At 42.5% G+C, this 57,671-nt stretch carries 52 protein-coding genes, 1 tRNA gene and 4 pseudogenes (1 of these 57 running past the window's edge); 22 read left to right on the forward strand and 35 right to left on the reverse strand.

Features of this window, described 5'->3' with window-relative positions; genetic code table 11:
- Nucleotides 1–121: 121 nt before the first annotated feature.
- The 11 genes and pseudogenes from HGG78_RS03075 to folB form a co-directional block, all read right to left on the reverse strand.
- Nucleotides 122–820: pseudogene (locus tag HGG78_RS03075) on the reverse strand (sigma-70 family RNA polymerase sigma factor); the annotation flags it as partial.
- A gap of 71 nt (nt 821–891) precedes the next feature.
- Nucleotides 892–1,827, reverse strand: a complete 936-nt coding sequence (nlpD, locus tag HGG78_RS03080; protein ID WP_171981401.1) for a murein hydrolase activator NlpD — start codon at nt 1,825–1,827, stop codon at nt 892–894.
- Between the two features lie 2 nt (nt 1,828–1,829).
- The gene (locus tag HGG78_RS03085; RefSeq protein ID WP_053311366.1) at nt 1,830–2,456 is read right to left on the reverse strand and encodes a protein-L-isoaspartate(D-aspartate) O-methyltransferase; all 627 of its coding nucleotides are present in this window, start codon (nt 2,454–2,456) and stop codon (nt 1,830–1,832) included.
- A complete protein-coding gene (surE, locus tag HGG78_RS03090; RefSeq protein WP_172532050.1) occupies nt 2,456–3,202 on the reverse strand; it encodes a 5'/3'-nucleotidase SurE in 747 nt (248 codons plus the stop codon). Before surE ends, HGG78_RS03085 begins: the two co-directional genes overlap by 1 nt.
- Before the next feature lie 12 nt (nt 3,203–3,214).
- A complete protein-coding gene (gene truD / locus HGG78_RS03095; RefSeq protein WP_168523352.1) occupies nt 3,215–4,258 on the reverse strand; it encodes a tRNA pseudouridine(13) synthase TruD in 1,044 nt (347 codons plus the stop codon).
- 63 nt (nt 4,259–4,321) lie between these two features.
- Nucleotides 4,322–4,798: a 2-C-methyl-D-erythritol 2,4-cyclodiphosphate synthase gene (gene ispF / locus HGG78_RS03100; RefSeq protein WP_053311368.1), complete on the reverse strand. Its 477-nt coding sequence runs from the start codon at nt 4,796–4,798 to the stop codon at nt 4,322–4,324.
- 27 nt (nt 4,799–4,825) lie between these two features.
- Entirely contained in the window at nt 4,826–5,524 is a 699-nt protein-coding gene (gene ispD, locus HGG78_RS03105) for a 2-C-methyl-D-erythritol 4-phosphate cytidylyltransferase (protein ID WP_172532051.1), read from the reverse strand.
- A complete protein-coding gene (gene ftsB, locus HGG78_RS03110) occupies nt 5,525–5,806 on the reverse strand; it encodes a cell division protein FtsB (protein ID WP_172532052.1) in 282 nt (93 codons plus the stop codon).
- A 96-nt stretch (nt 5,807–5,902) separates the two neighbouring features.
- Complete coding sequence (locus HGG78_RS03115; RefSeq protein ID WP_172532053.1) at nt 5,903–6,706, reverse strand: undecaprenyl-diphosphate phosphatase; 804 nt, start codon at nt 6,704–6,706, stop codon at nt 5,903–5,905.
- A gap of 17 nt (nt 6,707–6,723) precedes the next feature.
- The gene (gene folK / locus HGG78_RS03120) at nt 6,724–7,212 is read right to left on the reverse strand and encodes a 2-amino-4-hydroxy-6-hydroxymethyldihydropteridine diphosphokinase (RefSeq protein ID WP_172532054.1); all 489 of its coding nucleotides are present in this window, start codon (nt 7,210–7,212) and stop codon (nt 6,724–6,726) included.
- Nucleotides 7,209–7,562, reverse strand: coding sequence for a bifunctional dihydroneopterin aldolase/7,8-dihydroneopterin epimerase (gene folB / locus HGG78_RS03125; protein ID WP_172532055.1), 354 nt, complete (start codon nt 7,560–7,562; stop codon nt 7,209–7,211). The genes folK and folB overlap by 4 nt, the downstream gene beginning before the upstream one ends.
- A 187-nt stretch (nt 7,563–7,749) precedes the next feature.
- Between folB and plsY the strand changes: the two genes are divergently transcribed.
- Complete coding sequence (plsY, locus tag HGG78_RS03130; RefSeq protein ID WP_172532056.1) at nt 7,750–8,352, forward strand: glycerol-3-phosphate 1-O-acyltransferase PlsY; 603 nt, start codon at nt 7,750–7,752, stop codon at nt 8,350–8,352.
- A 63-nt stretch (nt 8,353–8,415) separates the two neighbouring features.
- Here plsY and HGG78_RS03135 read toward each other — a convergent pair whose 3' ends face one another.
- The gene (locus tag HGG78_RS03135) at nt 8,416–9,231 is read right to left on the reverse strand and encodes an alpha/beta fold hydrolase (RefSeq protein WP_172532057.1); all 816 of its coding nucleotides are present in this window, start codon (nt 9,229–9,231) and stop codon (nt 8,416–8,418) included.
- A gap of 160 nt (nt 9,232–9,391) precedes the next feature.
- Nucleotides 9,392–10,408 (reverse strand): tRNA (adenosine(37)-N6)-threonylcarbamoyltransferase complex transferase subunit TsaD, encoded by a 1,017-nt coding sequence (gene tsaD, locus HGG78_RS03140; protein ID WP_172532058.1) that lies wholly within the window; start codon nt 10,406–10,408, stop codon nt 9,392–9,394.
- 240 nt (nt 10,409–10,648) lie between these two features.
- On the opposite strand from tsaD, the gene rpsU reads away from it, so the two are divergent.
- The 6 genes from rpsU to HGG78_RS03170 all read left to right on the forward strand — a co-directional run bounded on the left by rpsU (nt 10,649) and on the right by HGG78_RS03170 (nt 16,771).
- Nucleotides 10,649–10,864 (forward strand): 30S ribosomal protein S21, encoded by a 216-nt coding sequence (gene rpsU, locus HGG78_RS03145; protein WP_004396009.1) that lies wholly within the window; start codon nt 10,649–10,651, stop codon nt 10,862–10,864.
- Between the two features lie 29 nt (nt 10,865–10,893).
- Nucleotides 10,894–11,337, forward strand: a complete 444-nt coding sequence (locus HGG78_RS03150) for a GatB/YqeY domain-containing protein (protein WP_172532059.1) — start codon at nt 10,894–10,896, stop codon at nt 11,335–11,337.
- Between the two features lie 95 nt (nt 11,338–11,432).
- Nucleotides 11,433–13,187, forward strand: a complete 1,755-nt coding sequence (gene dnaG, locus HGG78_RS03155; RefSeq protein WP_168523363.1) for a DNA primase — start codon at nt 11,433–11,435, stop codon at nt 13,185–13,187.
- A gap of 98 nt (nt 13,188–13,285) precedes the next feature.
- Nucleotides 13,286–15,145 (forward strand): RNA polymerase sigma factor RpoD, encoded by a 1,860-nt coding sequence (gene rpoD, locus HGG78_RS03160; protein WP_172532060.1) that lies wholly within the window; start codon nt 13,286–13,288, stop codon nt 15,143–15,145.
- 143 nt (nt 15,146–15,288) lie between these two features.
- Nucleotides 15,289–15,364, forward strand: a tRNA-Ile gene (locus HGG78_RS03165).
- Nucleotides 15,365–15,529: 165 nt separating this feature from the next.
- On the forward strand, nt 15,530–16,771 hold the full coding sequence (locus tag HGG78_RS03170) for an integrase domain-containing protein (RefSeq protein WP_172532061.1): 1,242 nt from the start codon (nt 15,530–15,532) through the stop codon (nt 16,769–16,771).
- A gap of 208 nt (nt 16,772–16,979) precedes the next feature.
- Here the strand turns inward: HGG78_RS03170 and HGG78_RS03175 are convergent, their stop codons facing one another.
- Genes HGG78_RS03175 through HGG78_RS03185 form a run of 3 tightly spaced genes read right to left on the reverse strand, consistent with a single transcriptional unit; the run spans nt 16,980 to nt 22,636 of the window.
- Entirely contained in the window at nt 16,980–18,851 is a 1,872-nt protein-coding gene (locus HGG78_RS03175) for a hypothetical protein (protein WP_130359469.1), read from the reverse strand.
- Nucleotides 18,852–18,907: 56 nt separating this feature from the next.
- Nucleotides 18,908–21,451: a S8 family peptidase gene (locus HGG78_RS03180; protein ID WP_172532062.1), complete on the reverse strand. Its 2,544-nt coding sequence runs from the start codon at nt 21,449–21,451 to the stop codon at nt 18,908–18,910.
- 12 nt (nt 21,452–21,463) lie between these two features.
- The gene (locus HGG78_RS03185; RefSeq protein ID WP_254068101.1) at nt 21,464–22,636 is read right to left on the reverse strand and encodes an AAA family ATPase; all 1,173 of its coding nucleotides are present in this window, start codon (nt 22,634–22,636) and stop codon (nt 21,464–21,466) included.
- A gap of 47 nt (nt 22,637–22,683) precedes the next feature.
- Here HGG78_RS03185 and radC point away from each other — a divergent pair, with 47 nt between their 5' ends.
- The 8 genes from radC (at nt 22,684) to HGG78_RS03225 (ending at nt 27,646) form a co-directional block, all read left to right on the forward strand.
- Nucleotides 22,684–23,157, forward strand: a complete 474-nt coding sequence (gene radC, locus HGG78_RS03190) for a RadC family protein (protein WP_172532063.1) — start codon at nt 22,684–22,686, stop codon at nt 23,155–23,157.
- The gene (locus HGG78_RS03195; RefSeq protein WP_172532064.1) at nt 23,154–23,591 is read left to right on the forward strand and encodes a DUF2787 domain-containing protein; all 438 of its coding nucleotides are present in this window, start codon (nt 23,154–23,156) and stop codon (nt 23,589–23,591) included. The genes radC and HGG78_RS03195 overlap by 4 nt, the downstream gene beginning before the upstream one ends.
- A gap of 50 nt (nt 23,592–23,641) precedes the next feature.
- Nucleotides 23,642–24,085 (forward strand): DUF2787 domain-containing protein, encoded by a 444-nt coding sequence (locus tag HGG78_RS03200; protein ID WP_172532065.1) that lies wholly within the window; start codon nt 23,642–23,644, stop codon nt 24,083–24,085.
- Nucleotides 24,086–24,088: 3 nt separating this feature from the next.
- Nucleotides 24,089–24,265, forward strand: coding sequence for a hypothetical protein (locus HGG78_RS03205; protein WP_172532066.1), 177 nt, complete (start codon nt 24,089–24,091; stop codon nt 24,263–24,265).
- Between the two features lie 138 nt (nt 24,266–24,403).
- Nucleotides 24,404–25,171, forward strand: a complete 768-nt coding sequence (locus HGG78_RS03210; RefSeq protein WP_172532067.1) for a WYL domain-containing protein — start codon at nt 24,404–24,406, stop codon at nt 25,169–25,171.
- Entirely contained in the window at nt 25,168–25,536 is a 369-nt protein-coding gene (locus HGG78_RS03215; RefSeq protein WP_172532068.1) for a hypothetical protein, read from the forward strand. Before HGG78_RS03210 ends, HGG78_RS03215 begins: the two co-directional genes overlap by 4 nt.
- A 47-nt stretch (nt 25,537–25,583) precedes the next feature.
- Nucleotides 25,584–25,811, forward strand: coding sequence for a hypothetical protein (locus HGG78_RS03220; protein ID WP_172532069.1), 228 nt, complete (start codon nt 25,584–25,586; stop codon nt 25,809–25,811).
- A 383-nt stretch (nt 25,812–26,194) separates the two neighbouring features.
- Nucleotides 26,195–27,646, forward strand: a complete 1,452-nt coding sequence (locus tag HGG78_RS03225) for a hypothetical protein (RefSeq protein WP_172532070.1) — start codon at nt 26,195–26,197, stop codon at nt 27,644–27,646.
- A gap of 248 nt (nt 27,647–27,894) precedes the next feature.
- Here HGG78_RS03225 and HGG78_RS03230 read toward each other — a convergent pair whose 3' ends face one another.
- The 9 genes and pseudogenes from HGG78_RS03230 to HGG78_RS03270 all read right to left on the reverse strand — a co-directional run bounded on the left by HGG78_RS03230 (nt 27,895) and on the right by HGG78_RS03270 (nt 37,889).
- On the reverse strand, nt 27,895–29,598 hold the full coding sequence (locus HGG78_RS03230; RefSeq protein WP_172532071.1) for a hypothetical protein: 1,704 nt from the start codon (nt 29,596–29,598) through the stop codon (nt 27,895–27,897).
- Nucleotides 29,582–31,318, reverse strand: a complete 1,737-nt coding sequence (locus HGG78_RS03235) for a hypothetical protein (protein WP_172532072.1) — start codon at nt 31,316–31,318, stop codon at nt 29,582–29,584. The genes HGG78_RS03230 and HGG78_RS03235 overlap by 17 nt, the downstream gene beginning before the upstream one ends.
- A 254-nt stretch (nt 31,319–31,572) precedes the next feature.
- Nucleotides 31,573–31,767, reverse strand: a pseudogene (locus HGG78_RS03240) (RNase H family protein); the annotation flags it as partial.
- Nucleotides 31,768–32,304: 537 nt separating this feature from the next.
- Nucleotides 32,305–34,857, reverse strand: a complete 2,553-nt coding sequence (locus tag HGG78_RS03245; RefSeq protein ID WP_172532073.1) for a LysM peptidoglycan-binding domain-containing protein — start codon at nt 34,855–34,857, stop codon at nt 32,305–32,307.
- Nucleotides 34,858–35,066: 209 nt separating this feature from the next.
- Complete coding sequence (locus HGG78_RS03250) at nt 35,067–35,507, reverse strand: ribonuclease HI (protein ID WP_005496785.1); 441 nt, start codon at nt 35,505–35,507, stop codon at nt 35,067–35,069.
- 83 nt (nt 35,508–35,590) lie between these two features.
- Nucleotides 35,591–35,791, reverse strand: a complete 201-nt coding sequence (locus tag HGG78_RS03255; protein ID WP_001211741.1) for an AlpA family transcriptional regulator — start codon at nt 35,789–35,791, stop codon at nt 35,591–35,593.
- A 73-nt stretch (nt 35,792–35,864) separates the two neighbouring features.
- Nucleotides 35,865–36,461, reverse strand: a complete 597-nt coding sequence (locus tag HGG78_RS03260; RefSeq protein ID WP_172532074.1) for a YagK/YfjJ domain-containing protein — start codon at nt 36,459–36,461, stop codon at nt 35,865–35,867.
- Between the two features lie 53 nt (nt 36,462–36,514).
- Nucleotides 36,515–37,189: pseudogene (locus HGG78_RS03265) on the reverse strand (inovirus Gp2 family protein).
- A 64-nt stretch (nt 37,190–37,253) separates the two neighbouring features.
- Nucleotides 37,254–37,889, reverse strand: coding sequence for an inovirus Gp2 family protein (locus tag HGG78_RS03270; RefSeq protein WP_172532075.1), 636 nt, complete (start codon nt 37,887–37,889; stop codon nt 37,254–37,256).
- Between the two features lie 586 nt (nt 37,890–38,475).
- On the opposite strand from HGG78_RS03270, the gene HGG78_RS03275 reads away from it, so the two are divergent.
- The 3 genes and pseudogenes from HGG78_RS03275 to HGG78_RS03285 form a co-directional block, all read left to right on the forward strand.
- Nucleotides 38,476–39,735: a hypothetical protein gene (locus tag HGG78_RS03275; protein ID WP_172532076.1), complete on the forward strand. Its 1,260-nt coding sequence runs from the start codon at nt 38,476–38,478 to the stop codon at nt 39,733–39,735.
- A gap of 563 nt (nt 39,736–40,298) precedes the next feature.
- Nucleotides 40,299–40,634 (forward strand): helix-turn-helix domain-containing protein, encoded by a 336-nt coding sequence (locus HGG78_RS03280; RefSeq protein ID WP_172532077.1) that lies wholly within the window; start codon nt 40,299–40,301, stop codon nt 40,632–40,634.
- Nucleotides 40,627–41,040: pseudogene (locus HGG78_RS03285) on the forward strand (HipA N-terminal domain-containing protein); the annotation flags it as partial. The gene HGG78_RS03280 and the pseudogene HGG78_RS03285, both read left to right, overlap by 8 nt.
- A 230-nt stretch (nt 41,041–41,270) precedes the next feature.
- On the opposite strand, the gene HGG78_RS03290 reads toward HGG78_RS03285, so the two are convergent.
- From HGG78_RS03290 to HGG78_RS03300, 3 genes are all read right to left on the reverse strand, one after another.
- Entirely contained in the window at nt 41,271–41,507 is a 237-nt protein-coding gene (locus tag HGG78_RS03290; RefSeq protein ID WP_172532078.1) for a hypothetical protein, read from the reverse strand.
- Nucleotides 41,508–41,948: 441 nt separating this feature from the next.
- A complete protein-coding gene (glmS, locus tag HGG78_RS03295) occupies nt 41,949–43,781 on the reverse strand; it encodes a glutamine--fructose-6-phosphate transaminase (isomerizing) (RefSeq protein WP_053311383.1) in 1,833 nt (610 codons plus the stop codon).
- 82 nt (nt 43,782–43,863) lie between these two features.
- A complete protein-coding gene (locus HGG78_RS03300; protein ID WP_053311384.1) occupies nt 43,864–44,625 on the reverse strand; it encodes a DeoR/GlpR family DNA-binding transcription regulator in 762 nt (253 codons plus the stop codon).
- A gap of 427 nt (nt 44,626–45,052) precedes the next feature.
- Here HGG78_RS03300 and pykF point away from each other — a divergent pair, with 427 nt between their 5' ends.
- Nucleotides 45,053–46,465, forward strand: a complete 1,413-nt coding sequence (pykF, locus tag HGG78_RS03305; protein ID WP_172532079.1) for a pyruvate kinase PykF — start codon at nt 45,053–45,055, stop codon at nt 46,463–46,465.
- Nucleotides 46,466–47,117: 652 nt separating this feature from the next.
- Here the strand turns inward: pykF and HGG78_RS03310 are convergent.
- Nucleotides 47,118–47,810: an oxidative stress defense protein gene (locus tag HGG78_RS03310; protein ID WP_172532080.1), complete on the reverse strand. Its 693-nt coding sequence runs from the start codon at nt 47,808–47,810 to the stop codon at nt 47,118–47,120.
- Between the two features lie 94 nt (nt 47,811–47,904).
- On the reverse strand, nt 47,905–48,801 hold the full coding sequence (locus HGG78_RS03315; protein ID WP_172532081.1) for a LysR family transcriptional regulator ArgP: 897 nt from the start codon (nt 48,799–48,801) through the stop codon (nt 47,905–47,907).
- A 126-nt stretch (nt 48,802–48,927) separates the two neighbouring features.
- On the opposite strand from HGG78_RS03315, the gene HGG78_RS03320 reads away from it, so the two are divergent.
- Complete coding sequence (locus HGG78_RS03320; protein WP_172532082.1) at nt 48,928–49,560, forward strand: LysE family transporter; 633 nt, start codon at nt 48,928–48,930, stop codon at nt 49,558–49,560.
- Between the two features lie 9 nt (nt 49,561–49,569).
- A complete protein-coding gene (locus HGG78_RS03325; RefSeq protein ID WP_172532083.1) occupies nt 49,570–50,052 on the forward strand; it encodes a YbaK/EbsC family protein in 483 nt (160 codons plus the stop codon).
- 87 nt (nt 50,053–50,139) lie between these two features.
- Here the strand turns inward: HGG78_RS03325 and mscS are convergent, their stop codons facing one another.
- The 5 genes from mscS to HGG78_RS03350 form a co-directional block, all read right to left on the reverse strand.
- Entirely contained in the window at nt 50,140–51,003 is an 864-nt protein-coding gene (gene mscS, locus HGG78_RS03330) for a small-conductance mechanosensitive channel MscS (RefSeq protein ID WP_168523440.1), read from the reverse strand.
- A gap of 293 nt (nt 51,004–51,296) precedes the next feature.
- Nucleotides 51,297–52,373, reverse strand: a complete 1,077-nt coding sequence (fbaA, locus tag HGG78_RS03335) for a class II fructose-bisphosphate aldolase (RefSeq protein WP_053311391.1) — start codon at nt 52,371–52,373, stop codon at nt 51,297–51,299.
- Between the two features lie 154 nt (nt 52,374–52,527).
- Nucleotides 52,528–53,691: a phosphoglycerate kinase gene (locus HGG78_RS03340; protein ID WP_172532084.1), complete on the reverse strand. Its 1,164-nt coding sequence runs from the start codon at nt 53,689–53,691 to the stop codon at nt 52,528–52,530.
- 148 nt (nt 53,692–53,839) lie between these two features.
- Nucleotides 53,840–54,880 (reverse strand): erythrose-4-phosphate dehydrogenase, encoded by a 1,041-nt coding sequence (epd, locus tag HGG78_RS03345; protein ID WP_053311393.1) that lies wholly within the window; start codon nt 54,878–54,880, stop codon nt 53,840–53,842.
- A 177-nt stretch (nt 54,881–55,057) separates the two neighbouring features.
- Nucleotides 55,058–57,013: a ligand-gated channel protein gene (locus HGG78_RS03350; RefSeq protein WP_172532085.1), complete on the reverse strand. Its 1,956-nt coding sequence runs from the start codon at nt 57,011–57,013 to the stop codon at nt 55,058–55,060.
- A gap of 158 nt (nt 57,014–57,171) precedes the next feature.
- Between HGG78_RS03350 and HGG78_RS03355 the strand changes: the two genes are divergently transcribed.
- Nucleotides 57,172–57,671, forward strand: the 5' portion of a protein-coding gene (locus tag HGG78_RS03355) for a LysR family transcriptional regulator (protein ID WP_172532130.1). The gene runs 397 nt beyond the window's last position; 500 of the gene's 897 nt are visible here — the first part of the coding sequence; it begins with the start codon at nt 57,172–57,174; its stop codon lies beyond the right edge, outside the window.

Below are 57,671 nucleotides of genomic sequence, written 5' to 3' on the forward strand. Positions count from 1 at the left end.
TTGAGAGGAGAACTACGACCACTTACTGATGTTTCTGAAAGCAACGATGAAGATGATATTTAATCAAGCAAAAACAGACAGTTAACCCCCTTAGCGTTGTTTTCTGTACCGTTGGACTTCAAACCCCCTTATCGCCATCACCACCAATCGGTGTATCTACTGAGCTAATACGCTCATTGAGGCGAAGCATTTTACTGACATCATCGACCGGCTTATCCAACTGAAAAGCGATCTCTTCCGCTGTCGGTTCGTGGTCAAGTTTCTGTGACAATTCACGTGCGGTACGGAGATAAATATTAAGCTCTTTCACCACGTGAATAGGAAGACGTATAGTACGAGTTTGGTTCATCAACGCACGCTCAATGGTTTGGCGGATCCACCACGTAGCATAAGTTGAGAATCTAAAACCGCGTTCTGGGTCAAATTTTTCCACCGCACGGATCAAACCTAAATTCCCTTCTTCAATAAGATCGAGTAGGGCTAGGCCGCGATTACTATAACGGCGTGAAATTTTCACCACTAAGCGCAAGTTGCTTTCTATCATACGCTTACGAGCGGCTTCATCACCCCTCAATGCGCGACGAGCATAAAGCACTTCTTCTTCGGCGGTTAACAAAGGAGAAAAACCAATTTCGCCTAGATACATTTGTGTCGCATCTAAGGTTTTCGTTGAAGCATCAAACTCCTCTTTTACATCTTCAGTTTGAGCACGACTGGCTTTCTTGTTGGTGGTAGTGAGCTCTTCTGTAACCTCGACTGTATCCATTACATCTTGGTCTTCAAACTCTTCGACTTTCGTTACTGCATTGCTGATACTCATAGCGCCTCCCCCTGGCGAGCTAGCAAGACATTACTACTTTCTAATGTCGCTACATGACTCTTTCAAGTATGTTATGGCAAGTAGCGCTTTGGATTCACTGACTTACCTTGATATCGAATTTCAAAGTGCAAACGAACACTGCTCGTTCCAGAGCTGCCCATGGTTGCTATCTTTTGGCCAGCTTTGACACTTTGTCCTTCTTGTACCAGTAACCGATCGTTATGAGCATAAGCACTGAGGTAATTATCATTGTGTTTCACAATCACGAGATTGCCGTAACCTCTTAATGCATTTCCTGAATAGACAACGGTTCCTGCTGCAGTTGATACTATGGGCTGACCACGCTGTCCTGCGATGTCGATACCCTTATTTCCTTGATCGCCTGCTGAAAAGTTCTTAATTACTCTCCCTTTTGTTGGCCATAGCCATTTTGCAACCTTCTCATCCTTTGGTTTAGCAGATGTTACATTAGCATTAACATTCTGCTTACCTTTTGAATCAACATACTCCTTTGATTTCGATTGATCAACTACCTTTGGCGGATCTTTTTTTGCCACTTTAGTCGACTGACTTGTGGCATTATAGGTCTTGTTATCATTAGAGTTTTTACTCGAATTGACAGTCGAAATAGGTGCTGATGAAACACTGGAAGCCGCACCAGTTGTGGCTGCAACCGCAACTGTTTCGCTTACACCATTCCCTCCATAAGCGGGTGGTGTGTAGTTAGGAATCCATAATTTTAATTTTTGCCCAGGGCGAATAGTGTAAGGCTTGCTAAGATTATTGAAACGGATCAGGTCATTTACATCTTTATCTGTGACATAAGATATAAAATACAGCGTATCGCCTTTTTGCACTTCATAGTAACTACCTCTATAGCTACCACGAGGAATGGAATTGTAGTCTTTGTTGAGTCCAGAAACTGGCGCAGGAAAATTTGCCGCACAGCCTATAAGCAGTTGGCTAATGAATACCATAACGAGAAGCTTTCGCAGACTACACACCATCACTACGCTAAATCACCAGCAATTAAAGGGACGAAACGGACAGTCTCAATAGTAGTGGAGACAAATGCGTCACCTTGACGCACAATCTTCAATAAATATTGCTCATTGTCGCCTACGGGAATGACTAAGCGTCCACCTTCAGCTAATTGTTCAAGTAATGCTTGAGGAACAGACTCTGCCGCAGCAGTGACGATGATGGCATCAAAAGGCGCTTTTGCTTCCCAACCGAGCCAACCATCACCATGTTTAGTCGAAATATTATAAATATCGAGTTGTTTCAATCGGCGCTTGGCATCCCACTGCAATGATTTGATTCGTTCGATGGAATAAACGTGATCAACCAATTGAGCCAAAACTGCTGTTTGGTAGCCAGAACCAGTGCCAACTTCCAGAACTTTACTACTTCGTTCAAGTTCTAAAAGTTCAGTCATTTTAGCGACAATGTAGGGCTGTGAGATTGTCTGCCCTTGCCCTATTGGTAACGCATTATTGTCATAGGCTTGATGCATCATTGCTTGAGAAACGAAGCTTTCTCTCGGCAAATAATGAATGGCACTCAAAACGTCGTTGTCTTGAATACCATTCGCGACCAGAAATTCAATTAATCTGTCGGCATGTGGGTTAGCCATTACGCTTTTTCCTTTAACCAATTGTCCATACTACCAAGTGACTCATGGGCAGTGAGATCAACCTGCAACGGTGTCAACGAAACAAAACCATGCTCAATGGCATAAAAATCGGTTCCTTGACCGGCGTCTTGCTCTTTTCCTGGCGGCCCTAACCAATAAATATCATGTCCACGCGGATCTTTCTGCTTAATCATACTTTCTGCGTGATGACGAGCACCTAAACGTGTTACCTGAATACCCGCTAAACGCTCAAAGGGAACATCAGGGACGTTAACATTAAGTAAGCGATTAGTTGGAATAGGCGCACTACAATGCTGCTCAACTAATTGACGAGCGATCTGTGCTGCAGTGTTAAAATGTGCTTTCCCCACCAAAGAGAATGCGATGGATTGCACGCCTAAGAAATGCCCTTCCATCGCAGCTGCAACGGTGCCTGAATACAAAACGTCATCACCAAGATTGGCCCCATGATTAATGCCCGTTAAAACCAAGTCAGGCATGTCATCTTTCAATAACTCATTGAGAGCAAAGTGCACACAATCTGTTGGGGTGCCCTGTACTGAATAAGTATTTGGAGCAATGCAATTAACACGTAATGGCTGTTCTAACGTTAAAGAATTAGAGGCTCCAGAACGATTACGATCAGGAGCGACTATTACTATTTCGGCTAAATCGGCCAACATTTTCGCTAATGCGTGTATGCCTTCTGCATGCACACCATCATCATTGCTCAATAAAATCTTCATCGAGCTCTCTCCTTAGAACTCACGCTCAACGGGGATCTCTTCCACCAGTTCGCGGACAATTGAAGTGGCAAAGCTGCCTGCATCAAGATCAAAACATAGTGTTACTGTTTCTTGCTCGGCTTGCCAAGTCAGATTTTGTGGTTTCAACATGACCGCACGGCGCTCATGACGCATACGGTTACTACGAATTAAAGCCATTAGATCAGGCTCAGCATCAACATAACGCTGTTCAAGCTCTAGTGCTGCATTTTGCGTTGGTAGAGCATTATCCCCCGCTAATGCGGCGCTGATCTGAACTTTGCCAGCTGCGAGAAGTTGGTTGAATTCATCAACTGTGCTTGCCGTAACAACGGTCTGCTGTTCATCTGTGAATGCAATATCACCGTCAATCAATTGATTAAAAATATTATGTTCAAGACGTGCTGAAACGATCTGGTTGAAGATCCAAGAGCGCGCGGCAGAGAGATATAAACTGCGTTGATTTTGGTTACGCGAGCGGACATTTTCCTTGCCCCAGCGACGAGCCTCACTCAAGTTATTACCATGATTACCAAAACGCTGACTACCAAAATAGTTTGGCACACCTAACTTAGCAACATGTTCTAACCGCTTTAACACTTCTTCAGTGTCCGTCACTTCAGAAAGTGTGATTTCAAAATGGTTGCCCACCAAGTCACCAGGTCGTAACTTTTTGTTATGACGTGTCGTTTCAAGAATTTCAATGCTTGGATATTGTGCAAGAAAAGCCGTGAAATCTGGCGTTTCGCCTTTGGGTAAATGCACACTCAGCCATTGCTGCGTTACAGCATGGCGATCTTTTAGGCCAGCCCAACTCACATCTTTTGACTTTACGCCGCAGACTTTCGCCAATTCATTCGCTACAAAACTGGTATTTTCTCCTGTCTTGCGAATATGCACCATTAAGTGCTCACCACTTCCAGTAAATTCAAACCCCAAGTCTTCGATTACCTTGAAGTGTTCTGGTTTGGCTTTTAACTTAGCTTTTGCGGCTGGTTTACCACATAGGTAAGCCAATGAAGATAGAATATCTGACATGTTTTTGTCCATCGCTGACGCGAGTTGGCGGTAATAATAAAAATGGCTACGACTACGCAGCAATTATGCTTTCATAAGTAAGACAACCGCTTCACAAGCGATGCCTTCTTTGCGTCCTGTAAACCCTAAACGTTCAGTGGTTGTAGCTTTTACATTGACGTTGTGTAAATCGGTGTTGAGATCATGCGCAATCGCAGCGCACATGGCTTCAATATGAGGGGCCATTTTGGGCGCTTGAGCCATGATAGTAATATCAGCATTCCCCAAACGGTAACCTTGTTCGACCACCCGGCGGTATACATCTTTTAATAGTTCACGGCTATCTGCGCCTTTCCACTTATCATCTGTATCCGGAAAATGTCGACCAATATCACCTGCGGCAATCGCACCTAATAGTGCATCGCACAAAGCATGCAGTGCAACATCACCATCAGAATGAGCGACTAAACCTTGCTCATAAGGCACGGCAACACCGCCAATAATTACTGGCCCTTCACCACCAAATTTATGCACATCAAAACCGTGGCCAATTCTAATCATTGTGGTTCCTTACTAAGGTGTTTATCGCTAAAGACGAGCTAAATAAAACTCAGCTAAGGCGAGATCTTCAGGTTGGGTAATTTTAATGTTGTCCGCTCGCCCAAGCACCAAAGCTGGACGTAGGCCTTTCCATTCTAAAGCGGAGGCTTCATCTGTAATCGTTATTTGTTCTGCTAATGCAGCAGATAATGCCTCGCAGAGTAGATCAACATTAAACATTTGCGGGGTCAGTGCATGCCATAACGCCACGCGCTCGACTGTGTGGTCAATATTGTCCTGCGCATCTGCTCGCTTCATGGTATCACGTACCGGCGTAGCTAAAATGCCGCCGACAGGGTGTGAAACGGAGGTGGCAATCAACCGGTCGATATCGTTTAAGGTAATACATGGACGAGCGGCATCATGTACCATCACCCATTCACTGAGAGGGTTAGCTTGGGCATACTTCAATGCAGAAAGCACTGAATCAGCTCGCTCTTTGCCACCATTGACTCGTATGACGTTAGGATGATCAACCAGTGCAAGCTCTGGATAATAAGGGTCGTCTTCGCTGACAGCGACAATGACTCGTTCAATGGCAGGATGAGTGAGTAATTTTTCAACTGTGTGCTCAAGCACGGTTTTGCCATGCAAGGTTAAATATTGCTTGGGGCGGTCGGCTTGCATACGCTTGCCAACCCCAGCCGCTGGCACTATTGCGGTAATAGATAGGGTATCAACTTGCATTTATAGCGCATCCTCTCCGACTAATCGGTAGAAGGTTTCTCCTTCTTTGATCATGCCCAATTCATGGCGCGCTCTTTCTTCTATCGCATCAAGCCCTTGACGTAAATCATCAATCTCAGCAAACATCTCTGAATTTCGCAGTTGTAAGTTCTCATTCACTTGCTGCTGAACTTCGATTTCATCCGAAATGGTCCGGAAATCTGCTATGCCATTTTTACCCAGCCACAAATCGTATTGTAGCAAGGCAAACAGCAAAGTTAATATCACAGCAAAAATGCGCATAACACCTATAACTATAAAGATAAACGTGCTGTTTAGGCGACTAACACCTTACAACAGCACGATAAAAAGATGAGCATTTATACCATAAGCCAGTAGTTAACTCATCATTAGGAATGCAAATAAACCACCACCTAACAGTAGGCGATAAATAACAAATGGCGTCATGCCCATTTTTGATATCAGCTTCAGGAAGAAGTGAATACAAATATAAGCACTGATAAATGAAGTAATAATACCCGTCATTAAGAAACCGAAATGAATGGGTTCACCGCTGGTAACGAGCTTGAGAGCTAAATAACCACCAGCTAATACAATAATTGGGATAGACATTAAAAACGAGAAACGTGCCGCCGCTTCACGCGTAAAACCTAAATACAACGCAGCGGTAATGGTTGCGCCAGAACGAGACGTGCCAGGAATAATAGCAACAGCCTGCGCCAAACCAATAAATATCGACTTCTTCCAGTCTGCTTGATATTCGTCATCCGATAATCGAGCGTTTTTATCCACATACCACAGCAATAAACCAAAAATGATCGTCGTTGTAGCAATAACCCATGCACTGCGAAGGTAAAGCTCAACAATATCTTTCATGAAGAAACCGAAGATACAAGCAGGGATAGTCGCTAAGACAATCATCCATGCCAATTTTGATTCTTTACTGCGCTCACCTTGGAAAATAGAGCCGAAAAAAGCGCGCAGTAATGTCACCACTTCACGACGAAAGTAGATCACAACCGCAGCCAATGTACCGACATGTACAGCCACATCAAACGCCAAACCTTGATCTTCCCAACCTAAAATAGCCGAAGGTAAAATCAAATGGGCAGAACTAGAAATAGGCAAAAACTCGGTTAAGCCTTGAATCAAAGCCAAAAAAAACGCTTCTAAGTAACTCATTACTGACTCTTATTAATTTAAGTGTTGAACCACTGCTCAACGGAATTGAGAGATCCTAAATTGATCGCTTGTTGCCATATTTGACGCACTGTTCGACCATCATTGGGAACAATCAGTTCCGGAGACAAATCATAGAGTGGCTGTATGACAAAAGGATATTTAAAGATATCGCTGCGTGGTAGCTCTGGATCTTGTGCTGAAACCTCTTCGCCAAACAAAATGATATCGAGATCTAAGGTGCGATCTTGGAATTTCTTCGCTTGAGGATCTCGTCCCCATCGACGTTCTATATCTCGAAGCTGTAAAGCGAACTCGCTTAATGTCAGCGTTGTATCCAGCGCTACCACCAAATTATAAAATGCGCCGCTGTTGAAACCTACTGAAGCGCATTCATAGATGGTGGAGATACGCAGGTTGTCTCCGATCTGCGACAGTTCACGTGCCGCAGCTTCAACGTGTTTGTGTCTGTCAATGTTAGAACCGACCCCAACATAGGCGGTGATCATGCATGACCTCGTTCAATGACCACACCAACCCCACTTGCTTGTGCAACGGCTCCTGGTTTCGTCAAGCGGATTTTGATCCATGGAACTGAAAAGCGCTGCATAATAAGCTCCGCCACTTCCTCGGCAACACGTTCAACCAATAAAAAACGTCCATTTTGAATATGATCGATCACCGCCTGGCTCACTTGTGCATAATCCAATGCATCATTGACGTCATCACTTTTGCCAGCAGGTCGGTTGTCATGCGCCATTTCAATATCCAAAACCAGTTTTTGTTTGATCTCTTGTTCCCAGTCATACACGCCAATGGTGGTGATCACGCTTAACTGTTCAATAAATACTTTATCCATGCTTTGTGTCTATCCCTCTAGAGGTCGGATACCCTAATTGAGTAAAAAATCGTACTATTTCGGTCAATCGCGATATCATATACCCAAACCGAGTCGAGATGCGAAATCCAATCCATTTTTTTGCTTTTAATCTTGGTTAACAAGGACTTGCAACCTAGTTTTAGCCCTTCACAGCACAGAGGCATTTATGACTCCATTGGCACTAAGTATGATCATCTCCGCCTATTTATTAGGTTCGATCTCTAGTGCTGTGTTGATCTGCCGTGTTTTGCGCCTACCAGACCCACGAGATGTTGGCTCAAACAACCCTGGCGCCACTAACGTGCTACGTATTGGCGGAAAAAAGGCCGCGATTGCCGTTTTGCTCTGTGACATGCTAAAAGGCACTATCCCGGTCTGGCTTGGCTACTATCTTGGTATCGATCCGGTGTTATTAGGCTTAGTTGCCATCGCGGCTTGTCTTGGCCATATGTACCCTATTTTCTTCCATTTCAAAGGGGGGAAAGGCGTTGCGACCGCATTAGGAGCCATCGCTCCAATCGGCTTGGACCTTACAGGTCTCATCATGCTGACTTGGGTCGTCGTGGCACTGCTGTTTCGCTATTCTTCTCTCGCAGCTTTAGTTACCGTGTTACTGGCTCCATTTTATACTTGGTTGATCAAGCCACAATACACACTTCCGGTTGCCATGCTGTGCTGCTTAATTGTGTTTCGTCATCATCAAAATATTAAGCGTCTGTTTGCCGGTACTGAACCTAAAGTCGGCGAGAAAAAGTCGCTCGAATCGTAAATGTGTTGATAAAAAAATAAGGCCTCTTTCGAGACCCTATGTCAGATGATCTTAGCTTAACGACTATTGATAAACGTTAGCCAAAAACTTGTGCAAAATATCTGTTACATATTCAGGTTGTTCCAAACTACTGATATGGCCTGCACTAGGAATGATCTCCAATTGACTGCCTGTAATGCAATCCTTCATTAAATAGGATTCAAGCACTGGTCTTGGAATATCTTCAGCCCCGACAGCAATCAGCACTGGTAGTGCGAATTTCTCAACCTCTTCGATCATGTCGCGTCGGCCAAAGATCATTCTACCCATGCGTGCCACTTCGACCGCTTGCTGGCCTGATAGGCCGATTAAATACTGCTTAAAAGCGGCAATGAGTTGAGGCGATTGTGTCGCCGCTTCTTTTGCAAAAAACATCGGCACGACAACTTCGGCGATAGGTGCAGGAACTGATTGAGTGGCACTAATCGCATCAAGCATGGAAAAATATTTTTTATGCGTCACTTCTGGCTCTAAACCAACAAAAGTATCCATCATCACCAAAGATTTAACCCGCGTTGGCGCTAAAGCAGTCAACTCAGCTCCCCACATGCCCCCCACAGATAAACCAATAACAGAAAACTGTTCGATGTGTAGGTGATCCATAAGATCGAGAATATGCTGCGCATAATCTTTGAGTGTTGTCATCGATTGTGGCGCAAAATCAGACTGACCATGTGCCCATAGCTCAGGCACAATACAACGATAATGTTGGCTCAATACCTCAACTTGTGGTGCCCACATGGCGCTATCCCACAGGTAACTGTGTCCAAAAACAAGAACCTCACCTTCCCCACTATCGAGGTAACACATATTTTGGCCATCAACGGCAAATGTTTTCATGAGAACTATCCATTTAATATCGTAATCGGCGACTCTATCATTGATGAGCCTAATAACAGCTCTGAGCAGAATTTAAGAACCTACTAATTAACTTAATGATAAATAAAAGAAACGGCTGCTAATAAAGCAACCGTTATAAGAAGGTAAAGCACGCTAAATACTAAGCAATAGGCTTTAGCTGATCAATCGGCCAACGCGGTGTGGCTTGTACCGCTAAGTCCACCACTTCACCATTTTTCAGACGCTGCATACCAGCATAGGCAATCATTGCCCCATTATCGGTACAAAACTCAGTGCGAGGATAATACACCTCACCACCGATTTTATTAGCCAATGCAGCTAATGATTCACGCAGTTGTTTATTGGCACTTACACCACCGGCAATAACGATACGTTTCATGCCTGTCTGCTCTAAAGCGCGGCGGCATTTGATCACCAAAGTGTCACATACAGCTTCTTGGAATGCATAAGCGATGTCCGCTCGAGTCTGCTCATCATTATCGTTTGATGCGATAGTATTGGCCGTAAACGTTTTAAGGCCAGAGAAGCTCATATCCAAACCAGGGCGATCAGTCATTGGGCGTGGGAATTTAAAACGACCAGGGGTGCCTTTTTCCGCCAAACGAGCAAGCAGTGGACCTCCTGGGTAGTCAAGGCCCATCAATTTAGCCGTTTTATCAAACGCCTCACCTGCCGCATCATCAATCGACTCACCAAGAATTTTGTATTCACCAATTCCTTTCACTTCCACCATCATTGAATGGCCACCAGAAACAAGAACAGCAACAAATGGGAATGGAGGCGGATTATCTTCTAACATTGGGGCTAAAAGATGCCCTTCCATATGATGAACTGGCACAGCGGGCACATTCCAAGCGTACGCTAAACTACGACCAATTGTCGCGCCAACTAACAAAGCTCCGACTAAACCAGGGCCTGCGGTATAAGCAACACCATCAATGTCAGCAGGTGTCAAATTCGCTTCCACCATCGCAGCTTTAATTAGCGGAATGGTTTTCTTTACATGGTCGCGAGAAGCAAGCTCTGGCACCACACCACCGTAATCGGCATGCAATTTTACTTGGCTATACAGCTTGTGGGAAAGCAACCCTTTCTCATCGTCATAAATGGCGATGCCAGTCTCGTCACACGAGGTTTCAATACCAATAATGCGCATATTTTTCTCAGCACGCTTTCATCAACAATCGGAAATGGCCGCCATGTTACCTTGCCTTGGCTTCGTAAACAAATTTTGTACAGACTATAATCGACAAAAGGCTTTACAAAGCCATTGCGATCGGATTAAAATTCCGCACCATTTTTGATCAAGCTGATTACAGAGCAAACCGACAAGAAATCTTGTGGTTTAGCTCTCAAAATATCAGCGTTAACGAATAACCCCTGAGGTGAAAGGCATATGCCAATAGTTAAAGTACGTGAAAACGAACCGTTCGATGTTGCATTACGTCGTTTCAAGCGCTCTTGCGAAAAAGCAGGTATCCTTTCTGAAGTGCGTCGTCGTGAGCACTATGAAAAACCAACTACCGTTCGCAAACGCGCTAAAGCAGCAGCTCAAAAGCGTCACGCTAAGAAGCTAGCTCGCGAAAACGCACGTCGCGTTCGCCTGTACTAATAACCCTTTTCCACTAAGGAATAAGAGTTATGGCTCTGATTGATATTCTCAAAGAAGAGCAAAAATTAGCGATGAAAGCCAAGGATAAAATACGCCTTGGCACTATTCGTTTAGCTCTATCAGCAATTAAACAGCGTGAAGTCGACGAACAGATAACTCTGAGCGATGACGATATTCTTGCCGTGCTGGTTAAAATGGTTAAACAACGTCGCGACTCTGTCGCTCAATATGAAGCTGCAAATCGTCAAGATCTCGCAGATGCTGAGCAAGCAGAAATTACTATCCTTGAGGCGTTTATGCCTCAACCACTGAGCGACGATGAAGTTTCTGCATTGATTGACAATGCAATGACAGAATCTGGCGCAGTTGGCATGCAAGACATGGGGAAAGTAATGGCTGTCTTGAAACCGCAAATTCAAGGGCGTGCAGATATGGGTAAAGTCAGCGGATTAGTTCGAACTAAACTCGCTTAAATACCCACATCAAATTGCATCAAGCCGTGCTATCCTCTGGAACGCACGGCTTGTTTGTATCTAATCATTCGTTTTGGTCTTTTCTTTTAGGTTTTATGGCAGGACACATCCCTCGTAGTTTTATTGATGATCTCCTCGCTCGACTTGATATTGTCGACATCATAGACGCACGTGTGAAACTTAAGAAAAAAGGCAAGAACTACGGTGCATGTTGCCCATTCCATAATGAAAAAACTCCCTCATTTAGTGTAAGCCAAGAAAAGCAGTTCTATCACTGCTTTGGTTGTGGTGTGCATGGTAATGCCATTGATTTCATGATGGAGTATGAACGCCTAGAATTCGTTGATGCCATTGAAGAGCTCGCCTCGTTTGTTGGCCTTGATGTGCCCCGAGAACAACGCAGTGGCGGTGGGTTTTCATCAGCCCCCAAAGCCAATAGCGAAGAAAAACGTACCCTTTATGATTTGATGGGCAGCATTGCACAGTTTTATCGCAATCAACTTAAAGTGGCAGCCAACCGCCATGCTATCGACTATTTGAAAGATCGAGGACTCTCAGGAGAAATCGTTCAGAAATTTGGTATCGGCTTTATTGCTGATGAATGGGATTTGGTTCGTAAAAACTTCGGCCAACAGCGTGATGCTCAAGAGATGCTCGTGACTGGCGGCATGCTGATCGAAAACGACAAAGGCAATCGTTATGATCGCTTTCGTGGCCGAGTAATGTTCCCCATCCGCGACCGCCGTGGGCGTGTAATTGGCTTTGGTGGACGAGTAATAGGTGACGGAACACCTAAGTATCTCAACTCTCCTGAAACGCCCATTTTCCACAAAGGAAAAGAGTTGTATGGCTTATATGAAGTCATGCAAGCCTACCGTGAACCGCCTCAAATATTGGTCGTCGAAGGTTATATGGATGTGGTAGCACTCGCACAGTATGGTGTTGATTATTCAGTAGCCTCACTGGGTACTTCGACCACCGGTGATCACATCCAGCTATTATTTCGCCAAACCAATACTGTGGTGTGTTGCTATGATGGTGACCGAGCTGGTCGAGAAGCCGCGTGGCGAGCCTTAGAAAATGCTCTTCAGTATTTAAAAACCGGCAATACACTCAAATTTCTATTTTTGCCTGATGGTGAAGACCCTGATAGCTATGTTCGTAAATATGGCAAGGCTGCCTTCGAACAACAAATTGAACAAGCGACACCGTTGTCTAGCTATCTATTTGATAATCTAATCGAAATTCATAAACTCAATTTAGGTAACAACGAAGGTAAATCAGCACTTCGTGCTCATGCTAGCGCCTTGATAAATAAGATCCCAGACCCTTATTTTCAAGAGTTACTTGAGAAGTTGCTTGATGAACGCACAGGCTTCGATAATCACCTTAGACAGCGACGTCAAAAAAGGGCAGAAACTAGACCACAGCCACACAAAGAGCTAAAACGAACGCCAATGCGTGAAGTGATCGCTTTGCTTATTCAAAATCCAAGCTATGCTGATATGGTACCTGACCTTTCAAGTGTCAAAACCCTTCCCATACCCGGGATAAGTTTATTGATAGAAGTACTTGAGAATTGTCAAGAGTACCCCAATATTACAACAGGCCAACTGCTTGAGCACTGGCGTAATAGTAAACATGAGGCCCTTCTGTCTCGTCTTGCTAGTTGGGAAATCCCTCTCGTTGAAGACAATCAAGAAGAACTATTTTTAGATTCATTGGACAAAATTCTTGCTCAGTGCATCGAAAAACAAATTGAAAACCTGCAGGCCAAAGAAAGAAGCGTCGGTTTATCAACCGAGGAAAGACGGGAGCTGCTAGCACTCATGCTAGATTTAAAAGCGTAACCCAGTTTAAATAGTCAGCAATGAATAAATTTGTTAGTATATGTGGTTTGCATTTCGCATACTAATTCCTTCACCAGATATGAAGTTGGATACCGTCTATGGATCAAAATCCGCAGTCACAGCTAAAACTACTTGTTATTAAAGGCAAAGAGCAAGGCTATCTGACCTACGCCGAAGTAAATGACCATCTACCTGCAGAAATTGTAGATTCTGAACAGGTAGAAGATATCATTCAGATGATCAACGACATGGGTATCAAGGTAGTAGAAACTGCCCCAGATGCTGATGATCTTGCTCTTAATGATGACAACGCAATCACCGATGAAGATGCGGCAGAAGCTGCTGCAGCTGCATTATCCAGTGTAGAAAGCGAAATTGGTCGTACTACAGACCCAGTACGCATGTACATGCGTGAAATGGGTACCGTAGAACTGCTGACTCGCGAAGGTGAAATCGATATCGCAAAACGCATTGAAGATGGTATTAACCAAGTTCAAAGTGCGGTTGCTGAATATCCAGGCACTATTCCATACATCCTAGAACAATTTGATAAAGTTCAAGCTGAAGAACTTCGCTTAACGGATCTTATTTCTGGTTTCGTTGATCCAGACGATGACGGAACCAGCGCACCGACAGCAACGCATATCGGTTCGGAACTTGCTGAGTCTGATCTTGCTGATGAAGATGACGACGAAGATGAAGACGACGAAGATAAAGATGATAGTGAAGAGGAAGAAGTAGACACAGGTATTGATCCTGAACTTGCTTTAGAAAAATTCACTGAGCTACGCAACACCTATCAAAATCTTCAGCTAGCGAAAAACGAACACGGAAACGATAGCGCGAAAGCCGCTCAAGCAACAGAGCTAATGCTCGATATCTTCCGTGAATTCCGTTTAACGCCAAAGCAATTTGACTATTTAGTCAATGAACTACGTAAGTCAATGGAACGTGTGCGTACTCAAGAACGCTTGATCATGAAGCATACGGTTGAATATGGCAAAATGCCGAAGAAATCGTTTGTTGCGCTATTTACCGGTAATGAGTCGAGCGATGCATGGTTTGATGAAGTATTAGCTTCAGACAAACCTTACGCCGACAAAATTAAACAAAATGAAGAAGATATTCGCCGTTCAATCCAAAAATTGCGCATCATCGAACAAGAAACTTCTTTAACGGTTCAAAGCATTAAAGATATTAGCCGTCGCATGTCAATCGGTGAAGCGAAAGCTCGTCGTGCGAAGAAAGAGATGGTTGAAGCTAACTTACGTCTGGTTATTTCGATCGCGAAAAAATACACCAACCGTGGTTTACAGTTCTTGGATCTTATTCAAGAAGGTAACATCGGCTTGATGAAAGCGGTTGATAAATTTGAATACCGTCGTGGTTACAAGTTTTCAACTTATGCGACATGGTGGATCCGTCAGGCAATCACTCGTTCAATTGCAGACCAAGCGCGTACCATTCGCATTCCAGTTCACATGATCGAAACGATCAACAAGCTGAATCGAATTTCACGTCAAATGCTGCAAGAAATGGGACGTGAGCCTCTGCCAGAAGAATTAGCAGAACGCATGCAAATGCCTGAAGATAAAATTCGCAAAGTACTGAAGATCGCTAAAGAGCCAATCTCGATGGAGACACCAATTGGTGACGATGAAGATTCGCATCTAGGTGACTTTATTGAGGATACAACGCTTGAACTGCCTCTTGACTCAGCGACAGCAACAAGTCTAAGAGCAGCAACTCACGACGTTCTTGCGGGTTTAACCCCTCGTGAAGCAAAAGTACTGCGTATGCGCTTTGGTATTGACATGAATACTGACCACACTCTTGAAGAGGTGGGCAAACAGTTCGATGTAACACGCGAACGTATCCGTCAGATCGAAGCAAAAGCATTGCGTAAACTTCGTCATCCAAGCCGCTCGGAAACACTGCGCAGCTTCTTAGACGAGTAAGCAGAGCATTTAGAATACAAAAGGTGAGCATGGGCTCACCTTTTTTGTATAAAATGGTTTAAGTGGATAAAAACTAAGCGCATTTACCCTACTTTGCGGGTAGACACTCCGAAATGCATCCCCTATAATCGTTCACCTAATTTGGCCCCTTAGCTCAGTGGTTAGAGCACTCGACTCATAATCGATTGGTCCCCAGTTCAAGTCTGGGAGGGGCCACCACTTTCTCTTCTACATATGTCTATCAACGTCTATCTACCCCAGTAAAATCAATACTTAGAAAGCAATCTTTGTCTATAGCTGTCTATGCTCATCTTGTAACATCCGAGTTTTAATGTACCATCGAATGTACCAACGGCTAAATATCGACTATTTTGGTGGTACATCATGGCAAAAAGAGTAGTCCCTTTAACTAACACCCAAGTTAAACAAGCTAAAGAATCCGACAAAGAATACACTCTCTCTGATGGTGATGGCCTTCAATTGCGTGTTAAAACGAATGGCACAAAGTTATGGATTCTGAAATACACTCATCCAATAACCAAAAAAAGAAACAACATAAGCTTTGGTAGTTTTCCTGATGTCTCTCTTGCCGAGGCAAGGAAAAGACGTTCTGAAGCAAAAACTCTTTTAGCTCTCAATATCGATCCAAAACAGCATAAAGATGAACAGCTTTTAAAAGAAAGAGCAGAGCTTGAAAATACCTTTGGTAAATTTTCTGATAGATGGTTGGCACTCAAGAGAGAGAGCGTAAAACCAGAAACAGCAGATAAAGCTTATCGTGCTCTTGAGAAACATATCCTACCTAAACTTGGGAATGTCCCCATCCAAGACATCAAACCCAGAACGGTACTCAGTATTCTTGAGCCAGTAAAAGCACAAGGAACTCTAGAAACAGTTAAAAGACTCTGCCGTATAATCAACGAGGTTATGCGTCTTGCTGTAGCATCCGGTGACATTGAAGTAAACTACCTAGCAGACATCACTAAGCTCTTTCCGGCCCCTAAACGCCAGCATATGGTAACTATCGAACCAGAAAGACTACCAGAATTGATGCATGCTATAGCTGGTGCAAACATTACACTATCTACTCGTTGCTTACTTGAGTGGCAACTACACACAATGACAAGACCAATTGAAAGCGCTACAGCACGTTGGCAGGACATCGATTTTGAAAATAAAGTGTGGGTTGTTCCTGAAGAAAGAATGAAGATGAAGCGTCCCCACACAATCCCTCTTACAGAGCAAACTTTGGCACTTTTAGAAATAATGAAGCCAATCAGTGGTCATAGAGAATTCATTTTCCCAAGTAACAAAGACCCGAAAAGCCATGTAAATAGTCAGAGTGCTAATATGGCACTGAAAAGGATGGGGTTTGAAGGACAGTTGGTTTCTCATGGGCTAAGGGCATTAGCAAGTACCACTCTCAACGAACAAGGATTTAATCCTGACGTTATTGAAGCAGCGTTAGCTCATGTTGATAAGAATGAAGTTCGGAAAGCTTATAATCGAGCTGAATATCTTGAGCAACGCAGAAAGCTCATGTGCTGGTGGAGCGATCATATCACCGCTTCTGCTGAGGGTAATGTATCACTCACGAGACGAAAAGGGCTGAAATTGGCAGGTTGATTACACATACAGCTCTATGCTTATACCCACCACATGGAAGCGGGCGTTCTGCTAGAGCGCATAAAATAAGACTTTTATACCTTTTAGATCATAATAATAAAAACTGCTCAGGGTACGGCTTGGGGTACGGAGACGATAAAAGTCTAACTCCAAGCAATCACAAGAAAAGGGCGTTACCTTAATAGCCCCTTTAACTAACAGCCAAATATTACCGCCTTGAGATAGAACTTCTTACACGCTGTACAATTACAGCATCATGGCTAGTGAAGTGGTTTAAGCTTGAGAGTTTGGTATATATTGGGCTGTTCGTAAGATCCAATTCATCTGCATATACGTTGAGGGCATTGAGGAGCCAACCACCAAGTGCAACGATGGCGCCCCCCTTGATTCCTGCCATCTCCATTCCAGCTCCAGCAGCGACAGAAGGGAATCCTGATATGTTTAATCGCGATATTCGTTCTTTATTTTTTTCAATTTTAGCCACTTCTTCCTTGAGCGCTCTCAGCTTATGAAACCGCTCACCTTCATCCATACCTGCAAACTGATTAACGATATTGGGTAACGAGCGCATTAGGCTATTAGACAACGCTGAGTCGAGCTCAAGAATGTCCATATCGTTATCAATAGCAAATATTTCATTAAGCAATGTACCTAACTCAGATTCTTGAATCTTCTGCGAGTGAGAGCGAACGCCATTGTAAAAACCAGTGATCACCTTGCAGGCTGCGACTTCTGAATATTGCTCACCATCGAAAGGAAAGTGATGAGCCCTAAGTCCTTGTGCATATTCATACGCCATCGCCGCAGTTGACAATTCAAGATGAATATCCCGCCCTCTGCGCTCAAAGCCTTTGGCCGCAATCCTGGAGACCCCCAGCCTATGCGTTGATACAGCCCCCTCTTTATTGACCATGTATTCACCATATTGCCATTGCTCTGAAAGCACTTGCGCAAGGTTTTGTATAGACGCATTTTCAATAAAGGAACATTGATGAAGGAATTGATATTGCTCATCACTTGAGAAAGTGGTTCCAATTATCCCTGACTTATTCTGTATGCCTCGAATAGTTGAGGCAGCAAGCCGCCTTGAGAAAATTATCGAGTCTGGTGCAACCATAAGGATATCCGCCAGTAACTCCTGAGAATAACGGTGAATATTCTGTGGCGCTACAAACAGTAATCGACCGCGTGCCACTAGCTCTTGAAACTCATATTGACCCAGCTTAAACATTTCATAGAAGTACTCGGCCCCCTTATCCAATGGCAATGCAATGATGACCTGTTCGTACAGAGTTAAGTAAACCCTCAAGTTCTGACGCGGAAAAACAGACGCATCCACGAAGCAGCGTGACTTATTTTCAACAAATTTAGGCAAAAGGAACGGAGCTTTTTGGTCTGTATCATCGCCACTGAATACCGAATGTCGATTTTGAACCCAAAAATCTTCATCCTCCTCATACCTTGTGAGCAAAGGCTTGGAGAACTGCTTTTGCATTAATCCACTAGCTGTGAGTAGTAGGTTATTGTGAGTATTAGATTTGTACTCGACCTTTCCTGGAAAATGGGAGATGGTAGGATCAAATTTAAAAACAAAGTCATAGCCTTGATAGCCTAGAGCCTCACAAATTAGCTGAATATCTTCTTGTTCACTTATCGTTATCTTCGATTTGAAAGTCAGGTTAAATTGGTTGGTGTTAAATAAAAAGTCCACATGAAATGGATGATATTTCTTAGGAATGTGTAGCACGAACAAGTTGATGGTTTCATCCATCGTCATAGGCTGCCCATGTGTGAGCGACTTTTCTAACCTGCTGCGCGATTCTATCAAACGAAACGCTTGTGTAACTTTACTAACTATTTTGCCCGTTGGTATACCAGCAGTATGATACTTACGATAGTGTTCACTTAGTTCATCAAGCAGTGATTCATTACCTTCTACATCCGATATAACGGCATATAGCCCCTTACCATCAGTAAATAGACCTTTGTGGTCATACCGGTGAGTATCAAATCGAAAACGCTCATAATCATGCCTGATAGCGTCCATTAAGGGTATACTAAATGGAAATGTGTCGGTCATTTGTTTTGCCTTACCTCAGACATAAAAACACGCCCGAAGGCGTGTTAAGTAAATCATCAATTAGCGATCTCGACGGTCGCTTGTACTCTCACTTCATTTTCAATTATCGCCTTCACTTCACTATATAAATCAACATCAACTTCTGGAACAGAGAGTGATACGACTAAAGCATATCTAGCTTTAGAGTTATACCGCTCATGTGCTTTTCGTGTTTTCCACCAACCATTTGCTGGATAAATAGCAATTTTCCCTCTAGCAGCTAAATCAGCCGCACTACCGCGCCAAATATCTTTGTGGATAGAACCCTTATGGCGCTGCTGCTTTCCGATGAGCCAATTACCATCTTCAAGAGCATCTGGCTTATCTCCATCAGCCTTAGCATTTATTCTTCGCATAAATTGCGCATCTGACTCACCATGATGCTTAACATCAAATCTAAGTTGATGACTAGCATAATTGTATTTATTTAGTACGTTGCGACTTGAAGGATTAGGCTCGATAAAGTAGGAAAGAGTTATCGTTAATTCTACGTTTGCTTCACCTATTTTTAGTAATTCACCTTTCGGCCAAGGTAAATCGTGTAAGTGCATATCTTTGGTTTTAGTATCACCTGAACGAGGCTTAATAAAAGGTTGTAACTCATCCTGAATCACCATTGAAAGTGAATTGTCAGCACTGTTAAGAGCTTTTTCCAAATTAGGTACACCATAGCCTACTTTTCTAATCAACTTAACCATATCTGATTTTTTGATGCCATCATCTCCACGTTTTACAGAAATAAGTGCATACATTGCATCAGTCCAATCAGCAGAGTGCACAGCTAAAGCTCTTACCGTTTCAGGCCAGATATCACTGTAGTGGGACTTAACCTGTGCAGAGAATCTTGCAGCTAATGCTGTGGCAGCACTTGTTGCATGTGATGTTCTAAAATGTCTCTGCGAATAATCATTGTTGGTTGTTAACAGGTGCAAGTCAGGTTCATTGCCGCAAAAACCATCTTCATCTCGAGCAATATTACCCCCTTCAAATACAACTTCTGGTTTGAAAGGAGCATTACTTCTGTCCCACAATAAAGATGTTGTCGAGTATGGAGACAAACTTCCACGTGGAGCTAAAGGCATTAAATCACTCGACTGAGTTAAACTATCCTTCTCAGTGAAAGCCCCAACAGTTAAAACATTCCATGCTTGTGCTGGATCATGAACATCACTCAAGTAGTTAATATTGGGGTATTCTGCGCTACCATTGATTCTTGTGTTACCAGCACAAACAGTGAATAAACGAGGCGTCATTCCCTCTCCTGAATAATCTACCGCCAGCATATCCATAGCACTAGACCAAGAAGACGGTCTCCCCCTATCCGTTCCTTTACCTGAAGAAAGAGACATAGAAAATATGCGGGAGCGTTCAGGTTTATATATCTCCATTTCAGACACAGCGTTCGTTGTTACTATGCCCAGCGACTTACCTGCATTGTCACCATTAAACCTCATGGTTTTAATCGATTCGAGTCTGTACCCAACAACCTCCTCATTCAAGGAACCGAGCTTTTCAGTCAAATCTCCCCACATTGCCAGCCCAGCCATCTCTGTTCCATGGCCAAGAATATCGGTTGGATCGTTATCATCGGTAATCGTTCTTTGATCTGATAAATCTGAAAAAGGAGCAAGTAATGGATGCTGAACGTTTACTCCAGAATCAATAATACATACGTAGGGAGAACTATCAGAGTAAGAGTGTTTTAGACGCTGCAAAAGTTCGTCGGTCCATTCCTTTTGTTCATGATTATGCATCACATCAAAAAATTCAGCGGTAACCTTAGGAAAGCGAATCTCTGCCACTCTGAAAAGTAGTGAAGCATTTTCTTCCAATTTCTTTTGGCTAGTAAATACTTGAACGACTGTATGCTCTGGAAACCGTAGTTTATGCTCAGATACTCGCATATCAGCGATAGTAGCTAATCGCTTAAAATCAGATAAAATTTCTTTATAATGGTTGTGTGTCTGACGGCTCTTTCTTGGCGTGGCTAACCAAACTTCCCACCAAATATTTTCTTCTTTATTTTCAGGAAGAAGACTTTCATCGTCTGCCCAAATAGCAGAAAAAGCCGCTCGTTTAATACTCTTTATCGAATCAATGAGTTTTTGGTGATCACCTGAATTACCATTGGAAAGTGTCCTGCGCTCTTCATATTCATTGAGTTTTTTCTGATAGAAGCTCAGTTTCCCTTCAGGCACAAAAGCAGTTGCTATTGTCGTTGTCTGCCCTTCATGTTCAACAGTTTTAACATTGTGCAACACAATACCTTGAGGATCATTTGCTAAGCTCTCTACAGCCATCATTACATCTGGGAAGCTTTCGAATTCAATCTGGATGCCAATCCCCATATTCATTTCTGAAGACGGTATGCTTGTCTTAAGGTCAGCAAAGTCATTTGCTACATTTTGAATATCATGCCTTAACTTGGCACTATGGCTTGATCTATCTTTTGCGGGGATTTCAACTGGAGATCCACCACCTCTAGCAGGTGATGTAAACTCGTGAGGGCTAGCTGAAGAATTAAAAAAGAAGTGAGGTTTATTGAATTCGGTTCGAGCCATTAAAGTTCCTTCTTACTCCATAAAGTGTTGGCTGATGCTTTTCCTATCTTCTACTGCTTGCTGAAGCATACTAATCGTAATGAAATTATGGTCATTAATAAGCATTTCTTTGATTGCATCATTGGCAGCCAAAGTAATTTCTGCATTGCTCAGGCCTTCAGACATAGAAGGAAGTTTCTTCCAAGAGAAGTTTTTAGCAACATATGGCTTTAAGCGACTTTTAAACAACTGGACAATTTCATCTTCAGAAGGTAGTTGGTATTTAATTACATCATCAAAGCGCCTAAACAAAGCGTGATCAAGCGCTTCTAAATGGTTAGTCGCACAGACGATGACACTGTTAGAGCTATCTTGCTCTATCATTTGTAAAAAACTATTTAAAATACGTCTCGCTTCACCGACATCGTTATTAGAACCACGATGTGAACCCAGAGCATCAAACTCATCAAAAAAGTAAACTCCTCTTACTTCTCGAATCGTATCAAAAATCTGTCGTAATTTAGCTGACGACTCACCTAAATACTTAGTGATAACTGCATCTAGACGCACTTCAAACAAAGGAAAATTGAGCTCACCAGCAAGAACGGAAGCAGTGAACGTCTTCCCTGTGCCCGGTTTACCAGCTAGCAGTAACTTGCGGCGAGGGGAAAGACCATGATTTTTTAGCGTAATCAAGTGTTTCTGCTCTCTAACCAATCTTTCCAGTTTTTCTTTCACTGCGGGATTAACGATCAAGTCTGAAAACCTAAGTGTTGGATGACTTGTTGTTAATAAGCCAGAAGAATCCTTCACACTGCTTGCAATGGACACCGGTAAATTTTTTGCGCTATTTTTCTTTGCTTTTTCAACTAATAACTTAAGCTCTTGTGCGAGCTTATCATGTCCATTTCTAGCTTCGTGCGCCGCAACCTGAAGCGCGACAGATAAAAATCTGTCGTCATCTTTGTCTATATGCGATTGCATCAATGCTTTAATTTGAGTAGAACTAGCCATGAAAATTCGGTCATAAATTGGTGTATAAGCGTTCAAATTGTACATGAAATGGTGGCTTTCATCCATAAAGATTAAAGTGTTCAGACTCACACGAATCCTACTTTTATCTAGTGTTTCCAGTTCCAGTACCTTACCCAGTGTAAAATGATTCACACACCAATCACTGACCTCAACCCAAAAATCTTCAGGCATATGTCATCAATGTGAATACCCATCATTGATTCCGACAGGAGCTTGAAATGAATCCCAAAACTTCCGATTACCAAAAGCAGCAACGCTATCAGGAAAACGAAATCCTAGAGCATGCCGCTGAGATACTAGCAACACGCTACGTGCGTGGTGATGCCCTAACTAACCCTGATGCCACTAAAGAGTATGTGCGCTGTAAGCTAGGTAGCCATGAGCGTGAAGTGTTTGCCTTATTGTTACTGGATAACCAAAACCGACTGATTGAGTTTAAAGAGCTGTTTCATGGAACAATCGATGCGGCCAGTGTCTATCCACGTGAAGTGGTGAAAGCGGTATTAGAAGTGAATGCAGCAGCAGTGATATTTGCGCACAACCATCCATCTGGAGACTCAACACCGTCTCAAGCCGATAGACGCATAACCGAAAGACTCAAAGACGCTTTAGCGCTGGTGGATGTCCGCGTTCTTGACCACATCGTGACAGGCGATACCTGCACCTCGTTTGCTGAAAGGGGGTGGTTATGATTGAACAACATTATGGTGAGCTGTGCATTGATGATGCGTTACATGCGTCACTGGAAGCGCTTTTGAATAGATACAACATCTCGGATAACGCAGAACGACTCGTGTTGAACTGCCGCCAAATGAGTTACTACCGACATCGACAAGGTTTACATCCCATTGAGGTACAGCTTAAACGTGAGTCAACCTCAAGCCCTTGGCTGGTGGTGTTCTTTGCCAGCTTCTCTTATCCCGATGACAACAGCACAACCGTTGAACCTGAGTTGTACTTTCACCTTGCTAATCGCTGGTGCTATCAACCCGATGTGGGGAGTACTGATTTATCCCACCCAGAGGTACAAGAGCTGCTCTCGGTCTGGATGAAAGCCTTTGCTCGTCACCTTTCCAGAAACGTCTTTGATGACGTGCAACTGACAATGGTCGGCACGTTCAACTAAATCCTAATCTCTCATTTCTTATTTGAATCCTGAAACAAGGAGGACTCACTATGTCCAAATTAACCTTCACAGCATCATCACTACCTGTATCGAAGAAACTGCATAAGCTGTTAAGTGAGCAACTCACCGCTCATTTGCTGAGTAATGAAGCACTGACCACCAGCCGTTATCTGGTGTTTAACTTTCGCGATAAAAGTTACAGCGCGGATGAAGGCGGCTTCCACCCGGTTGAGATGGCGATTTGCCAAACCTCAACAGGGGAATGGAGTATTGAGTACATCACCGACTTTGCTTATATGGGAAACTACTATCCAGAGTTAGAGCGCAATTTGGATTTTGATTTTCGGGTTGGACAGTTCTTTGTAGCCTATCGTGGCTGGCTACCAATACAGGGTAGCCGTGATGCCAAAGAGCTGTATCAACTATGGGAGAATAATTTTCTTGCCTATGTTGATATGGACGCTTACAACGAGATAGCCGTCACCCCGCAATAACTCATGACTTCCCTTCTTCTACAAATCATCAAACTTGTCACTACCCTCATTACGCTAATCTCCCTTTCCCCGTTCTTCGGTGCTATTGGAACCCTATCCACTTTAGGTTTTCTGGTGGTGCTGTTGATTGGGTTATTGGCAGCCATTGCTGAGCTCAGTGATAAGCATAGGCCTCGTTAATGTTAATCGGCTCACGCTTTGGTGATGCCGATTGATGCTGTTTTCACCGTTGGACATTATGTGTCTGACCCACCTCTATTCTCCCGACATTAAATGTCCGACTCCGGTGTGGAGCTTTGATGTATTGAGAGCGTAGTCATGAGCAATAAAACCAGCATTGAAGGGTTATCCGCTTTGCTGCACACGCTGATGCTTATTCCTCAACATCGATGGATTACTGTTAGGGAGTTGCAGCAGCAGTTAGCCCTACTCGATATCCACCGCACCACGCGCAGCATTAAACGCTACCTCGATGACATCATTGTGGACGTGTTTAACGTGGAGTGTGATTCGATGAGCATGCCCCATGTTTATCGGAAAACCTCAGAGCAATTACTGAAGCTCAACAAACAGGAAATGCTCTATTGGCAACTGACCAACAAGTACTTACTGCCGCTGGTTCCTGATGCACTGAATTATGGGCAAGGGTGCTCCTCGGAGAGAGACAAACCCTTGTCCCATATAGGTTCAGCACATTCAAAAGAGCAAGCATGGTTAGCCAAAGTACATGTAGCTTTGCCCACTATTCGCGAGTGGAGTGACGAGCAACGGCAAGTGTTAAATGCAGTACACACGGCATTACTCAACAACCGTATGCTCAAGATATCTAGCCAAGTATTGCAGCAAGAGAAGGCGCTCATTGAGCCACTGGGACTCTCGGTTCAGTGTGACGCGCTCTTGCTGCTCTTTCGATTATCCGGTCAACACACGATACGCACCCTCGCCTTGCCTTTGATTGATGAGGCAAGTGTATCGACGTTTTCTTTTACCTATCCGACTGATTTTAATCTTGAGCGGTTCATGCGTGAACACGATGGAATCAGTACGCCTGAATTTTACTCACCGATAAGGAGAGCACCGTTATGACATTAATCAACACCCTATTCAGATACACTGCTATGACCATCCTATTTATTGGACTCACCGCTTGTGGCGACCAAGACGAAACTCAAGCAACAAAGGCAGATATTGAAGTGTCGATATCGACTAACTCGCACTGGGGAACATTGGTCTTTGACCTGCAAGCCATCACCGACAACACCGTAATTAGCAATGTGATCATTAACCGTGGCAACTGCCGATTACCCGCAGGTACAGCCTCAGAGCTATCAAGAAACATTTCATTGCAGTTCGGCCAAACCTACACCGGATACAGCAACAACTGCACTGTAGACAACGTGAAAGAAATCGAAGTCACCTCTAGTGCTGGCACCTTTGTCTACACCTTCTAACTTTCAATTCCCAAATAACACACTCAACCAACTCGTAAGGATCAACTATGAACAAGTCATCTCTACTCATCACAACAGCATTAGCTTTCTCAACATCTTCCGCCTTTGCTGGTGGAACACTGGGTGGCAACCCATCCGCGGATTCGGGAGCCGTAAACGTCAGTGTAGGTAAATGCACTCAATACAAAATGGATGTAAAAGCGGCTCAACAGGACGGTAAGGACACATCGACCATCACAGTGCCTAAAGGCTGTGAAGCAGTCAAAGAAAAGTAATACCTACCACAAGCGACGGTAAAAAACGACAATGGGGAGCAATTACGATCCCCATTCTTTTTTTGCTTCTATACCTAAGCTTCCCATCTAAAACACTTTTGGACAAAAATGAGTTTAATAGAGTCATGTATTAACACTTTGTGAATTACCTCAGGTATGTAAAACTCCAACGGGCAAAAGGCAAAACTTGACCCTAGTCACTTATAGTTCTCTAAATTATATGTCGCCAGTTGATTATGCCAATCTAGCGGCCTAAACATAGAAAACTTCATCGAGATAGTGCTATTAATCTTGGGGAAAGGTCATAACAAGTTTAAGTCTATATATGCTTTGTTTCATAATGGGTTAAGTTTGGCTTTGGTATATCAGCCCAGAGGTGGAAAATGCACGTAACAATTGTTAATGAACCAAAAGAACCGCTCCCAGAAAAAAATGATTATCGGCTGTTAGTAAAAAATGGCTTAAAGGTAGTTGAGAAGTATGACACGTCTGATCAGGTTTTTAGTAATAGTGAGATATTTAGCACTAGTATGAGAGCGGTTTTTGATGGCTTACAATCTGCAGACGAGATGAACTGGTCAGGTGACTACATAAAGTTATATCACTTTCACAACCAAATAATTAATAGACCCAATATTAACGACATCATAAATGGTGAAGCTCTACCATGCAGTAAGCATAATCAAGTCTGTTATGTTTACAGCAATTTAAGAGCTACTTTAATTCAGTATTACTTAGGCGATTGTACTAAGTTGGATCTCCATAATGCTGTCGTTCAGCTCGAGCTCTGGGCATCAAAAGTAAAGACAAATGACGAGTTTGACGACCAAGTACGTAAATACATACGGTTATCTAGAGAAGCCCTGAAAGGTCTGTCCCCTTACTACATAATTAAGTTTAAGTTCGCATTCTCTCTTCCAATACCTGATGGTGAGTACGAGGTTAACACCCAACACTTGCAAACATTCACGGTTAAATCATTTTCAGACTCCACGTTAGTCTCAAAAGTCGGTGACAGATTTTTCTCAGAGATATCACTAAAGATGACTGGGTATACTGTTACTGATAGGCATTGGTGTGGACCATGTATTGATGGGCAAACGGAAGTTCATACAGATTTCTGTTTAAATTTTATCAATGAATTAATATTAAAGATCAAAATTGCAGAACCTACTGTGAGAATAGCGGAGTTGGCCGAAGATGATCTCGGAAACGTGTCCATTGAGCAGTATACACATAATAATGAGCGCCTAAACAGTACATTACATTTCAGTATGGGAAGCTTATCTGTCGCGAGCATTCTGTCGAAGCAAGTCTTAAACCCAGAACAAATCGATAATGTTTTAACTAGCGAAAGTTTGCGTCTTTTTGAAAAGCTTCATGGCCAAGCTTGTATTGCGAGAGATAGAGGTGAAGATGTTAAAGCCTTCTATATATTGAATTCTGCTTTGGAGTCAGCGATTGCATACTATTTAGATAAACTGGCTAATGAGTCGCAAAAGATGCCAGAATTGACTGAATTTTTAGAAGGGCGTTCTAAATGTTTGGACTGCGAACTATTCACTGTGTCTGAATTGCAAGAGCCACCGCATGGGAATATGGTTCCTTCTATATCGGCACAGATTAAGTTTCTAAGTAATATATCGACAGTAACTGGTGCTCAAAGAAAAAGGCTTAACTCTTGTGTTTATAAAGTGAAAGGGCAGGATGTCAGAAATGATTTAGTTCATGGGAGGATAGCCACTGTACCTAAAGATAATTTGTACCAAGCATTTGAAGCGTATGTTTCTTGTGTGGATATATTGAGTGTGTTGACGCCTTTGGAAAACAACTAATGCAAATGGGTATTAAAGAAAGTGACTAGGCTCAGGTCTTGCTTTTGGCCCCATTAGCTTAAGTATTCAAAAATCAGAATTCCATCATTCGCTCTGATACAAGTTTGTCTGATACAAGTTGCAACTCATTTGGGGGACAGAAATGAGTTATATGTTTAGCTAAACACAGATTAGTAGAAATAAGGCTATCTCTACTAATCTGTGTTTCAGTTCCACAAAGAGAGCGCAAAAGTCTTCGACTTTACTATTTACTCTGATTCATTGAGCAAATCCTCAAGATAATGAAAAGGAACTGGATATCGGTAGCAGCGACAAGCTGTTAGTACCAAAGGAGCCTTACCTTTAGTAACGGCTGACATACTCTTGAACGAATCAGCATTGACACACTCTTGCTTTATGTGTTCTAGCGCTGCGCTTCCGTTCATTGGAAAGTTTGTTGATGCTGAGCCATGCGTACTTGAGTTAGAGTACATATCTTGTTCACTACTTTGGTTTGGATACCAATACTGTAACGTGCTATGTGTAAGTCTATTTTTGATAAACTTTTCCAAATCTTGGCTTACTGAATCTAGTTTATACAGAGAACAGAAAACAGCTAACAGCGGGTATAAGACACTAGCCTCCGTAACTCTATTCTTATAGTTGCTGTTGGTCTTATCTTTATTTCTATGCTCAAGCAACTTTTCATAAGAGTTGTGCACGATTGGATACATACCATCACACTCGAAAGTGAAAATACACTTATCGACCACCCCCGAGAGCCAACTCCGCACAAAACCATCAAGTTCTGAATTATTTGAAAGTAAAGTTAAAGCTAAACCAAAATCAATTGCCTGTGAGTCTTTGTACGGAGACAACAACATTGGATTATTAACAGCCAAAAGATTAATTGCACTAGTTACGTCTCTGAGGCGAAGCCGTAATCTTTCCTGCTCTTCACTCTCCCCATCTGTTGGTGGTTTTTTAGCATAACTCTTAGAGAGTGAATCTAAAATCCAATGACCTTTGACGGCCAAGCGTCCTAGTACATCAAACAGCTTAAAGTTTACATCAATAGGACATGGCGAATGAACCGCATGAGAGAGCGCGTATTTAAGTCCAACATATGGAATTAAACATCGGTCCACATAACAGTCAGTAATTTGTTGATACGTATCCAAAATACTATCGAATGATTTTGAGGGCTTGTTCCTTCCTGTGTAGTGGCCTTTAACTTTATCCCAAGCCAGCAGTATTGCTCGCTCCGATGAAAGATATGCAGCTTCTAAATTCCCACCGTCACGACACCATGAGAATAGAACCCATAAACAAACGTTAATCCGAGTTATGGATGATGCAATAGAGTCGGCATCAGTGGCATTTGACAAAACTTCATCAATCAATAACGAAAAGTGTTTGCTTGAACTCTCGGGCTCTTCAAGTAAAGCCAAGGACTTTCTTAACAAAGCTTGGCTGGAGCTAGGCAGCAGTTCCTCCTTCAGCAAGTACTGTTGAATAAGCTCTGAAAGCTTATCGCCATTCCACTCTTCAAAAGAAATATTGTCTCGCGTATTCCTCTGTTCATAACCAGAGACCTCCTGTCTAATCCCTGAGTTAACATCTCCACCAAAGCATAAGCAGATGACTATTTTTTTATCCCTATGTTCAGGCGGTAGGCGACTAAGGATAAATGAGTCTTGAATCTCATCTAATGAAGGTCTAAGAGCTTGGTCTGCACTCCCATTCCAAGTCTCACGAGTAAGGTTTCCAGACTTAACAGAGAACAAATAAACTTTTTCTTCCTGATCATTTACTTGTCCCACAGCCGCTATATCAACACCGTATTCTTTGACTCCACGAGTAGGTGAAATGAACACATTCATCCCCATACTGCTCAATAGTTCAGGTAATACTGCATCCAGTTCCTGACGCTCCCTCAACGAGGCTAAATACTGCTTAAGAATTAGCTTCATTTTTAATTCTCTCACAACGGTAAACTCGTAAAATATAATCTAGTGACTCTGGATCTAAGACATTTAACCTTGGCATTTCAGTCGAATGGGAAAAAGAATGCATTTGCATCTCTTGTCGCACTTGCTCTCCATCTCCCAATTGCATGTAATAAATTGAGCTATTGCCATACAAGAGGGTCTGCTTCGTTGCTATCAGATCGATAAACGATCCTCTTGATGCATCTTCGTAGGCTGCCTGCATACTCTTGTTAGATTCTTTCCAATAAACACTTATATTTTCTCTGGGTGCCATCAACTCTTTTAGCCCAGAGACTTTTTCAATATCAGAATGATAAGCCTGAAGCTTACCCAGCAACCGCTCACATGGTTGTGCTTGAAAGCCTTTATCAATGCACGATTGGAAGAATCGCTTAAGCTCCCCTGGATAACTTAAAAGCAAGGGGTCATACAAAATCTGTTCAAGCTCTTTACGAGTAGTTCCCGAAGCAGTTTCGTAAATAGATAGAATGAAGCTTGCCGCCGCTATAGGCCGAGTAAACAGCCAGCCAACAGCCTTGTGACTAACAAACACTTGCTTCACTTCATCACCTAGCAATACCATTTCTGTCTCTAACTCGACATCCTTGCCCGTAAAGTCATGAAGTAGATCTGAAACACCATGACAAAGTGAGTAATCACCAGACAAAAACCACTTTGTGACAATATGATTAAGTAGATCGCGATGCTTGCTCAGTAGTTCTCTGGAAAAGTAATCCAGTTGGGAGAACTTCACGCTCACAGTCAAAATCGATTCCAATAAATTCAAGGCAAGGGAAGAGGCTCCCTTCTCGACTAGATTGACCAATAAATGATCGACATTGTCTATGATGCCTTTGTGCTCAGGGGAGATATTGGCGAACTGCTTTAACAAAATCTTTAGAACACCCTCTGGTAAATCAACTCTCTGAAAGGCCACAATATCTGATATCTCATAGAGAACCTCTGGAGGAGTCCCCTCAACAAACGTAAGTAGGAACTCTTCAATCTGCGGCCAGTAAGATGGGAATGCATCACCAAAGCTAATTATTGCCCGCAGTACCGAAGCACAACAGCCACTTTCACGTTCACCATTTCCACTAAGTAGTTCCCAAATGATATTCGCCTGGGCTTCACCTACATCAAGCCTCCCCAAAATATAATAGGCTTGGCTTCTTACCATCTCATTTCTATCAGCGATCAGGTTTTCTGTCGTTTGGATAGCATCGGTTACACAATCTGAGTCGTATGCGAGGATTGAGCTGGAAAGAAACGGGGCATATGCACTTAACTCTCTTTGTGCAAGGATAAATTCAACACTATCTCTGGGACGCTGTGCTTCTACGCTACAGAAACGCTGAAAAGCCCCGTAGACTCCACCAATAGCCAAGTCTCTGCCAGCCTGTTGCGTTAGGTGTAGCAGGCAACGGAGGACATCTTCAATATTTGCATCTAATGAAGGTAGTGCATTTTCAAAGGCATGTAGAATTGTGAAAAAATCGTGACCACTGGAGCTTTTATCAACTCCTCTTACTAGCTCGACAAGATCAATAGCTCCTGCGTTGTGCAACTGAGACAGCGCATCTTTCAAGAACTTCTCTTCAGACCGTATTTCCTCGATATACAGATCATTAACCTGAGAAAGTAGCTCTTCTGCCGTTTCGCTTGCCGCTAGTAACCGCGTTTTTGTTTCTTCTAATGACATTCTACGTCCCTTACTCAACAACCATTAAGCACTTTGCTGTATAAGGGCAATTAGGTCAAATTAAAAGGTACTTAAGCTAAGGGCTAGAGATGTTCTAAACCGTTTCGGGGCAGAAACTTGCTAAGAGAGCGGTTAGTCTAATGCCCGATCTCGCTTCCACATCGCATCCACCTTCAGATATATGTTATCTAGAAAAACGTAAATAACAGGCAGTAGCGGCTTTTTGACATAATCCAAAAGGCCGCATTTTTACATCAGTCTATATCGCTTCTAGCAGCATCAACTGCTAGCGAGTCCGCAATCTCATTCCCTCTGACACCTGAATGCGCTCTGACCTTTTCCACTTCGACGTACTTGTCTGCGCGAAGCGCATCGACTGTCTGCCACAAGCGGCTATTTTTAATCGGGCTTTAATCCGCTCTATGCCAGTTTTTCTTCTTCCAACTATCACAATGTCTGAAGGCAGTGAAGCCAGCAAAGAAAAGTAACTTCACCAGCAGCGGTAAAAAACGACAATGGGGAGCGTAATTGCTCCCCATTCTTTTTGTATCAACACACCAGTTTGAAGATATATGTTATCTGTTAAAAAAGCTTATCCACGAAAAGCGATTAATAACAAAACAGGGAGACCTGTTAGCCACACATTAGCCAATAGAGTCGACAGTCTATATATAGGATAATCAGAGCCATAAATAGATTGGATGCTTTGACGCCACTCTTGAATCTCTTCCTTCGGTATTCGCCAACCGTACCTAAGCATGAGGTATGCGTACCATATGTGACTTGTAGAACTAGCAAACACCCATGAAAGATTACTCTCTAAAATAAATTTAGCTCGTTCTCTAAACTTAGATGGCGCACTATTCACAATGCTATGAAGCATCTCGTACTTTCTCTTCCGAAGCTTAATTGATAAGTAGAGATTCAAGATCAAGTATGGGAACCCGCCTACTACTAGCAGTAACACTCCAGCTTTAATCACTAAGTCAATCAAAGATCATTTCCTCAATAACTTTCCCTGTATCGTTCGAGAGTTCTCCTCCATACATTCCCCAAATAAAAGATCCACCAGCGACCAATGCAATTGATAGTCCTCCAGTAACAGGTATAAGAGCGATTCCCCATCCTATAGCAAGTCCACCCAAAACGTTTGTCAGGCCTGACGTACTATTTCTAACAACACTCCGATTGCAGGTTTCCTCAAACCAACCACTCGTATTGCATGTCTTTGCTACATCCACAGCATTACCATACAAGCCTGCCCCAATCACTAACCCATTGGCAACACCCAAAAATCGACTGAAAGACATAGCTTGCTTATACAAACTAGTCATCTCAATGCCCGACAGCGCCTTAGAGAAATCTTTCGCGCGATACAATTGTCGCTTACCGACATTAAGGTAGTCATTGATACGCTTCGCCTGAACATTTTTAATGTAACCTGGCTTACCAACCTCCGAAAGAATAGATTTCATCTCCTTTTGAAAGTCTCTCGCTTCTTTTCGCCATGACTTGTAATCAGGGTTAGAATAGAGAGCCTGCCCTGATAAGCCTTTGGTTTTCTCTGCAATATAGCGTGAATATTCGGCAAATGACTTCATCCGGTTGCCAAGCTTATCTCCTTGAACCTGAGCTCCAGCAACTACGGCTCCAGTTCCTGCTACTATGTGATTTAAGTTAAAATCGCTAAGTTCTGTTGAAGCAGATTCACCTTGGTAAACATCTAGGCCGGATGTCGCCGCAACGAGTAAAGCATTGGTTGCCGTTTCATGATGCTCTGCAAACCATTTCTTCTCTTCACTGGAAAGCTTCAAAAACTCCGTCATAAGATCATTAGCTTGTTTGATCGCTAATTCTTCATCTGGATGTTTTTCTACCCATGGCGACACAACTAAAGGCATCCCTTCAATAATTTGGCTAAAGCTACGTTTGAGGTGAGGATTCGATTTGAATACATGGTCAATAATCGCCTTATCTTTTGATAAATAGGTTTCTTGCGCAAAATCTTCCACACTCATTTTCTTATCGGCGAAGACAAGATATACATCATCGACATCCTGATGAGAGATTTGTGCCAAGTTAGCCACGACAAGGCCATTATCCAGAACAGTCTCGCTGCTGATAGGTTTAACTGATGTTCCCTGAAAATTACCGTTGTAAGCATAGTGAGTGTTTGCAGCTTGATTGTATGTCTTGGGCTCCACTGGCGGTAAATCACGTTGAACTATTTTGGTACTATCAAGATCTACAGGCTGTTGAACCGTCAGCCTATCTCCGACTTTCAATGACATCGGGTCGGCATTGTACTTCGGATTCAAATCAAGCAACTGTTTCGCCGACAAACCATATTGCTCTGCAATGGCTACCCATGATTCCCGTTGGTTCGTGTTTGAGTCTGTCCTAACAGTATGCGTTTCTGGCTTGCTCTCTGCTTTCTCTGTTTCCGCTGGTTGAATGGCTTGTCTTTCTGCGACAGGCTGCTTGGGCGCAGCAAGCAATTCGTTGATATCGAGCTTAATTCCATGTTGCGCAAACCAGTCATCATTGAGGTTGTCGAGCTCTTCTTGGGTAATTTGCTGTTCAAGATAAATCAGATGTTGGTTTTCAACGTCTTTACCTTCGAGCTTCCAGTAGACCAGAATGGCACTTTGATAAACGTTGTAGCCTTGCTCATCATTGAGCTGCTCGTGGGTGGAACGTGTCGCATAGAAGGCCCACTTGCCATTTCCTAGCAACTTGTACTCTTGAACTAAACGGCCATTGTAAAAATGATAGTAGTAACCTTCTGTTGGTAATCCCAAACGCTCACCAAGCTGCACTGAAGGTACAACTGGGATAAAGGCTTCTCGCACTGCACCAGAGCCTATAGGCTTTACCTGCACATTGTCGGTGACACTAATTCCCAGAGCATTGGACGCTACTTTAGCGACTAATTTTTTCGGTTCATCAAAGGCGGTATGGGCGGTATATTTTGTACCGTGCTCGGTTGCCTCCGTCTGCCAACGGCCAATCAGGGCTTCTTGTTTGGTTTTCGCCAATTCAAACGCATACCCCACGCTTTTTCTCAACGTCTCATCCGAGCAAGCCACTTCAAAGCAATATTCGTATTGCAGTTTTGGTGGTGCATCTGAGGTATCGGGTTTGACGGGCTCAGGAACATAGGTTTCTTCAATGTTAGACACATAACCAGCGGCGCTTTGAGTGGGCGCAGCACTGCCCGCACTACCGCCAGACATTTTCGTTCTGGAAAGGTAGGCACTTTTCGCTTCTGGCGATAACACCTCTTGCCCTTCCGCCGACAAGCTCCATGATTTGCTCATGCCGTCTCTGAGCATCACAGGCTTAGAAGGGGAATCCGTCAATAGTGCTAACTCACCACTTTTCAGCTTCTCCATAAAACGGGAATAGCTCATCCCCTGAGGGAGTGCTGAGCCTAACGCTCTTTCGTCCAGTCTTTCTATATCACCTTCAACCTGCCCAAACTCATATGCCATCAGTTCGGTTAACCGTACCACTCGATAACCCACAGTTAAATCCATCCGCTACTTTCAATGGGTGTATTCTACCTAAGCTGCGGGAGTTGCAGGATTTATAACCATAAGTTCTGTCTACCAATTGCAGACATTGTGATTTTCACCCAGTGGAACCAAACCTATTGATAATGACTTCATCATTAACCAACGTATCCCAAACAAAAAATAGGGCATAGCTTGAGAGGTGTTACCCTCCCAAACTATGACTTCTTGTATTAGTCAGCTTCCGCCGCTTCAACCGCCAACAGGTCAGCTCTTTCATTCCCTTCAATACCCGAATGTGCTTTGACCTTAAATACCTCGACGTACTTCCTAGAACTCAACTCGTCCACTTGTTGCCAAAGCTGGCGGTTTTTAACCGGTTTCTTATCCGCTCGACGCCAACCTCGGTCTTTCCAATCGTCCATCCAGATATTGAAACCTTTCACACAGTAATCGCTGTCCGAATAGATAACGTCCCCATCTTCTGCGTATTCCAATGCTTCAATTAAGGCCAGTAGTTCCAGCTCAGCATTGTCGGTTTTTCGATTGATGGTAAAGCTCTCTTCATGAACAATCTCATTGTCTTCATCCATAACCACCAGCCCAATGCCACCTCGTGTACATCCGTGTTGGTTGTTTGGTGCAGCGCCGTCTACGTAAATTGAATAGCTCATTTCTTATCTCTCTCTAATTGTAAAAAAGGGCGCATGACTTTGCTTAGTCAGCGCCCCGTTGATGATGTGATTTGATGTTTGTGTTACTGAAAGGATTCTTGGTTGTCTCGCAGTGCTAGACGTTGCTCCATCCATTCCTCTATTTCACTTTCGACCCAAGCCACGGCACGTCCACCGAGTGGGACACTCTTCGGAAAATCGGTTTCATCAGCCATGAACTTGTAGATAGTGGAGCGGCCTAGCCCTGTCAGTGACATCACGTCTTTAAGTCGTAAAAATCTCATTTTCACTGGGAATCGTCTCCTGCTTTGTATATACCCATGTGATAAGCCGCCACTGTAAAAAAATGCAGTCGGTCTACTCCAAGCTAGAGCCAAAGCAATAACGCTTTTCTTCCCACGCTTCAGCAAGGCTGCTCATCCGTTTATAGACGCAGTTCTTTATGTCTGTATCTGTGCTCTTGCAGCGTGTACCCAAGCTATAATTCCCTCGGTCGTTCAACTGGACCATTGAGCGCTCATTACCTTTGTAGTGCTTTTTAATCGCTTCTCCCCAAGCTGTTTTCAGATGCCCCACAATTTCATTACGCTTGTCCATGGAAATAGCATCACCAAAATTCTGCTTATAATCACTAAACAACATCACTTGATAATGGTGCGAAGGGTTATCCGCTCGCTTACGCCACACGTAATGCAACGAATTGGTGTTCAGCTTCTCTTTCAGGATTTCAAAGTAGTCCTTAAGGGTACTGAGATCAGTATCTTGATGATCTTTAGGCAGGTATAAGTCCAAACGTGTAGCTAGAACGGTTTCAAACTGACTGAGTGCCTGTTCAAAGACATCGACCATTGAGGTCAGTGCTGATTCGTATAACCCCTTGTCGCTGTAATACAGCGGGTAATCTTCAAAAGTTCTATCAAGGGTAATGCTTGGGAGGTAGGTTCTATTCGCCATGAGTAATACCTTTTGTGTGTTAATGACATAGGCATTACTCGCTCTGTATTTTTTTAAGGTGAGTCGTGACTGCAACCAAAGCTCTTGTTGAAGTGATCGTTCCGGTTGGCAATGGGCTTCGCAAGACGACTGATTCGATAGAAGAATTCGTTTAACTGTAACGGGAACGTTTCTGTATCGGAGAATAGTTCAAAGCCCTCATTAGTCGCGGAATACGCTAATCCAGAGCATGGTTGGCTGTAATAAGCTTCAACCACCCTATCCCATGTCTTCCTCACTTTTTTGTAGAGAAAACGTCCCCAACTCTCTCGACCAGTGCCTAAGTTTTGAAAGAGATCCCTATCAAAGAGCAAGATAAGATGATGGTGCTTGCTGGTGGATTCGCTCGCCTTCGCCCAAATATAGTGAATGACCGTTTGCTGGTATTGATAAGTTCTGTCGGTTTATTTGTCTTTACAGAGCTCATTAGTCTCCGATTCCAAAATACGAAAGAAATGGGCAAACACCGCTAGGTAATCACCCTCAAAGTCACTCGGTAGGTTTAGGTTGATGTGAACAGCATAGATTCTTGGATATTGGTTTAGTGCTTCTTTCAGCACTCGGTCTATCTCCTCTAGGTATTCGAGGACGAGACCATCCTCAAAGTAGTAGAGTGGCTTCCCATTGAAGGTTCTGTCATGAGTGATGGTATGGGCTCTTTGATGAGCCACGTTAAGTTGATGAGTCATGATTGGTTCCTGTGGTTTGTTGTGATTCCCACAGGAACTGTTTCCAACGTAATTTTTAAGGGGATTAAGAGCTAGTAGCGAAGTTTCTCATAGTCCCTCCGTATACCTTTGAATTAGGTTTAGCGAAATAACACACCCTTTTGAATAGCTCATTCTTCGATTGTGCAATATCTGATGCTTTCAGGTTTAAGCGATACACACCATTCTTGCAGAAATGAACTAGTGCTGGTTTCTCCTGTTTGATTGCACTGCACCATGCTTGCTTAATCAAGTCGGCTAGAGAGCCGTCTGACGCCCCTACATCCCCGAGTTGATAATAGATATCTTTGTTCAGGAAGAGTGCAACGTGGTAGTGGTACTGCTCAGAGGTATTCTTCTCTTTTGCCCAGATGTAACTGGTCTTGTTCTTTAAACCCCTTCCCCAGCTTTTCTCTTTACGTTTTATATCTACGTCCAATTTGGCATTTAGGGATTTGAAGAATCGAGTGATGACTTTCGAATCTGCATCATCGAAATCTTCGGGTAAGTGTAGGTCTATCCGAAAGACGGATAGCCTAGGATGATACTTCAATGCTTTCTCTATCAATTGAGAAATCTTGTAGAGGTAAAACTTACGATAGAAGAATCGTTGCTTTCGTTTTGTTGGTTGAGGTAGGTCGTAGTTGTTGAATTTGTCTTCAGATGTGTACTGGTGATTCATGGTGTTGTTATCCCTATTCGTGTGTCTCTCATACACACAGGGAGTAACGTAAATTTTAGTAGTTGGTAGTTATGTATATTACCTATACCAACATATCTCATGACATCGAAACGGCCTTGCCACAAAAACCAATCCCCTTTTTATAAAAACAGTAGTCTTTTTACGCAAAAATCAAAAAAACAGACTTAAGGATACAAATAATCATGTTTCCTTTCACTCGAAACTTATCACCTTGGATTTTCAATTCATTAAAACACACACACTATAACCAGAGGATGACATCCCATTCAGTTTATATCAAATCGTTAATTTGATTATCTATCAGATATGCTTTATATTAAATCCACTCAAAGTGAAAAATAACTTATGTCATATATCAGATGTGGATGACCTGTCCACTTTTTGAACACTGCTAAATGACATTCGAAATTATCGATCCTGAGTTTAATCTGAAACCTTATAGAAAAATCAGCAAAAAACCCACCACCAACCAACATAAAACCCACAAATTATAGTTGTAAAACTATCAATTCTCCTACATTTCTCCTACACTAGACCGACAAAAATCTTGCACAAACGAATGACCATGAGTACTAGAAGATATTTAGAGCTGATCAAAAACTCATCAGAAGAAGATCTAAAACTTTATATTTATATAATTAAATGGGAATTAGAAAATAAAAGAGATGAGGTGATTGATTTAAGCAATAGGAACAAATCAAGCCTACAATTAATATTAAAAGAATTAATTAGAGACAAGCTCGATATTGAATATAAATACTTAGAAGGAGATGATTTAACTGAATATGAAAATGAAGATTTGGATGATTTCATTAGCTCTTTATTTTCACGCGCTCAGCAAATAAGAGGAGATATTAGTAAACAGATAGAATGGTTATCTGAACCAAGGCCACTATATTTTTTCTCAGTATTGATGCGCGCTGTTATCAATAACAACATTACTGACTTGTCTTACCCTGTAACATCAGTTGACTTCAAAAAAACAAAAATTGACTTTAAAACAGCAAAGTCAACAAAAGATACTGATACTGATACTGATAAGCACAAACTCAGTAAATTCGCTCAAATGGCCTTAGACTATGCCAACCAGCCACATTTCCTTGCAGCTCTAAAAAACATTTGTCCAAACAAAACATCACCAGCTCAGGATAGTATCGCCAGAACACTTGAGTATATTGCTGTTTCTTGTCATGTAGACGACCAAAGAGTAATGCTAGAAATAATTAATGATATAGAAAGTCTCTACCAATTGAGTTGTCGTTACGTAAACACAGAGTGGAACGTGTTTAACTCAAACGATGAAAAATTGAACGCTTGGTATTACCATTACTTGATGAAAAAGTATCCAGGAACCGGCTTAAACACAACTAATGATTCCATTAAACAAAAACATACCATTATGTGCATTTTTGACGTACTTTGCGCAACAACCTCACCTGATGATTTGAGTGAAAAAAGTAGCGAGGTTACAACATTTAAAAAAGTTGTAAAAGAACTCACTGATTCGTTTTCAAGAAAAGCTAAGTCTTCATCTTCACAAAGCAACGCCTTCAAAACTAAAGAAGAAAAAACACTAACATTCAGTGAGGTGGATTGGGCTAAGTTGATCGAGCTTACTGGCAGCGATGGAAAAAATGAGATTAAGGCCAAGCTTAAAAAGTTGATCGATAGAGAATTGGAAAATCGAAAAAATGCTAAAGAGGGCAATGTAGATCAAGATTCCAACGACAATCTTCAAGCAACTCAAACTCACCAAGAACAGCAAGATGATCGTTTTTTACGTCGTTTTTTCTCTAAAGAAAGAAAATATGCTGATCTGTTGTAGTCAATGAAACGGCAGAACAACATAGTTACGCTTTCATCCAAAACAGTGGAGCGATTAGGTTCAGGCTAATTGCAATGTGATCTAGCCAAGATTTTTCGTAAATCACTCTGATTTTGAAAGAACGATGCTGTTGGTTTCTCCGTGATGTACCACCAAATGTACCAATAAATAAAATACAAACCAGTAAAATTTTTATTTAACAATAAGTTAAAATACAAAATTGAGTCTGGGAGGGCACCAAATTCTTGAAGGTTAGTAAGCGTAGTGTTTACTAACCTTTTTTTGTACCTAACGATTTTGGGTCAGGTAAGCCCCGCTCACGCACTCTTCTCTGTCTTCTTCCAATACTAATCCGAATACTACGCTGTTGCCAAATGTGCCCTTCTGGCTAATAAAACTCTCTCATAGAGAACAAAGAGAGGTATTAAACTCGCAAACCAACCATAAGTAACTTAAATTGCACTTATAGATAATTTCTTATACAGCCACCACAAAAGTGAATTATAGTGAACTTATATGTTAAGACGAACCCAATAGCGACAAAAGTACATTAAAAGGCACTTATGAAAAAAGGCAAGATGGTAAAGGCACAACCTATGCCTGATTTGAATACCGAGTTCAGTATGGAAACACTAGGGAGCGCCATTCGCGCAAAGCGCACCGATAGAGGCTGGCGTATTGATGATCTCGCTTCAAAAGCCAATTTATCTCGTAGAACAGTCATGAAGGTAGAAAAAGGCGATACTAGTGTCACCTTTGCCAATGTACTCGTCCTCATGGATATTGTAGGACTGTCGTTACGCCTTATCGACTTAAACCTATTTGTTCGTCCACATAGCCAAATAACCTCCCAAGCTGAAAACAGCGTGAGAAGCAATGAGGACGGTTGGTATGAGTAAGTTACAACAGTTAGACGTGTTTATCGGTACGAATACCAAAATTGGTCGTTTGATTCTTCCTGTCGGAACAGAAACAGAGTTCTCATTCATCTATGAAGATGAATGGAAACACACTGGTTTCCCGATTTCGCCACACATCCCTTTCGATGATCGGGCTTCGCCACGTAGTATTGAGAACTACCTCAGAAATCTCCTTCCTGAAGGAGAAGCCTTTGAGGAGATGATACAAAACACCACTATCTCCAAAAGCAACACGTTCGGGCTGATTCGTAAGCTTGGTGCGGAAACTTCTGGCGCACTATCTTTTCGAGTTCCAGGCTCAGAACCTGGGGAAACCAGCTTTAGATCTGTACCTGATGATGAACTAATAGAACGACTAGAGCGAAATCTAGGGCCATTAGTTTATTGAATGGTTAATGCAGGAGCTATAGTAAACAATTTATACATTATTATTGGACAGGAACGCGTTTCCGAAAATCGAACATTAGTAATTGATGAATAACTTTTTATAGTGCAAAGAGTGTTCTTTGAGTTGCGTTAATAGTGCGTACTCTGTGATTGGATTAATGTTAAATGCTCGACGGTCAGTACAATAGCTATAACACTGACCGCCACTGAAAGGCTTGTTTAGTAAAGTTAAAAATCACTTGTCAGGTAAAGAACTACTTGTTTGCTGCCTTCTGGGTGGAATCTTAATGTAGCGTCGACATTGTTTATTCTTTCGCGTTCTCTGAAGGCATGAACCTGTTTGAGTTCTTTGAGTAGATACGTTCGCTTTGCATCGTCGAATTTATCACCATCTTCAGCAAACCCTATTATCTCCATTTCTGGATCTAACTGCTCTAATGCTTTCATCATTTCTTTAACTTTCATTTGGCTAAATCCTTTAATTTATTATCCGATAAATTGTTAGTTGGTTGTATTCCCCACCAAAAAAACAATACCACGCAAACCTTCACAACTCAACCTAACTCATTGTTTTAATTATAGTTATCATTATGGTTACATTATAGGGTAACCCTTGGTTATGCGACGTTCAGGCTATATCATCCATGAAAACTGGCATTAAATATGAGCAAGACAGCATGAGGAAGGTTGATGTTTTGGTGGATAGATCCCTAATACAACATGGGGACCAGCACCGACCAGCAATATAAGTGTGGCTAACTTTTAGTAGGGGAAACTAACGTTAACAATACATGAATGATAAAGGGGCATTTTTGATTTAGAAATGACAGCGTACCGATGAGAACGCTGCCATTTTAGTATGAGACTTCATTACTCCCATACAACCCATATCATTCGTACAGAGTATTACTCAACCGTTACCGCTTTCGCTAGGTTACGTGGTTGGTCTACGTCGGTCCCTTTGATCAATGCAACGTGATAGGAGAGTAGCTGCATTGGTATGGTGTAATAGATAGGTGCTGTGATATCACTGACATGCGGCATGGTGATGATTTTCATGTTTTCATCACCTTCAAAGCCTGCTTTTTCGTCAGCAAAGACATACAACAAGCCACCACGAGCGCGAACTTCTTCCACGTTTGATTTTAGTTTTTCAAGCAGTTCATTATTCGGTGCAACAACGACTACTGGCATGTCTGCGTCAATTAATGCTAACGGGCCATGTTTCAATTCACCGGCCGCATAGGCTTCTGCGTGAATATACGAAATCTCTTTCAGTTTTAACGAAGCTTCCATCGCAATCGGGTAGAATTCACCGCGACCTAAAAATAACGTGTGATGCTTGTCAGCAAAATCTGTCGCTAACGCTTCAATTTCTTTATCAAATGACAAGGCTTGTTCAATTTGAGCTGGCAATGCATGCAATGCTTCTACTATCTCTGCTTCTTTTTCACGGCCAATCACACCTTTTTGTTTGCCAAGTGCGGTAACCATCATTAATAAAGCGGCTAATTGAGTAGTAAAGGCTTTGGTTGATGCAACACCGATCTCGGTGCCAGCACGAGTCATGAAGGCAAAATCAGACTCACGAACCAAAGATGAACCCGCGACGTTACAGACTGTCATGGCTGCCATGTAACCTTTTTCTTTCGCTAGACGTAATGCAGCCAGAGTATCGGCCGTTTCACCAGATTGAGAAAGGGTAATTAACAAACTGTTTGGACGAGTAACAAACTTACGGTAACGGAACTCTGATGCAATCTCAACATCACAACTTACGCCAGCAAGTGATTCAAACCAATAACGAGCCGCCATGCCAGAGTTATAAGATGTCCCACATGCGATGATCTGCACGTGTTCCACTTTGTTGAGTATTTCTTCAGCATTGACACCAATGGCGTTAGTAATAACAGAATCAGCTGAAATGCGCCCTTCCATCGTATTGATCAACGCTGTTGGCTGCTCAAAGATCTCTTTTTGCATGAAGTGACGATATTTGCCTTTATCACCAGCATCATGTTCAGCATTAGACTGTGTTTCTTCACGCTCTACTGGGTTGCCATTGGTATCAAAAATAGCGACTTCACGACGAGTGATTTCAGCAACATCACCTTCTTCAAGGTATATAAAGCGACGAGTTACGCTTAAAAGCGCCAATTGATCAGAAGCTAAGAAGTTTTCACCAACCCCTAAGCCAATTACGATAGGGCTACCTGAACGCGCGACAACAATACGGCTCGGATCTTTACGATCAACCACGACCGTACCATAAGCACCACTTAGTTGCTTAGCCGTTTTTTGCAGCGCTTCACGCAAAGAAGAAGAACTACGAAGCTCCCACTCCACTAGGTGTGCAATGACTTCTGTATCAGTTTGAGATTCGAATACGTAGCCACGTTCACGTAACATTTCACGTAATTGTTCATAGTTTTCAATAATGCCGTTATGCACAACAGCGATGTCGCCCGACATGTGTGGATGGGCGTTAGCCTCAGAAGGTTCACCGTGTGTCGCCCAACGAGTATGTGCAATGCCAGTACCACCAACAACGTTTTGTTTTTCAACGGCATCAGCAAGTTCTTGAACTTTGCCTAAACGACGTACGCGAGTGAGGTTGCTTTCACTATCAACAACGGCAACACCAGCAGAGTCATAGCCTCGGTATTCTAAACGACGCAGTCCTTCAACTAGAATTTCTGCCACATCTCGTTGTGCTACTGCACCGACGATTCCACACATAAGGTTTCACTCCATTTTAGATTTATGTTTCATCCCTAAAGCCGCAAGCGAAAGGCTTAACTTAGAGACGTTTAATACGTTGTTAAGCGCGAATAACTCGAACTTGATGAGATTCAATCAGCGCAGCCTTTTCGTCGCTCAGTTCATTATCAGTAACCAGAACGTTGATGTGTTCCCATGCCAGCTCTAGATTAGGAATTTTGCGTCCAACCTTGTCAGATTCAATCATGACAATCACTTCACGGGAAACTTCAGCCATCACTTTGCTCAGCCCCACTAATTCATTGAATGTGGTGGTGCCGCGATCTAGGTCGATACCATCGGCACCAATAAAGAGTTGATCAAAATCGTAAGAGCGCAAGACTGACTCGGCGACCTTTCCTTGAAAAGATTCGGAATGAGCATCCCAAGTCCCGCCGGTCATTAATAATGTAGGTTCACTTTCTAATTCGTTCAGAGCATTCGCCACATTTAATGAGTTGGTCATCACCACCAGACCACGTTTTTCATTCAACTGCTGAATTAATGCCGCTGTAGTGCTACCACAATCGATCACGATGCGGTTATGGTCACGGATCAGCTTTGCAGCGGCTCTTGCTAGCTTTAACTTTCGGTTCGAAACTTTAGGGCTAAATTCATCACTCACCACTTCTTTAGGCAAAGCGATGGCACCGCCATAGCGACGCAGCAACTGACCATTTTTTTCAAGAGAAGCCAAATCCTTTCTAATCGTCACCTCTGAGGTTTCAAATTGACCGGATAGAGCCTCAACACTGACTTCACCTTGTTCATTCACTAAGTTAGCGATGGTGTGTCTTCTAAGCTGTGTGTTTCGTTTCGACATGTTTATTTATTTTCAATATTACGAACCGAAACAAATAATATCCGAAACGAAACTTTACTGTCTATTTATTTCGAACCAAAAAATTAATAATTCACACTAAAACCTTGTCCTAAGACAATTCTTAGACAGTGATATTGAACTCATTAGGTGGTAGAATTCGCGCCGAAAAGAAAAAAAATTACAGAATTGACCGTTATTTTTTTGCAACTTACTGGGTTTAGGCTAAATAAGTGGCAGAATTACGACACAAAATCCGCAACAGTTGGTCATAAAATGACTAAACTGTTGAAAGACTTTCAGCTCTTTGGTCACAAAATCACTGAAATTGATGTAGGGTAATAGATAAGAATAGATTGCCACTTGTGATGACTTGAGAGCACAAAACTAACTTTCAAATTGTAATAAAATTTACCGGAGAGAACCTTCCATGAAAAAGACCAAAATCGTATGTACGATTGGCCCTAAAACTGAATCTGTAGAGAAACTAACTGAACTAGTAAACGCTGGCATGAACGTTATGCGTTTAAACTTCTCTCACGGTGACTTCGCAGAGCACGGTACTCGTATCTCGAACTTCCGTAAAGTAATGGAAAATACTGGTAAGACTCTAGCTATCCTTTTGGATACTAAAGGCCCTGAAATCCGTACTATCAAACTAGAAAACGGCGATGACGTTGATCTAGTTGCTGGTCAAGAGTTTACATTTACTACTGACACTAGCGTTGTTGGTAACAAAGACACTGTAGCTGTTACTTACGCAGGTTTTGCGAACGACCTAACTGTAGGCAATACAATCCTTGTTGATGACGGCCTAATCGAAATGGAAGTTATCGCGACTACAGCTACTGAAGTTAAGTGTAAAGTTCTAAACAATGGTGCACTAGGCGAAAACAAAGGTGTTAACTTACCTAATGTTTCAGTAAACCTACCAGCACTATCTGAAAAAGATAAAGCAGACCTTAAATTTGGTTGTGAGCAAGGCGTTGACTTTGTTGCTGCTTCTTTCATTCGTAAAGCTGACGATGTACGTGAAATTCGCGAACTGCTAACAGCAAACGGCGGCGCTAGCATCCAAATCATCTCTAAAATTGAAAACCAAGAAGGCGTTGATAACTTTGACGAAATTCTTGAGCTTTCTGACGGCATCATGGTTGCACGTGGCGACCTAGGTGTAGAGATCCCAGCTGAAGAAGTTATCTTCGCTCAGAAAATGATGATCGAAAAATGTAACCGCGCACGTAAAGTCGTTATTACTGCAACTCAAATGCTTGATTCTATGATCAAGAACCCACGTCCAACTCGCGCAGAAGCTGGTGACGTTGCGAACGCAGTAATGGATGGTACCGATGCAGTAATGCTTTCTGGTGAAACTGCTAAAGGTAAATACCCAGTTGAAGCTGTAACTATTATGGCGCAAATCTGTGCTCGTACAGATAGTGCTCTAAAAGCAGAACTAGGTTCACGTCTAGACAGCCCTCGCCTACGTATCACAGAAGCGGTATGTAAAGGTGCTGTTGATACAGCAGAGAAGCTAGCTGCACCACTTATCGTTGTTGCAACTGAAGCGGGTAAATCTGCACGTTCAGTACGTAAATACTTCCCAACAGCGAACATCATCGCAGTAACAACTAACGCGAAAACAGCGGCTCAGCTAGTGCTGACTAAAGGTGTTACTCCTGTTGTTGTTGATAGCATCGAAAACACAGACGCTTTCTACATCAATGGTAAAGAAATTGCTCTAGCTTCTGGTCTAGGCAAAAAAGGTGATATCGTGGTTATGGTTTCTGGTGCTCTTGTTGCTTCAGGTACTACAAACACAGCATCTGTTCACGTTCTATAATCGAGCGTCGAATAAAAACAGAAAAATCGGGGCTTGCCCCGATTTTTTGTTTCTGCAATTTGAATTATGTAGGCTGATCACCAAGGTATTTGCATTTACCAACCAAAAAATTCTTTGTGGTGAGTGTTAAGCAATAACACCATAGGTAGAAAATAAAGCGCACTAAGCTTTATTCCCAGTACGACCAAACAACCGATGGTCAATCTCACTAGAAAATAATTATACATACTATGCCTCTCATGCCCGAAGCGTATGATTTCCTTATCTTTTTGCTCAAAAATGAATAAAAAGCTAACTTCCTGCCTAGAACAGGGCAAACTGGTGATTAAAAAAGCAACAGTTTACTTATTATTCAGTTTAGCTCAAGTGAAAAATGACATTAGACTTTAGTCTCGATTAAATAAAAACGTGACACGACGCGATATCATCACTACTGCGGCACAATGATATGCAATTACAACCTGATATTTTTGACTCATATAAAGCAATGTCGGCATACTGGTAAAAGCATTTACTGTCTTCGTTTAGGTCGGTAAACCCAACACTGATGATCACAGCTAGACTTTAGTCTAACTCCCCCGTCAGCAATACACGATTTCAAACACTATAAACCTCAACAAGAAAGATACACAAACAGCATCATCTGTATTTTTTAGTCATCTATTTTATACACAACATCGACTCTATCTCGGATAGTCAACGTTGAATCTTGGTAACCATTAGACTCTGACTTAGCATCCATAGCCATTGCTCTCATCATGATCGGCTGGGTGCTAGGAGTGTTGTAATCAATTTTCCATACCTCACCCAACTTCAATTCAAACCCCTCAGCCAACGAACGAGCTTTTGCATTGGCATCTTTAATCGCTGCTAATCGTGCTTGTTGTTGGTATTTTTCTTGTTCACGAACTTTAAGTTGAATCTTATCAACTTGGTTGATTCCTTCACCCAGTGCAACATCTAAATATTGGTTTAATTTACTGAGATCAGAAACTTCCACAGTCACACTACGAGTTGCTTGGTAACCGATTAACTCTGGTTTGCCAGATTTAGGATAATGGTATTGCGGTGCGAGGTAGAGGTTAGAGCTAGAAATCTGCATTGAAGTAACACCAGACTCTTTCAAGCGAGCTACAAACGACTCAACAACCTTATCGACCGTTGCTTTAGCCTGTTCCGCTGTAAGTGTCGACTCGACGACCTTTACAGAGAATTCAGCCATGTCTGGTACAGCAATCACTTCACCATAGCCAGTGGTGGAAAGGTGAGGAAAGCTCATATCTTGCGCCCACGAACCAAAACTCATTAATCCAGTTAATACTGCAACACTTGTTATCAATTTCATGTCTCTACCCTAATTCAATTACATGACTACATAATAGGCGATGTCAGCAGTAATCAAATAGCAGCAAAACGAAATCACACAACTCTGACGTTGATCATTGAGGTAAGGCAGTTCGAGCATATTCAAGGATCGCTTGTGAGATCGCCTGCAATATGCCGGTTTCTAATTGCCAATGATGCCAATAAATTCGGTTGGTCAAAATAAAACCAGGAGTGATATCGATGAGAGCCCCTTTAGCGAGCTCTTTTTCTATCTGTAAACGAGGGATCAAACAATAGGCGGCACCTGATACCGCAAGTTTCACAAAAGCTTCAGAACTTCCAACCGTATGATTGATAACAGAATCTCTTGGAACGTTAAAGTGATCATGTAAAAATTTCTTATGTAAATCGTCATATTGATCATAGGAAACAGCAGGCGCTTTTTTTAAGGTATAAAAATTAACGCCTTGTGAGAAGTAACGCTGATAAAAGTCGGGGTTGGCCACACAGACATAATCCATTCTTCCAAGGTAATCAGCACTACAGCCAGCAATGGGTTGGGACTCTAAGCTAATCGCCCCTGCAACCTCACCACTTTTCAGTTTATCAATGGTTCGAGACTCACCAAAAATCGCTAAATTTAACTCAACTTGCCGAGTTTTCATGATATTTGATAATGCAGGAAGCAGCCACGTCGCTAGACTATCAGCATTAGTCGCTATTGAAATCGAAGTGGGACGCGCACACTCTTCATTCATTAATTCAGGAACGAGATCATTTTCTAACAATAGAACACGTCGATAGAGCCCTAGTAGTTTTTTACCAATCATTGTCGGCCTTGGTGGCTGTTCACGAATTAAAACAGGTTGAGCAACAAACTTTTCAAGTTGTTTGATTCGCTGGGAAATAGCCGATTGAGAAATATAGAGATTTTCTGCAGCTCGTTCAAAGCTGCCTTGTTTTAATACCGCATCCAGTGCTTCGATCCATTTATAATCCAATCCTCTCATGAATTATTTCCTTATGTTCAAATCTCATTAGACTTCCTTATATATTATTAAAATCATTAATTATACTTATTTTAAAACTGCCGCTATCTTGCACGCATACTTTTTATTCACAATATGAGGATGGATGTGAATTTTTGGATTTTGCTACAAGGGTTTGGCTTAGGCGCGACGATGATCATTCCTATCGGCGCACAAAATGCGTATGTACTCAACCAAGGTATTAAGCGTAATCACCACTTAACGACCGCAACCATCTGTAGTCTTTTAGATGTGCTATTTATAGCTCTGGGCGTATTTGGCGGTGGCGCGATTTTGTCACAAAATGAGTCACTACTCACCGCAGTGACATTAGGTGGAATCGCATTTCTCTCATTTTACGGGTTTCTTTCTTTAAGAAGTGCTTTTAACCCACAGAAAAATCAGGAACCAAACAGTGAAGTGATTGCTCGTGGCAAGCGAACCGTCATTCTAGGTGCATTGGCCGTCACAGTATTGAACCCACATTTGTATTTGGATACTGTCGTCATATTAGGGTCGATTGGCGGTCAATTTGAAGGCAACGACCGGATTTTATTTGCCATAGGCACTATGATGGCATCGTTTGTTTGGTTCTATTCATTGTCCATCGGTGCGGCTAAATTAGGGCCAACACTTTCCAAGCCTAAAGTAAAAAAAGGTATCGATATAGCGGTAGCGGTGATGATGTTTGCCATTGCCTTTATGCTGACCAAAGAACTAGCTCTTAGCTATTCCCCTTAGGAGTAAAACATGACTCGGCTAGAAGCCATATTTAAAGCAAATCTCGACTTATTAGCACAGGCAGGAATCACCTTTAACCAATGGCGGCATGAACCGATCCTAGATTTTGCGACCGATGAAAAAATAGCGAAGCAATTGGATTGGATCGGCACACACAGTAAAAGTCTATTTCTAAAACTTAAAAATGGCGACTTTGTACTCTACTTGACAGAGAAAGACAAACGCTTAGACAGCAAGCAACTTAAAGCGTTGCTAGGTAAACGTCCTTCTATTTGTAGCGATGAAGAGATGATTGAACAATTAGGTTGTGTACCAGGTGCCGTTTGCCCATTTGGACTTCCGCCCCACATTATTATGGTTGTTGATCGCACCTTATTTCAGCATCAAGAACTTCTGTATACGCCGGGCGATCCAGAATATACATTCGGTATTACTGGGCAAGATTTAGACCGGTTGCTATCACTACTTCCAAACACAATCCATACCTTATAGATAAGCTAATGACAGTAAAGGCGTGAAATGATAACTCATTTCACGCCTTTTTCTTTATCTAAATAAAATGGATTCTTACAAACCGAATCAATCTAGTTTGTTTAAATGCACATCCATTTGTGGGAATGGAATCTCGATACCATTGGCATCCAGTGCTTCCTTAATAGCTTGCATTGAATCAAAGTATACACCCCAGTAATCTTCAGTTTTTACCCATGGACGTACTACAAAGTTTACAGAAGAATCAGCTAGCGCCAGTACACCAATTGTCATGTCTGGATCTTTTAAGATGCGCGGATCTTTTTCCAACGTTGCACGTAACACTTGCTTGGTTTTTTGCAGATCAGCTTTGTAAGAAACACCGATCACCATATCAACACGGCGAGTTGCATGACGTGAATAGTTAGTAATGGCTCCACCAATAACGCCAGAGTTAGGAACAACAACCATTTTGTTATCAGGTGTTTTTAGAATGGTTTGGAAAATTTGAATAGCTTCAACAGAACCCGCCACTCCACTGATTTCAACATAATCACCGGATTTAAATGGGCGGAATGCGACAATCAACACACCTGCTGCAAAGTTAGAAAGTGAACCTTGCAGTGCTAAACCAATAGCTAAGCCTGCTGCACCGATAACGGCAACCACTGAAGCGGTTTCAACGCCTACGCGCCCTAAAGCAGCAATCAGTACAATAACAAACAACAAATAACGGACTAAACCATGGATAAATTCAACGACCGCATTATCCATTTCCTTCTTTTTCAAAACCTTCGCGACACTACCCGCGACGGCTTTGACCACGATATTACCGATAAACAGGATCAGTACCGCAGAGATAATATTGACACCGTATTGCACCAAAAGATCTGAGTTATCCATTAACCAAGTATTCGCTTGCGCTAAACCATCGACCAATGGGACTTCAATTCCCATAGATTCACTAGCCATATTCCGTATCCTCTAAATAAAATCGTCATAATTTTGCTGTTGTATTTGAACATCAAGAGTAAAAACTTACACTCACCGTGCGATGTCATTTTTTTGGCACAATATCTTACTTTGATAATTTTGCAAAGCCAGTTTAATGATAAGACTGACAAAACAGAAAGTTACCCCAAAACTTGATATCAGCTTGTTACAGATTAAGCAATATTCTCATAATTCGCCAGTGCTTAGACTGAATTTTGACAACAAAAAAGCCCGCTCAATGAGCGGGCTAATATCGTATTCAATTTAATGAATTATAGTACGTCAACCGCGTTAAGGTCAGCGAATGCTTTCTCTAAACGAGCAACCATTGAAGCTTGACCAGCACGTAGCCATACGCGTGGATCATAGTATTTCTTGTTCGGAGCAGATTCGCCAGTAGGGTTACCAATTTGGCCTTGTAGGTAATCGTGGTTTTCTGCTTCGTACTTACGGATACCATCCCAAGTCGCCCACTGTGTATCAGTATCGATGTTCATTTTGATAACACCGTAGCTGATTGATTCTTTGATTTCAGCTTCAGAAGAACCAGAACCGCCGTGGAATACGAAGTTTAGAGCGTTAGGCGCAATACCAAACTTCTCTGCACAGTATGCTTGAGAATCACGTAGGATAGTTGGAGTCAGTACAACGTTACCAGCTTGGTAAACACCGTGTACGTTACCGAAAGAAGCCGCAATAGTGAAACGTGGGCTAACTGCACTCAATTTTTCGTAAGCGTATGCAACATCTTCAGGAGAAGTGTAAAGCTCAGATGCGTCCATATCAGAGTTATCAACGCCGTCTTCTTCACCACCAGTACAACCTAGTTCGATCTCGATAGTCATACCCATTTTAGCCATACGCTCTAGGTATTTCGCACAAGTTTCAACGTTCTCTTCTAGAGACTCTTCAGAAAGGTCTAGCATGTGAGAAGAGAATAGAGGCTTACCAGTTTGAGCAAAGAACTCTTCACCCGCGTCTAGTAGACCGTCGATCCAAGGAAGTAGTTTCTTCGCTGCGTGGTCAGTGTGCAGAATAACAGGTACACCGTAAGTTTCCGCTACTGCGTGAACGTATTTCGCGCCAGCGACAGCACCAAGAACTTGAGCGCCTTGACCTTCAAGTTTAACGCCTTTACCAGCAAAGAAAGCTGCGCCGCCGTTAGAGAACTGAACAACCACTGGTGCTTTTACTTTTGATGCTGCTTCAAGTACCGCATTGATTGAATCAGTGTTTACTACGTTTACTGCTGGAAGTGCAAAGTTGTTTTCTTTTGCTACTTCAAATACTTTCTGTACGTCATCGCCAGAAATCACACCAGGTTTTACGAAATCGAAGATCTTAGACATGGATTTGATCCTATTTATTCTGTCGTTTTAAAAATAAAACAGTTAAGTTTAAATTCTTGCAAACGTTTGCTCACAACTGACGCTATTCTAGCAGAATAAAAACGCCTATGCAGCAAACAAGAAAGCGGGAGTAATCCCCCGCTCTCATTCATGATTATGCTTTAGCGCGCGCTTCTAGCATTTCAACCGCTGGTAACACTTTACCTTCAACAAACTCAAGGAAAGCACCACCACCAGTAGAGATGTAAGAAACATCAGCTTTGATACCGAACTTGTCGATAGCCGCTAGTGTGTCACCACCACCTGCTACAGAGAAACCTGCAGATTCAGCGATTGCTTTAGAAATACCAGCCGTACCCGCTTCAAAGTTTTTGAATTCAAATACGCCTACAGGGCCGTTCCAAAGAATCGTTTTTGCGTTAGTAATGATTTCAGCAAGTTGAGCAGTTGAATCAGGGCCTAGGTCGAAAATCATGTCGTCATCTTGGACGTCAGCAACGTTTTTGATTTCAGCTTCTGCGTTTTCGTCAAATGCTTTAGCACATGCAACGTCAGTGGCTACTGGAATAGAACACTCTTCCATTAATTTTTTAGCAGTTTCTAATAGGTCAGCTTCGTACAAAGACTTACCAACGTTATGGCCAGATGCTGCGATAAACGTGTTCGCAATGCCGCCGCCAACAACCAATTGGTCAGCAATTTTAGATAGCGACTCAAGAACTGTCAGTTTCGTTGAAACTTTAGAACCACCAACAATAGCAACTAATGGGCGCTCTGGGTTATCCATTGCTTTGCCTAGCGCTTCTAGCTCAGCAGCAAGTAGAGGACCAGCACACGCGATAGGCGCGTTCATACCAACACCGTGAGTTGACGCTTGTGCACGGTGAGCCGTACCGAATGCATCCATGACGAAGATGTCACATAGTGCAGCGTATTTCTTAGAAAGCTCTTCTTCGTTCTTTTTCTCGCCTTTGTTAAAGCGAACGTTTTCTAGAACAACAAGCTCACCTGCGTTCAGCTCTAGGCCATCTAGGTAATCTTTTGCTAATTTAACTTCGCAATCTAGCGCGTCGTTTAGGTAGTTTACAACTGGTAGTAGAGAGAACTCTTCCGCGTATTCGCCTTCGGTTGGACGACCTAGGTGAGAAGTAACCATTACTTTAGCGCCAGCCGCTAGACAGTGCTGAATTGTTGGTAGAGATGCAAGAATACGTGCATCAGAAGTTACTTTGCCATCTTTCACTGGTACGTTTAGGTCAGCACGGATAAATACGCGTTTACCTGCTAGGTCCAGGTCGGTCATCTTGATTACAGACATGGTTTGTCCTCTCAAATATTAATAAATAAAGTTTTTGGAAACCCGGCAACCTTGCCGAGCCTATTAATTCTTCAAACTGGTTATTGATATGGAGATTATCATTATTTATTTCAAGGATAAAAATAAATAATTCTCCATCATCCTGCTACTACTCGGATGCTTGCATTGCGAGCGCCGTATCCAGCATACGATTCGCAAAGCCCCATTCGTTATCACACCAAACGAGCATTTTTACTAACTGCCCATTACTTACTCTTGTTTGTGAACCATCGACAATCGCACTATGGGGATCATGGTTGAAATCGATGGAAACAAGCGGCGCTTCAGTATAGTCAACAATGCCCTGTAATGTACACTGAGATGCGTTAACTATGGTTTGATTTACGTCATTAACTTTCACATTTGTATTAATTGTGACACTTAAATCCATAGCCGTCACATTTACTGTCGGTACGCGCACTGATATGGCTTCGAATTTGTTAGAAAATTTCGGAAAGATCCTTTCAATCCCCTTATGCAACTTGGTATCAACCGGGATGATAGATTGGCTGGCAGAACGAGTACGACGCAAGTCTGTATGGTAAGCATCGATCACTTGTTGATCATTCATTGAAGAGTGAATAGTGGTGATGGTTCCCGAATCGATACCAAATGCTTCATCAAGCACTTTGATAATAGGAACAATGCAATTGGTAGTGCAAGAACCGTTAGAGACTATGCGGTGTTCCGCACGAAGCGTTTCATGGTTTACACCGTAGATGATGGTGTTATCCAGATCATTCGCCCCCGGGTGAGAAAACAACACTTTCTTTGCACCGGCTTCAATATGCTCTAGACCATCAGCCTTAGAACCGTACACACCCGTACAATCTAAAACAATATCGACGCCTAAATCGCGCCAAGGCAGTAGTTTAATTTCGCTAAGATGCAATATCCGAATCGAGTCGTATTTTCCCTTTGCTTGCGACAAAGCGTCATGGTGGATATAAATGTGCTCTTGATCATGGCTGATTTTTTTTCCAAATCGACCATGACTTGTATCATATTGCAGAAGGTGAGCCATCGCATCAGGCTGCGCCAACTCGTTCACGGCAACTACTTTAATGTGCTCATTCTTTCCACTTTCATATATCGCACGTAATACATTGCGTCCGATACGCCCAAAACCATTGATTGCGACTTTAAGCATTCTTCTATCATCTTAACTTTTTTAAGTGGCACAAATAGTAACCGATAGCAGCTAAGAGCAACACCCTAATAAAACGTTAAATAGAATTTCCCTGAACGCTTTGATTCTCACTCGCAGTGTTGATACGTCAAGCAAATAAAAAATGACTCACATTAAGCGAGCCATTTCTACCGAAAGTTAGAAGTTAATATCCATACCTAACCAGTAACGACGTCCATCTTCAACGTAGCCATATTCTTGATAGGTGATTTTTTCATCGAGTAAATTGTAAATTGCAGCTTTCAAACTTACTTGAGAAGAAAGCGCGTAAGTGATTCCAGTATCGATAAACTGATAAGCGGGTTCAATCAAACTGCTATTTGAAGGCCCAGTCACTGGGTTACTTTCTTTACCACGATAAGTGAATTTCAACCAATTATTTAAACGGTCTGTCGCTTGCCAATCAAGATCTGCACTAAACAGGTGTTTAGGCTGTTGATTTAATGGCATGCCTTGGTATTGACCCGTTTTTTGTTCAGAGTCTGTGAAGGTGTAACTCGCCGTGAAATAAAGCGTTTCTGTTACAGGTACCCCCAAAGTACTTTCCACTCCACGAGTATACGCTTCGTCAACATTAACTCGATAAGTTGGATCAGAACCCCATTGATTTGGACCATCACTACAAACATTACTTGGACAAGCAACACGCGTGATTTTGTCTTTAAAATCATTATGGAAGAAGGTTAGGCTGGCATTTAAGCTGGCGCCATTTTGATACATTACACCCAATTCTTTGTTGAGTGATGTTTCAGGTGTCAGATCCGGGTTACCGTAAATATTGCCGCCACCGCTCACTTGTGCCCAGTTTGGTGTCACTTCTCTTAATTGTGGAGAACGAAAACCTGTCGCAACCCCACCTTTGATAACCCACTCAGGATTTAGTGTCCACACACCATAAGCTCGAGGACTAAAATGTGAACCATAATTTTCATCATGATCAAAACGCCCACCTAAAGTGAGTTTAAAGGACTGAGCAAGCTTCCATTCATCTTCAACAAATATCGCCCATTGCGTATTGTTAATTTGTGTCAAATCCGATGCTTGGTTTGATGTGAAATCTTCCAATTCGGAATGTGAGAATTCCACCCCTGCCGTGACAGTATTATTCGTCAATGGAACGACTAAACTGGATTTCGCCATCGTATTGATAATTTCCATCTCACGGCTTTTATTGTTGCTCACTTCACGCTGCAGGTAACTATCAGAAACACCATACTCACCCCAATTCCCTTGGTGAGATAACGTGACATATGTGCGACGGTATTCATTTAAACTGTCTTCACATTCACCTCTACAACCCGTGGTTGGCACCGACAAACCAACATTGCCGCGACGATCTTGCGCTGACGCACCAACTTCCAGTACCAGCTCATGTTGTTCATTAAATTGATAATTCAGTTTTGATGTTAAACTTTTTAAGCTCTTATCTTGGTAACCATTTTCAATATTATCTTCTTTTCGCTCAATACTTTGACCATACAGTTGCAGAGATAAGTTATCGGCAAGCGGCCCCGTTAAGAAGAAATTAGCACTATTTTGGTCCCCAGAGTCTCTGTTTTCTTGCAGCAAAGTGTCTAATTGAACACTCCCAGACCACTCTTGGTTATCTTTCCGGGTAATGATATTGATAACACCGCCAATAGCGTCAGACCCATACAGTGTCGACATTGGGCCACGTATCACTTCTATACGATCTATCGCTTGCAATGGTGGCATCCAGCCTTGTTCGATACCTGGTCCGTCACTATTAGGGCGAGTTTGGCGAGATGACTGACGCTTTCCGTCCACCAGCATCAAAGTGTAGTTTGAGCTCATACCGCGCAGACTAATATCCGTTTTGTCACCCCCGCCGGTCACTAGCACGCCAGGCACACTGCGCAATGCATCCGTTACATCACGGTAATAGCGTGATTCCAACTCCTCTCGAGTAATAACGCTAATACTTGCTGGAGCTTGAGCCTGCGTTTGCTCAAAACCTGCAGCGGTTACCACCACTTTCTCATGGTGTTGAATATCGTCTGCTAACGCGTGAGATGAGGCGAGCAATCCGAGCGCGGCAATAATTGCGGCATTCAGCGGATTCAGTCTGGACATGTACCACTCCTTAAATGATAATGATTATTAATTTCAGGGGTGAATTATTCATAATTTGAATGATTGAGATAGATAGACAGATGGAATGGTCAGTACCAAAAATGGAACGTCATTGTTATACGATGCCGTTGTTACTTACTAAAGAGGCCATCTACATTATGCATGACTTCAGTGCAATCAAAGCCTTCCACGCACTTTGCCAACACAAAAGCCTAACGGCTGCCGCTAAAGCACTTGAGCAACCTAAATCGACCCTTAGCCGACGGTTAGCATCCTTAGAAAGTGATGTCGGACAAGCCTTAATTGCACGTCAAGGAAACCGCCTCGCTTTAACCAAAGCAGGACAAGTGTTTGCGGTCTACACAGAGCAAATGTTGGAACTGGCTGAAAAAAGTCACGAAGCATTGCAGGAATTCAATAACCAAATTAGTGGTGAGCTTACGCTAGTTGTGCATCCTAATTTGATCCGAGGTTGGATCAGTCAGGTATTAGATGAGTTTATGCAGACACACCCTGAAATAACTATTCGGCTCTACAGCCAATATTTGACTGAAAATGCGCACATAGAACCGGACTTAATCATCTGGATTGGTCCTATTGCGGAGAAAAGTTGGCGACGAGAATTATTGGGCTGTTGGCGATATTCGCCATACGCGTC

Source organism: Vibrio aestuarianus (assembly GCF_012395185.1).
GTDB classification, from domain to species: Bacteria; Pseudomonadota; Gammaproteobacteria; order Enterobacterales; family Vibrionaceae; genus Vibrio; species Vibrio aestuarianus.

What these genes read in the sequence shown, in the direction of transcription:
- HGG78_RS03205 (WP_172532066.1), top strand. Translation starts at nt 24,089, where the DNA reads ATGACTTCCCTTCTTCTACAAATCATCAAACTTGTCACTACCCTCATT.
- glmS (WP_053311383.1), bottom strand. Translation starts at nt 43,781, where the DNA reads ATGTGTGGAATCGTCGGTGCAGTAGCACAACGAGATGTGGCAGAAATT.
- HGG78_RS03260 (WP_172532074.1), bottom strand. Translation starts at nt 36,461, where the DNA reads ATGGCGAATAGAACCTACCTCCCAAGCATTACCCTTGATAGAACTTTT.
- HGG78_RS03215 (WP_172532068.1), top strand. Translation starts at nt 25,168, where the DNA reads ATGACATTAATCAACACCCTATTCAGATACACTGCTATGACCATCCTA.
- HGG78_RS03250 (WP_005496785.1), bottom strand. Translation starts at nt 35,507, where the DNA reads ATGAGCTATTCAATTTACGTAGACGGCGCTGCACCAAACAACCAACAC.
- fbaA (WP_053311391.1), bottom strand. Translation starts at nt 52,373, where the DNA reads ATGTCTAAGATCTTCGATTTCGTAAAACCTGGTGTGATTTCTGGCGAT.
- truD (WP_168523352.1), bottom strand. Translation starts at nt 4,258, where the DNA reads ATGTCAGATATTCTATCTTCATTGGCTTACCTATGTGGTAAACCAGCC.
- HGG78_RS03350 (WP_172532085.1), bottom strand. Translation starts at nt 57,013, where the DNA reads ATGTCCAGACTGAATCCGCTGAATGCCGCAATTATTGCCGCGCTCGGA.
- HGG78_RS03085 (WP_053311366.1), bottom strand. Translation starts at nt 2,456, where the DNA reads ATGGCTAACCCACATGCCGACAGATTAATTGAATTTCTGGTCGCGAAT.
- epd (WP_053311393.1), bottom strand. Translation starts at nt 54,880, where the DNA reads ATGCTTAAAGTCGCAATCAATGGTTTTGGGCGTATCGGACGCAATGTA.
- HGG78_RS03115 (WP_172532053.1), bottom strand. Translation starts at nt 6,706, where the DNA reads ATGAGTTACTTAGAAGCGTTTTTTTTGGCTTTGATTCAAGGCTTAACC.
- rpsU (WP_004396009.1), top strand. Translation starts at nt 10,649, where the DNA reads ATGCCAATAGTTAAAGTACGTGAAAACGAACCGTTCGATGTTGCATTA.
- tsaD (WP_172532058.1), bottom strand. Translation starts at nt 10,408, where the DNA reads ATGCGCATTATTGGTATTGAAACCTCGTGTGACGAGACTGGCATCGCC.
- HGG78_RS03245 (WP_172532073.1), bottom strand. Translation starts at nt 34,857, where the DNA reads ATGGATTTAACTGTGGGTTATCGAGTGGTACGGTTAACCGAACTGATG.
- ispD (WP_172532051.1), bottom strand. Translation starts at nt 5,524, where the DNA reads ATGCAAGTTGATACCCTATCTATTACCGCAATAGTGCCAGCGGCTGGG.
- HGG78_RS03230 (WP_172532071.1), bottom strand. Translation starts at nt 29,598, where the DNA reads ATGAAGCTAATTCTTAAGCAGTATTTAGCCTCGTTGAGGGAGCGTCAG.
- HGG78_RS03315 (WP_172532081.1), bottom strand. Translation starts at nt 48,801, where the DNA reads ATGAGAGGATTGGATTATAAATGGATCGAAGCACTGGATGCGGTATTA.
- HGG78_RS03280 (WP_172532077.1), top strand. Translation starts at nt 40,299, where the DNA reads ATGAAAAAAGGCAAGATGGTAAAGGCACAACCTATGCCTGATTTGAAT.
- plsY (WP_172532056.1), top strand. Translation starts at nt 7,750, where the DNA reads ATGACTCCATTGGCACTAAGTATGATCATCTCCGCCTATTTATTAGGT.
- nlpD (WP_171981401.1), bottom strand. Translation starts at nt 1,827, where the DNA reads ATGGTGTGTAGTCTGCGAAAGCTTCTCGTTATGGTATTCATTAGCCAA.
- HGG78_RS03300 (WP_053311384.1), bottom strand. Translation starts at nt 44,625, where the DNA reads ATGTCGAAACGAAACACACAGCTTAGAAGACACACCATCGCTAACTTA.
- HGG78_RS03290 (WP_172532078.1), bottom strand. Translation starts at nt 41,507, where the DNA reads ATGAAAGTTAAAGAAATGATGAAAGCATTAGAGCAGTTAGATCCAGAA.
- mscS (WP_168523440.1), bottom strand. Translation starts at nt 51,003, where the DNA reads ATGGCTAGTGAATCTATGGGAATTGAAGTCCCATTGGTCGATGGTTTA.
- dnaG (WP_168523363.1), top strand. Translation starts at nt 11,433, where the DNA reads ATGGCAGGACACATCCCTCGTAGTTTTATTGATGATCTCCTCGCTCGA.
- ftsB (WP_172532052.1), bottom strand. Translation starts at nt 5,806, where the DNA reads ATGCGCATTTTTGCTGTGATATTAACTTTGCTGTTTGCCTTGCTACAA.
- HGG78_RS03275 (WP_172532076.1), top strand. Translation starts at nt 38,476, where the DNA reads ATGAGTACTAGAAGATATTTAGAGCTGATCAAAAACTCATCAGAAGAA.
- HGG78_RS03135 (WP_172532057.1), bottom strand. Translation starts at nt 9,231, where the DNA reads ATGAAAACATTTGCCGTTGATGGCCAAAATATGTGTTACCTCGATAGT.
- HGG78_RS03195 (WP_172532064.1), top strand. Translation starts at nt 23,154, where the DNA reads ATGATTGAACAACATTATGGTGAGCTGTGCATTGATGATGCGTTACAT.
- HGG78_RS03175 (WP_130359469.1), bottom strand. Translation starts at nt 18,851, where the DNA reads ATGACCGACACATTTCCATTTAGTATACCCTTAATGGACGCTATCAGG.
- folB (WP_172532055.1), bottom strand. Translation starts at nt 7,562, where the DNA reads ATGGATAAAGTATTTATTGAACAGTTAAGCGTGATCACCACCATTGGC.
- HGG78_RS03170 (WP_172532061.1), top strand. Translation starts at nt 15,530, where the DNA reads ATGGCAAAAAGAGTAGTCCCTTTAACTAACACCCAAGTTAAACAAGCT.
- HGG78_RS03150 (WP_172532059.1), top strand. Translation starts at nt 10,894, where the DNA reads ATGGCTCTGATTGATATTCTCAAAGAAGAGCAAAAATTAGCGATGAAA.
- HGG78_RS03340 (WP_172532084.1), bottom strand. Translation starts at nt 53,691, where the DNA reads ATGTCTGTAATCAAGATGACCGACCTGGACCTAGCAGGTAAACGCGTA.
- HGG78_RS03200 (WP_172532065.1), top strand. Translation starts at nt 23,642, where the DNA reads ATGTCCAAATTAACCTTCACAGCATCATCACTACCTGTATCGAAGAAA.
- surE (WP_172532050.1), bottom strand. Translation starts at nt 3,202, where the DNA reads ATGAAGATTTTATTGAGCAATGATGATGGTGTGCATGCAGAAGGCATA.
- pykF (WP_172532079.1), top strand. Translation starts at nt 45,053, where the DNA reads ATGAAAAAGACCAAAATCGTATGTACGATTGGCCCTAAAACTGAATCT.
- folK (WP_172532054.1), bottom strand. Translation starts at nt 7,212, where the DNA reads ATGATCACCGCCTATGTTGGGGTCGGTTCTAACATTGACAGACACAAA.
- rpoD (WP_172532060.1), top strand. Translation starts at nt 13,286, where the DNA reads ATGGATCAAAATCCGCAGTCACAGCTAAAACTACTTGTTATTAAAGGC.
- ispF (WP_053311368.1), bottom strand. Translation starts at nt 4,798, where the DNA reads ATGATTAGAATTGGCCACGGTTTTGATGTGCATAAATTTGGTGGTGAA.
- HGG78_RS03185 (WP_254068101.1), bottom strand. Translation starts at nt 22,636, where the DNA reads ATGCCTGAAGATTTTTGGGTTGAGGTCAGTGATTGGTGTGTGAATCAT.
- HGG78_RS03325 (WP_172532083.1), top strand. Translation starts at nt 49,570, where the DNA reads ATGACTCGGCTAGAAGCCATATTTAAAGCAAATCTCGACTTATTAGCA.
- HGG78_RS03220 (WP_172532069.1), top strand. Translation starts at nt 25,584, where the DNA reads ATGAACAAGTCATCTCTACTCATCACAACAGCATTAGCTTTCTCAACA.
- HGG78_RS03270 (WP_172532075.1), bottom strand. Translation starts at nt 37,889, where the DNA reads ATGAATCACCAGTACACATCTGAAGACAAATTCAACAACTACGACCTA.
- HGG78_RS03225 (WP_172532070.1), top strand. Translation starts at nt 26,195, where the DNA reads ATGCACGTAACAATTGTTAATGAACCAAAAGAACCGCTCCCAGAAAAA.
- radC (WP_172532063.1), top strand. Translation starts at nt 22,684, where the DNA reads ATGAATCCCAAAACTTCCGATTACCAAAAGCAGCAACGCTATCAGGAA.
- HGG78_RS03210 (WP_172532067.1), top strand. Translation starts at nt 24,404, where the DNA reads ATGAGCAATAAAACCAGCATTGAAGGGTTATCCGCTTTGCTGCACACG.
- HGG78_RS03310 (WP_172532080.1), bottom strand. Translation starts at nt 47,810, where the DNA reads ATGAAATTGATAACAAGTGTTGCAGTATTAACTGGATTAATGAGTTTT.
- HGG78_RS03180 (WP_172532062.1), bottom strand. Translation starts at nt 21,451, where the DNA reads ATGGCTCGAACCGAATTCAATAAACCTCACTTCTTTTTTAATTCTTCA.
- HGG78_RS03235 (WP_172532072.1), bottom strand. Translation starts at nt 31,318, where the DNA reads ATGTCATTAGAAGAAACAAAAACGCGGTTACTAGCGGCAAGCGAAACG.
- HGG78_RS03255 (WP_001211741.1), bottom strand. Translation starts at nt 35,791, where the DNA reads ATGAGATTTTTACGACTTAAAGACGTGATGTCACTGACAGGGCTAGGC.